Genomic DNA, 56702 nt, shown 5'->3' on the forward strand with positions numbered 1-56702 from the left:
GTGGTTTTGCGCAGAAAATGTAACGGGGCTAAGCGTTCAACCGAAGCTTAGGCATTGCAGTAATGCATTGGGTAGGGGAGCGTCGTATAAGAGGCGAAGTCAGAGCGGAAGCACTGGTGGATTTTATACGAGTGAGAATGCCGGAATAAGTAGCGAGAATTATGTGAGAATCATAATGGCCGAAAATCTAAGGTTTCTTGGGGAAGGTTCGTCCGCCCAAGGTTAGTCGGGAGCTAAGGCGAGGCCGAAAGGCGTAGTCGATGCACATACGGTAGAAATTCCGTAACCACCGAACTTTAAGCATAAGGGACGCTTTCATTAAGGTTAACCCGGGCGATGGTTGCCCCGGGCGTAAGGGACCGAAATTTAGTAGGGAAGTAACTGGCGTGAGAGACGAGAAAAGCTTATGTGTATACTAAGGTGCCCGTACCGCAAACCGACACAGGTAGATGGGATGAGTATTCTAAGGCCAACGGGAGAAGGGTTGTTAAGGAACTCGGCAAATTGGCCCCGTAACTTCGGGATAAGGGGCGCCTGCGAGAGCAGGCCGCAGTGAAAAGGCCCAAGCGACTGTTTAGCAAAAACACAGCTCTCTGCTAAATCGAAAGATGACGTATAGGGGGTGACGCCTGCCCGGTGCTGGAAGGTTAAGGGGAGTGCTTAGCGCAAGCGAAGGTGCGAACTTAAGCCCCAGTAAACGGCGGCCGTAACTATAACGGTCCTAAGGTAGCGAAATTCCTTGTCAGGTAAGTTCTGACCCGCACGAATGGCGTAACGATTTGGGCACTGTCTCAACAGCCCGCCCGGCGAAATTGTAGTACCGGTGAAGATGCCGGTTTCCCGCAACTAGACGGAAAGACCCCATGGAGCTTCACTGTAGCTTGATATTGGATCTCGGTATTCCATGTACAGGATAGGTGGGAGCCTGGGAAGCAAGTGCGCCAGCATTTGTGGAGGCAACCTTGGGATACCACTCTTGGGATATTGGGATTCTAACCTGCGGCCATGAATCTGGTCGGGGGACACTGTCAGGTGGGCAGTTTGACTGGGGCGGTCGCCTCCTAAAGAGTAACGGAGGCGCTCAAAGGTTCGTTCAGCACGGACGGAAATCGTGCACTGAGTGTAAACGCATAAACGAGCCTAACTGCGAGAATGACGGTTCGAGCAGTAACGAAAGTTGGAGTTAGTGATCCGGCGGTATGTGAATGGAAATGCCGTCGCTCAACGGATAAAAGCTACCCTGGGGATAACAGGCTGATCTCCCCCAAGAGTCCACATCGACGGGGAGGTTTGGCACCTCGATGTCGGCTCATCGCATCCTGGGGCTGAATTCGGTCCCAAGGGTTTGGCTGTTCGCCAATTAAAGCGGTACGCGAGCTGGGTTCAGAACGTCGTGAGACAGTTCGGTCCCTATCTGTTGCGGGCGCAGGAATATTGAGAGGAGCTGTCCTTAGTACGAGAGGACCGGGATGGACGTACCGCTGGTGCACCAGTTGTTCCGCCAGGGGCATAGCTGGGTAGCTAAGTACGGACGAGATAAACGCTGAAGGCATCTAAGCGTGAAACTCCCCTCGAGATAAGTGTTCCCATCCTTTATGGAGTAAGGCCCCTTGTAGACTACAAGGTTGATAGGTCAGGAGTGGAAGTGCAGTAATGTATGCAGCGGACTGATACTAATAGGCCGAGGGCTTGACCTCATATTAGAGGCAATCTCAGATTTTACTCTTTGTTTGCCATAGTTATTGTTCAGTTTTCAAGGTGTAAGACCTTCTGTTTCTGCGAAAAGAAAATTTCTTTTCAAGGAGAAGCATGCACCATTAGCTCAGTTGGTAGAGCAACTGACTCTTAATCAGTGGGTCCACGGTTCGAGCCCGTGATGGTGTACCAGAAACGGTGCGCTGTGGGATTGGCCGAGTTCAGTCCCACGGTGGAGCCGGCAAGCATACCGGAAGCAGGCTGGAAATGGCCCGTTGGTCAAGCGGTTAAGACGGCGGCCTCTCACGCCGCAAACGGGGGTTCGATTCCCCCACGGGTCACCATCTTTGACGGTTGACAAGATGGCGGCGATGTGGTATGTTTTACAAGGTGAGTAAATGCCTGGAGCATTTCTCGATATAGTGCGTATCTATGGTGATGAGGGTACACCTGTTCCCATTCCGAACACAGTAGTTAAGCTCATTTACGGTGACAATACTTGGCTGGCGACGGCCTGGAAAGATAACTCGATGCGCACATCACGAAAGCAGCAACTTTGGTTGCTGCTTTTCTTCTGTTTGAGGAGGGAAAAGCATGTATCAATATATTTTATTTGATCTGGATGGGACACTGACCGATCCGCGAGAGGGAATCACAAGGTCTGTGCAGTATGCGCTCGGCAAAATGGGAATTGATGCGCCCGATCGAACAGCCTTGGAACATTTTATCGGTCCGCCGCTCTATGATGAATTCATTCGCTGCTATGGATTTGACGATGCTGGCGCAAAGCAGGCGGTCGCGGCTTACCGAGAGCGCTTCAGTGTGCGGGGCTGGAAAGAAAACCTTTTGTTTTCAGGCGTTCCGGAGTTGTTGCGGGCGCTGAAGGACGCAGGAAAGAAAGCGGCCATTGCGTCCTCCAAGCCAACGGTTTTTGTGGAGAAAATTTTGCAGAGGTTCCAGATCGACTCTTATTTCGATGTCGTTTCCGGCGCCACGCTGGATGGTGTGATCTCTACCAAATCACAGGTTGTCAGGCAGGCGTTGGAGATGCTGCAGGTGCGGGAACGTTCCGAAGCGGTTTTGGTGGGGGACCGGATGCATGACGCGGAGGGGGCGCAGAACAACGGCATCGCGTGTATTGGTGTTACCTTTGGCTTTGGCGGCAGGGATGAGTTGGCTTGTGCCGGCGTAGACCAAATTGTTGATACGATGGAAGAACTGCGGGAATTGCTTTTGAAGTGAGGAACAACGCGGAAAGGCGGCTGGTGACAGCCGCCTTTTTTATTTCCAGGGTGATTTTCCGTCCATCCAGCCCTGCGTTTTCCAGTAGGCATGGTCGCTGGCTGTAAGGCCGCCGCCCATTTTGCGGCTGAGCCAGTACCGCATGCGTACACCGCAGCGCGGTTCGACCGGAGCGGGTTGGAGCCTGCGGGCGAGGCGCTGCATATCCCGCCGCATTTTTTCTTTTCGCGATTCGCTTAGTTCGGCGGCTTTCAGCGCCATCGAGCGGATGCCGTAGGTATATACCCGCCCGACGCCCCACCAGTTTACGCTGTCTTTCATATCCCGCAGCGTCTGCCTGATGCCGCTTCCCGCAGCGGTTGCCAGCAGGACGGCGGTTTTGTGCGCCAGTTTACTGTTTGGACGATGGACGATCCAGCGGTTGCCCAAGTGATCCAGAAAGGATTTCATTGCGCCGGTTACATGGTAAGCATACACCGGACTGGCCAGAAGAATAACGTCGGATGCGTCGATTGCCTGTAAAATAGGCTTGAGCTGTGCGGGTGCCTGCTGGCATAGGGGTTCGCTGGCTTCAAAGCATGCGCAGCAGCCGCTGCAGAAGTGACTGAAATCCTGTGGGAGAAAAAACTCCGAAAATGTACTACTGTTATCCTGTGGAAGCGACTGCATCAGTATGCGCGCCAGCAAAACGGTGCTGCCTGCGTGGCTGGTTCCATAAATCGCGGTGATCTTCATATTTTCAGCTCCTTTGTATTTTGTCGGCCAAATACCACAGCCGCTCCATCGGGAACGGGCGGCCGTGGGCCGGATAAATCATGCTGCAGTCCAGCCTTGCCAGACGCAGCAGGCTGTCTCGCGCGGCCTGTGGGTTTTCGCTGTATCCAAGCAGGGCAGGGTGTAGAAACGACATAACGGCGTCGCCTGCGAAAAGGCAGTCCTCCACCAGTAGCGCGCAGGAGCCGGCGGTGTGTCCTGGGCAGGGTATCGGTGTTGCGCTGGGCGGCAGTCCGTCCGGCACGAGGAAGGCCGGTGAAAAGGGGACGTGTTTCTCCTTTTTTCGGCCGCTGCGGACCGCCCTGATGTCCGGTGCCGGCGGCATAACAAGGGCAAGGTCAGCAGGGTGCAGCGCGGCGGGGATGCCGTAATATTCCTGTAAAGCGGCGGCATGGCCGATGTGGTCGGTATGGCCGTGTGTCAGGAACAGCAGTTCGATCATATGCGGGTCAACCGTGCGCTGCAGGTGTCCGAGGAACCGACGATCCCATGCGATACCGGCGTCGACCAGCAGCGTCCGGCCGCTCCATTGAATCAGCCAACAGTTTGTCATTCCGGAACGGATACGGTGAATACGCATGTTTTTCCTCCTTGCTTTTCTGGCCAATGCAGAGTATAATGCAGGTGACACATTCGTGTCAAGGCGTTTGGCGCAAGTGACACGATGGAAGAATCTTTGTGTCGGGAGATGGGCCGAGTGGAAAAAAGCCAAAACCCGATTGCCGTCCGATCTCGCTCCATGCTGCAGCAGGCGATGCTGGAACTGCTCACGGAGCAACCCTATGGGCAGATTACGGTAACGGCGCTGTGCGAACATGCGCAGCTCGGACGGAAGACCTTTTACCGCAACTACGCGGAAAAGGATGACATATTGCGGGAATATATCGCCTGCCTGGCAGACGGCTTTCTGGAAAAGCTGCGGGAGCAGGCCCCCTTTGGCGATACCGCGTTCGCACAAACGCTGTTCGCCTATTGGAAGCCGTACGCGGACCTGTTCCGTCTGTTGGAGCAAAGCGGCGAATTCCGGTTTGTGCAGCGGGAATTTGAACGGGTGGCTGCGCGGGTCGGCGGCTGGTTTACCTGTCCGGAGGCCATGAGGGAGGACCGGACGTTCCAGCGGTATTGCGCCAGCTTTGTGTCGGGAGGCTGCTACGCGCTGCTGCGGGACTGGATGTGCGGAGGCGCCGTCGAACCCGTGGAGCAAATGACCACGCTTTTTTGTCAGATTCGACGACTGAAAGCATAGAGACGCGCCTTTACCAGGGGGTTCAAGTGTGGTAAAATAACAATATGCAGGCTTTGACCGCGCTGTCCGCTGGAAGGCGGTATCGGGAAACTATATGCGGCCGGCCTGTGTTTGTTTCTTCTAAAGCGCAGGAAAAGCAGGAATTTACCCGTAGCTGTGGATAGTTGGCGCCAGCGACGCCATAATGGGAGGGAGAAGGATGATTCAATACCAGTTGCCACTGCTGGCGGTGCGGGATGTGGAGGTTTCCAAGCGGTTTTACCACGACCTATTTGAGCAGGAGGTGTCGATGGATCTGGGGCGGAACGTGACGTTTTCGGGCGGCTTCGCGATCCAGCAGGATTTCGACTGGCTGGTAGGCATCCCCAAATCCACAATCCTGCACCAGACGAATAATATGGAGCTGTATTTCGAGGTCGACGATTTTGAAGCCTTTTGGAGCAGGCTGCAGCAGCATCCGGACGTCGATCTGGTGCATGGACCCAAAACGCATGAATGGCACCAGCGCGTGGTGCGACTTTACGATCCGGACTGGCATATGATCGAGGTAGGGGAGTCCATGACGGTCGTTGTGCAGCGCCTGCTGCGCGAGGGGAACGATGTGGAGCGGACCGCGGAAATGACCCAGCTTCCGGTCGGGTTTGTGGAACAGTGCAGGAAAGGTATGGAATAAATATGTTTGGTTATCAGGCGGAGTTCGTCGACTGCGGCGATGCCCGCATTGCCTGTTATGATATTGGCCGCGGCAAGCCGCTTGTCCTGCTGCATGGAAACGGTGAGGACAGCGCGTACTGGAAAGCACAGGTACCGGAGTTTACGCGGTTTTACCGCGTGATTGCGGTGGACAGCCGGGGACACGGCGCCTCGGAAAGCGGCGCGCATGGCCTGTCGTTCGACCAAATGGCGCAGGATTTGAAAACCGTATTGGATGCGCGCGGGGTAAAAAAAGCGCATATCCTCGGCTTTTCGGATGGCGGCAACCTGGCGATCAAGTTCGCGCTCACCTATCCGGCGTATGTGGACAAGCTGATCCTGAACGGCGCCAATATCGAAATGTTCGGCGGCATCAAGCCGCATATCCAGCTTCCGGTATATGCGGGGTATGGCGTTCTGGCCGTGCTGGGGTGCCTGAGCAAAAAGGCGGCCCGCAAGCGTGACGTGATGGGCCTGATGGTTCATCCTTACGGCGTGGGCATGGACGATCTTGCCCGCCTGAACATGCCGACGCTGATCATCGTGGGCGAGCATGACATGGTGCGGGCCAGCCAGACTAAAGAAATGGCGGCGCGGATCCCGCACTGTCGGGTCGAGGTGTTTCGGGATGGGGACCATTTTGTTGCGGCAAAGCAGCCGTCCCGTTTCAACCGGACGGTGATAGAATTTTTACTGGGGAGATAGACAACATGCAATTCATCAAAGCGGGAGAGCCTGCGGACAGCAACATTTTCAATAAGTTGGACGAACGCAAGCGCCGCCTGCTGGCAAGCGGGCGGGATGTGATCAATTTGTCGATCGGCACGCCGGATTTCCAGCCGGACCGGCATGTGATGGAGGCGGTCAGCCGCGCGGCGCTCGATCCGGAGCAGTATAAGTATTCGCTGACCGAGACGCGCGCGCTGCTCGACGCGGTGCAGGACTGGTACAGCCGCCGCTATGGCGTACAGCTTGCGGACGAGGAGATCATGGCCGTATGCGGCTCGCAGGAGGGCATCGCCCATGTCGGTTTTGCGTTCGCGGGGCCGAACGACCTGATCCTCGCCCCCGACCCGGGCTACCCGATTTTCTCTTTCGGCCCGCTGATGACCGGCGCTACGGTTGGCCTGTATCCGCTGCGGGCGGAAAACAACTGGCAGCTTGATTTCGCGGATATACCGGGGGAGGTCGCCAGCCGCGCCAAAGCGATGGTTGTATCCTATCCGAACAATCCGACCGCTTCGGTCGCGGACCGGTCGTTTTATGAGAGGCTCGTGGCCTATGCGCGCGAGCATCAAATCATCATCCTGCACGATAACGCCTATTCCGACCTGCTCCTCAACGGGGAACAGGGGCTGTCATTCCTGTCCATACCGGGCGCAAAAGAAGTCGGGATCGAATTTAATTCCCTTTCCAAGACGTATAACCTGACCGGCATGCGCGTATCATTTGCGCTCGGCAACCGTGAGATAATCAGCCGGTTCCGCGCGTTCCGCTCGCAGATCGACTACGGGATGTTCTATCCCATCCAGGCGGGCGCGGTCGCGGCGCTGACCGGACCGCAGGAGATTGTTGCGCGCAATCGGCAGGGCTACATGGCGCGACGCGACGCGCTGTGCGGCGGCCTGCGCAAAATCGGCTGGGATGTGCCGGACGCGCAGGGTACCATGTTCGTGTGGGCGAGAATACCGGAGCGGTTCGGCTCGTCCGTAGAATTCGTGCTGGAGCTGATGGAAAAAACCGGAGTGATCTGCGTGCCGGGCAGCGCGTTCGGCGGGCAGGGCGAGGGCTATGTCCGATTCGCGCTGGTCGTACCACCCGAACGGATGCGGGAAGCGGTCGAACGGATCGTGGAAAGCGGTATTTTGAAAGGGTGACCTTGTGATATGAAGATTGACCATGCGGCGCTGTATACCTTCGATTTGGAGCGGCTGCGCGCCTTTTATGAGGATTACTTCGACGGTAAAGCAAACAAGCAGTATCGGAATGAGAAAACCGGTCTGCAGACCTACTTTATTTCCTTTGCGGATGGCGCGCGGCTGGAGCTGATGACGCGACCGGAATTGGAGGAATGCGAGCGGTCGCGCCTGTGGACAGGCTGGACCCACTTGGCATTCAAAGCGGGGACGTGCGAAAATGTGGACGCGCTGACCGAGCGTCTGCGCGCGGACGGCTATGAAGTGACAAGCGGGCCGCGCGTGACGGGTGATGGGTATTATGAAAGCTGCGTGCTCGATCCGGATGGAAACACGGTCGAAATCACCGCGTGAGCTGATCCCGCGGACAGCGAATAAAAGGAGCGGAAGATGAAATTAATTTCCTGGAATGTAAACGGACTGCGCGCGTGCGTGGGCAAGGGCTTTTTTTCGTTTATGGAAGCGGAGCAGCCGGATATGCTGTGTCTGCAGGAAACCAAGCTGCAACCCGAGCAGGCCCCGCAGATTGAGGGATACTATGAATACTGGAATTCAGCGGAAAAAAAGGGGTATTCCGGCGTAGCCCTGTTTTCCAAAACCGAGCCGGAGGCGGTTTCTTACGGCCTTGGCATTGACGAGCATGACCATGAGGGGCGCGTCATTACGGCGGATTATGGGGCGTTTTATCTGGTTACGGTCTACACCCCCAATTCGCAGGATGAGCTGAAGCGTCTAGATTATCGGATGCGCTGGGAGGACGACTTCCGCGCCTACCTTCAAAAGCTGGATGCGGAGAAGCCGGTCATTGTGTGCGGGGACATGAACGTTGCGCATCAGGAGATCGACCTGAAAAACCCCAAAACCAATCGCCGCAACGCAGGCTTCACCGATGAGGAGCGCGCCAAAATGACCGAGCTGCTCAGCGCAGGCTTTACAGATACGTTCCGGCATTTTTATCCGGAGATGACGGGCGCGTACTCCTGGTGGAGCTATCGCTTCAAGGCGCGGGAGAAGAACGCGGGCTGGCGTATCGACTACTTCCTGGTGTCCAACCGGCTGATCGGTCGTGTCAAGGCCGCGCGTATCCTGAGCGATGTGTTCGGGTCGGATCACTGTCCGGTGCTGATCGAGCTGGAGTGATGGGAGTAGAGTGGGAAAAGGACTGGTTTTTGCCTGAGGCGCAAGACGATGAGATCTTTGTGTCTTGGCCGCCTTGGGTGCCTGAGGACGACGCGCCGCCCGACCCGTGGGAGCGCCCCGATCTGCCCGACCTTGACGAGGAGCAGGCGCTACCGTGGTCGCCCGAGATGCCGGTTGAGCCCTGCCCCTGCTGCGGGGCGGATATCCCCCAAAATCCATCGTGGGGGTATATCTGTCCGACCTGCCTGTGGGAGATCGATTACGACGCGCAGGATGCGCCCGAGGAACCGAGCGACCAGAACCACGGCCTTTCGCTGGAGGAGGCGCGGATGAATTTCCGTACCTTTGGGTGCAGCAGCCCGTGGCTTATAGAGAGGGAAAACGAATAAAAAACACGCTGCTTTGGCAGCGTGTTTTTCTATAGGTTGCCGGCTATCCGAAAAAGTGAAGCAAGCCCTCCAGAACAGAGATACAAAGAGGGAGGGTAATTACGGAAAGCAGTGTGGAAAGCGAGATGACGCGCGTGGAAAATAAGTAATCCGTGCCATAGATCTGGCCAAACATGGCCGAGGCAAGTGCGCAGGGGGCGGCGGTGCCGGTCAGCAGGATGATCTTGGACATGTGATCGAGCGGGATGAACAACAGCAGGACAATGGCGATCGCTGGAATCAGCAACAGGCGCACAGCGGAGACTTTCCATATCTCTTGATCGGTAAAACACTCCCTCAGATCGATCTGGGCAAGGAAGCAGCCGAGCGAAAGCATGGCGAGCGGCGTGTTGAGATCGCCCAAAAAATCCACGGCTCGGAACACCAGCTCGGGGAGCTTGACAGGCGAGCAGAACAGGAGAAAGCCGCATACGGTAGCGAGCAGGGCGGGATTCAAAAGGATATTCCGGATGCCGTTGCCCTCCTTGCCGCCGGAGAGCTGCTGCACGCCGTAGGTCCACAGAATGATCGCCATGCAGGCAATGCTGGATGCGCCGAGGAAAACCCCGTCCGAGCCGAACATCGCATCGAGCAGAGGCAGGGCCATGAAGCCGTTGTTGGTCAGTACGACGGAAACACGGCAGTCCGCATAATTTTCCGTTTTTTCCGGACGGTAGACGCGGTTTGCAAGCGCGATAGAGATCAGGAAAAAAAGCATGCTGCACACAAAAGTGACGCCCAAGGCGTAGCCAAGATGGGCGTCGAACGGGCGCTGGAACGACCGCAGCAAAACAAAAAACACAATGTACTTATTGAGCAGCACAGTGAGGCTCTGTGTCGTCTGGTTGGTAAAAACGTTTCTGCGGAACAGGACATAGCCCATCAGGATGAGCAGGAACATGACGATGATTTGCTGCAGGACGATCAGACTGTTGGTGAACATGGGCTTCCTCCAGTTAACAACTTCTTAACACTTTACATCATACGCGTTTTCGCAGAATTTGTCAATTTGCCGAGGGTATGTTTTTCCCGCCTGCCGCATAGGGTGGAACAAAAAGGGAGGACGGAACGGATGAAAAAGATCGTTTGTCTCGCGCTGTGTTTCTGCCTGCTGCTCCCATCTGCGCTGGCGCTTCCGGAAATGGGGCCGCTGAACGCCAAATCGGCCGCGCTCTATGCGTCGAACGGGCAGGAGCTGTATTCCATGAATGCCGACGAGCCGCTGCAGCCCGCGTCCGTGACAAAGATCATGACCATGCTGCTGGCGATGGAGGCGCTCGAACGAGGAGAGGTTACGCTGGATACGATGATTACCGGTAGCGAGTATGCTTGCTCGATGGGTGGGACGCAGATCTGGCTGGAACCGGGCGAGCAGCTTTCTCTGGACGATATGCTCAAGGCGATTGCGGTCGGCTCGGCCAATGACTGTGCGGTCGCCGTGGCTGAGCATCTGGCGGGAACCGAGGCGGCGTTCGTCGAACGGATGAACCAGCGCGCGGCCGAGCTTGGCTGCACGAACACGCAGTTCATCAATGCCAACGGACTGGACGGCATGGGCCAGAAAACGCTGACCTCGGCGCGCGACCTGGCGCTGATCTCCTGCGAGCTGCTGCGGCATCCCAAAATACTTGAGTATACGGGGATTTGGATGGACAGCATACGGGATGGAAAGTTCACGCTTGCCAACACCAATAAAATGCTCAAAAGCTATCAGGGTTTGACCGGCCTGAAAACAGGGTATATTTCAGAGGCAGGGTTCTGTATTTCCGCTTCCGCCGAGCGGGATGGGCTGAGCCTGGTCGCGGTCGTCATGGCTGCGCCGACCAAGGAGGCGCGCATGGCGGACGCCACGGCTCTGCTCAATTACGGCTTTGCCAACTTTTGCGCCTACACGCCGCCGGACGGGCTGCTGGAGCCGGTGCCGGTCGCGATTGGGAAAAGCGGCTTGGTAATGCCGCGGATGGAGGGCGGCGGGTCCATTATTGTGGAAAAGACCGAGGCGGAAGGGCTGGAAACCCGTCTGGATCTGCCGGAAAAGCTGACCGCGCCGGTCGAGGCGGGGCAGCAGATCGGGGAGCTGTCCATCCTGAACGGAGAGGAAGTGCTGCTCACCGTGCCGCTGACCGCTGCGGAGAGCGTGGAGGCCAAAGGGGTAGGAGATCTGTTTCTGTCCTTCTGGAATGCGGTTCTGGCAGGCGGCCAATAAATTGATACAAACTGACGAGGAAATTTGTAAATCATGCTTGAGGTTTTGGGCAAACTATGCTACACTAAACATAACCTCAAAGGTTGGGAGGAATAAACCTATGGTAAAACTTATTATTGGCGGTACCGGCTCTGGCAAGACCAAGGAACTGATCGACCAGGTCAACACCGCGGTAAAAGAAGAAAAAGGAAGCGTAGTATGTGTTTCGCGCGGCAATAAGCTGACGTTTGATATTTCGCATGATGCGCGGCTGATCGATGCGACCGATTACCCGATCAAGGATTACGCAAGCCTGCTGGGATTCCTGAGCGGTATCCATGCCGGCAATTATGACATTACCCGCGTTTTCATCGACGGCCTGTATAAGATCACCGGCGTTAAGGATGTCGCCAAGGCGGAGGCGTTCTTGGATGCGCTGGACGCGTTTTCAGCCCAGCACAGCGTAAACTTTACCGTCTCGTTGAGCGAGGAGCCGTCGTCCGCGACCGAAAGCATGAAGCGCTTTTTATAAGAGATACTTAGGATACGCGGAACGCTCCTGCAATGGCTGAAGCAGCGACATTCCTTTTGAGAATATTTGCCTTTCAATTGGATATGCTGATGTATGAGACAGGCGCCTCGCAGATTTGGAAAGGTCTGCGGGGCGTCTGTTTTAATGTTCCCAGCGGCGCCACCGGATGCCGGAAAGCTTTGAAAAAACAGGCAGTCTGGACAGGGGGAATGAAAATGGCTTCGGAATGCCGGCGCGGTTGGGAGCGCATATTTTTTGTCCGTAAAGGCTCTGGTTGCAATTTATAATAATTGAGCAATTCCATTGTGCATATTGCCTAACATTGTAGTAAAGCGGGAAATATCTAAGAAATTTCTGATAAAAAGTGTTTCACTTTTTGGTAGGGTTAGGTATAATAAGACTGATGTGTAGGGATAGGGGACAGCCCGCCTTCGGGCGGCGTCTGTGCTCGCTGCATCAAATTGTGGCCTGGGGGAATGCGGATGAGGAAAAGCGAAAGCAAATGGTCGGTACTGCGCTATCTGGCATATTTCAGCCAAGTAGGATGCACGGTGGCTGTACCGCCCCTGCTCGGCTGTTTCGGAGCAGTTTGGCTGCGGGACAGGTTCGGCTGGGGGAACGGCGTGGTGATTGCCGGGCTGCTGCTCGGCGTCGGGGTTGCGGTTTGCGGCCTGCGGGATTTCCTGCGGTTCACCGAGCGGAAAGCCAGAGAAAGCGAAAGGAAGGAGAAAATGCCGTGACAGGGATGGAGATCGTCCGCGAGGAAACACGGCGCATGCTGCGCGGCATGATACCGCTGGCGGTGATCGTGTTTGGCGTATTCCTGCTGGCGGGGGCGGATCCGGCGCGGAGCGCCGTAAGCCTGCTGTTGGGGACATGCTATTCGCTGCTGCTGTTCCGGATGATCGGGAAAAGCGCGGCCAAGGCAGTACTCTTCCCGCCGGCGCAGGGGACGAGGATCGTCCGGCGCGGATATTTTTTCCGGTATCTGCTGACTGGTGTGATGGTGTTTCTGGCAATCAAGCTGCCGTTTCTCCATCCGCTCGCAGCAGTCGTTCCGCTTTTCTTTCCCAAAATCATTTTACTGTGGTCCATGTATTCCAAAGGAAAGGGGGGTAGACGTTGAATGTTGAAATAAACGGCCCTAAGGTATTGGGCTATCTGTTTGGCAATCCCAATCTGCCGATCACGGAAACTATGCGCAACGCATGGATCGTGATGGCGGTTATTCTGTTTCTTTGTATTTTTCTGACGCACCGGATGCAGAAAATCCCCAAGGGGAAGCAGGCGCTGGCGGAAAAGGCTGTGGTAATGATCGACAACCTGGTCGAAAATACGATGGGGAAAGGTTGCCAGGCATTTTCGCCCTATATTGCAACGCTGCTGATGAGCTCTCTCTTCGGCTCGCTGGCCACGTTGTTCTGGATGCGTCCGGTGACGGCAGACCTGAATACGACGCTTGGCTGGGCGCTGATTACTTTTGCGCTGATCACGTTCAATAAAATCAAGTACAATGGGATCGGCGGTTATCTCAAGGGCTTCCTGGAGCCGGTATTCGTCATGGCGCCGCTCAATGTGCTCAGCGAGATCGCGACACCTGTTTCGATGTCGTTCCGTCATTTCGGCAATATGGCGGGCGGCCTAGTCATCTCGACACTCATCATGGGCGCGCTTCAGGTGCTGTCCAAAGCGGTATTGGGCTTCCTGCCGGTGCCGCTGCTGCAGATCGGCCTGCCGGGCGTCCTGTCGCTGTACTTCGACTGCTTTACGGCATGCATGCAGGCGTTCATTTTCAGCATGCTGACGATGGCTTACGTCGGCGACGCGCGCGGCAGCAGTTGATCCGTCAAAAAAATTTCACCATATCCATTTGAAGTTTCAACAACATTATTTCAGGAGGAAAAAACTATGGGTATCGATTCTAACGCATTTGTAGCAGGTATGTCCGCCCTCGGCGCCGGTATGGCGATGATCGCGGGCCTTGGCCCTGGCATCGGCGAAGGGTACACCGCGGGCCAGGCGTGTGCGGCGATCGGCCGCCAGCCGGAGGCGCAGGGCGATATTACCCGTACCATGATTCTTGGTATCGCCATGGCGGAGTCTACCGGTATTTACGCGCTGGTTATCGCGCTGATCCTGCTGTTTGCCAACCCGTTTGTCGGCAATTTCTGAACCGGACGCAGGCGAACGGATAAACGGAGCGAATCTCCGTTTGGGAAGGAGGTAAAACAGTGGATATATTCCAGTCCTTTGTCTATATCAACTGGTGGAATATCCTCGTTACGATGTGCAATACGCTCATCACCTTTTTGATCATCAAGAAATTCCTGTTTGGGCCGGTGCGCAGGATGCTGGCGGCCCGCGAGCAGGAGGTTCAGGCCATGTACGCCACCGCGGAAAAGGCGCAGACCGAAGCGGAAAGCATGCGCAGCGAGTATACGGAACGCTTGTCCAAGGCCAAGGAGGAGGCGGCCGAGATCGTCGGCTCCGCCACCCGTCGGGCGACGGTCCGCAGCGAAGAGATCCTCAAGGAATCCTCGCAGCAGGCGGCTGCCATGCTGAAGAAAGCGGAAAGCACGATTGAGCAGGAGCGCAAAAAGGCGATGAATGAGCTTAAGGATGAGGTCGCGGGCCTTTCGGTCATGATTGCCTCCAAGGTGGTCGAGCGTGACATCAAGGAAGAGGACCATGAGCGCTTCATCGAAGAGTTTATCGACAAGGTAGGGTGAGCAAGTGGCTGATATTGTAAGCGAACGCTACGCACTGAGCCTGTATGAAGTGGCGGCGGATGAGAAAAAGGAAAAAGCCTATCTCGACGAGCTGACCGCGGTCTGCGAGGTGTTTGGGCGCGAGCCTGACTTTCTGAAAATGCTCACCACGCCCTCCATCGCATTGGAGGAAAAGCAGAACGTCCTGCGGAAGGCCTTCGAGGGACGGATCGAACCATTCCTGCTCAATTTCCTGATGCTGATTACGGAAAAAGGCCGCGTCGGCCTAGTTCAGGATATGCGTCAGGCCTATAAAGAGCACTATTATTTTGAAAACGGCATCGTGGAGGTGCGCGCGGTCACGGCAAAGCCCATGAGCGCCGCGCTGACCGAAAAGCTGAAAGAAAAGATGAGCGCCGTGACCGGCAAGCAGGTGGTGCTGGAAACGTCGGTCGATCCGCAGATCATCGGCGGCATCGTTGTCAAGCTGGGCAACGAGCAGTTCGACACCAGCCTGCGCACTCGCCTGAGCGAGCTTGCCGCGCGGCTGACCAACACTATCGCGTAAGGAAGTAGGTGACTTTATGGAATTACGCCCCGAAGAGATAAGCAATATTATTAAAGAGCAGATCACGCACTATCAGAGCCAGATCAAACTGACCGATGTCGGTACGGTTGTCACGGTCGGCGACGGCATCGCGCACGTACACGGTCTGGAAAACTGCATGTCCGGCGAACTGCTCGAATTTCCGGGCGGCGTATACGGCATGGCGCAGAACCTGGAGGAGGATCTCGTCGGCGCCGTTATCCTGGGTTCGGACCAGAATATCCGTGAGGGCGACACGGTCAAGCGCACCAAGCGCATCGTCGAGGTACCGGTGGGCGAGGCCATGCTCGGCCGCGTTGTCGACGCACTGGGCAAACCGATCGACGGCAAGGGTCCGATCCATACCACGGAGGCGCGTCCCATTGAAAGCCCGGCGCCGGGCATCATTGAACGCGCGCCCGTTAATGTGCCGCTGCAGACCGGCATCAAGGCAATCGACTCCATGATCCCGATCGGACGGGGCCAGCGTGAGCTGATCATCGGCGACCGGCAGACCGGCAAGACTGCGATCTGCCTGGATACCATCATCAACCAGAAGGGGACGGGCGTTATCTGTATCTATGTGGCGATCGGCCAGAAGCGCTCGACCGTCGCGCAGGTGGCGGAGACGCTGGCGCAGAACGGTGCGATGGATTATACCTGCATCGTAGCGGCGACCGCGTCCGAGTCCGCGCCGCTGCAGTATATCGCGCCGTATGCGGGCTGCTCGATTGGTGAATTCTTTATGCATAAGGGCAAGGATGTGCTGGTTATTTATGATGACCTGTCCAAGCACGCAGTAGCGTACCGCGCCCTTTCCCTGCTGCTCCACCGTCCGCCAGGACGCGAGGCGTACCCGGGCGATGTATTCTACCTGCATTCCCGCCTGCTCGAGCGCGCGGCGAATATCCAGGATGGCGGCTCGCTGACCGCGCTGCCCATCATCGAGACGCAGGCCGGCGACGTTTCGGCGTATATCCCGACCAACGTGATTTCGATTACGGACGGCCAGATCTTCCTGGAAACCGAGCTGTTCAACTCGGGCATCCGGCCGGCGGTCAACCCCGGCATTTCGGTATCCCGTGTTGGCGGCAACGCGCAGATCAAGGCGATGAAAAAGGTCGCGGGTACGCTCAAACTGGCCTATTCGCAGTATCGCGAGTTGCAGGCGTTCTCGCAGTTCGGCTCAGATCTGGACGCGGATACCAAAAAGCGTCTGAATCAGGGCGAACGCATCGTCGAGGTGCTCAAGCAGCCGCAGAACAGCCCGATTCCGGTCGAGAAGCAGGTTATCATCATTTACGCCGTCATTTCGGGCGCGCTGCTCGATATTCCGGCGGACCAGATCGGCGAGTTTGAGAAAGAGTTGTTCGCGTTTGTGGACGGCGTGTATGGAGACATTCCGGAAACCATCCGCGCGACCCGCCAGATGGACGACGATATCAAGGAAAAGCTGACCAAAGCGATCGAGGAATTCAAAGCAAAGTTCCTTTCCGAGCACTGACGCGGAAAGGGGGACTGAGCAATGGCTTCCGGAAACATGAAAGATATCAAGCGCCGCATTAAGTCCGTGCAATCCACCATGCAGATCACCAAGGCGATGGAGCTGGTGGCATCGTCCAAAATGCGGCGTGCCAAGGAGCGCGCGCTGGCCGCGCGGCCGTATTTCAATACAATGTACCGTACCGTTGCCCGCCTGGCTGCCGCCACGCGGAGCAGCGAATCGGTCTATACGCGCCGCCGAGAGGTCAGGAACAGCCTGTTCATCGTCATCGCGGGCGACCGCGGGCTGGCGGGCGGCTACAACGCCAATGTATTCAAGCTGGCGGCGGCCGAAATGGAGGGCAAAAACGCGCAGGTCATCACGATCGGCAAAAAGGCGCAGGAGCATTACGCCAAGCGCCCCTGGCCGGTGGCCGCAGATTATCCGGCCATCGCCGAGGGGATGAAGATTGGTGATACCCATCCGATCGTGGACGGGTTGCTCCGCCTGTTCCGAGAGGGAAAGGCGGACGAGATATTCCTGTGCTACACGGAGTTTGTCTCGCCGTTGCAGCAGGAGGCGAAGTGCCTGCAGCTGCTTCCGGCGCGCTTTGAAGACGCGGCGCAGGAAGCGCCCGCGGGCCCGCGCGTGCTGACCGAATACGACCCCTCGCCAGAGGCGGTGGTCGATGCGGGCATACCGGAATACCTGTACGGCGTGCTGTACGGCGCGGTGGTGGAGAGCTACTGCTCCGAGCAGTCCGCGCGCCGCATGGCAATGGAGGCTGCCTCCGACAATGCCAGCGAGATGATCGAAAACCTCAACCTGTCCTACAACCGCGCCCGTCAGGCGGCCATCACGCAGGAGATCACCGAGATCGTCGCGGGTTCGGGCGAGGTCGGCGCATAGGATGATAAGAATTAGGAGTTTTGCCAATGAGTGAGCAGAATATTGGCACCGTCGTCCAGATTATCGGGCCGGTGCTTGACATCAAATTTGCTGCCGACGCACTGCCGAAGCTGCTGAACGCCATCACGATTGACAACAACGGCCGGACCGTTACGGTCGAGGTCGCGCAGCATATCGGCCAGGATACCGTGCGCTGCATCGCGATGGAGTCCACCGACGGCCTGGTGCGCGGCATGAAAGCGGTCGATACCGGCGGGCCGATCACGGTGCCGGTGGGCGATAAGAACCTCGGCCGCATCTTCAACCTGCTCGGCCAGCCGGTGGATAACAAGCCGCCGGTCGAGGGGGAGGAGCGCTGGCCGATCCACCGCCCCGCGCCCTCCTATGAGGAGCAGGAGTCCACGACCGAGATCCTCGAAACCGGCATCAAGGTCATCGACCTGATCGCGCCATACGCCAAGGGCGGCAAGATCGGCCTGTTCGGCGGCGCGGGCGTCGGCAAGACGGTTATTATCATGGAACTGATCAACAACATCGCCAAGCAGCACGGCGGTATTTCAGTATTCACCGGTGTGGGCGAGCGCACCCGCGAGGGCAACGACCTGTATAACGAAATGCAGGAGTCGGGCGTTATCAACAAGACCGCGCTCGTCTACGGCCAGATGAATGAGCCGCCCGGCGCGCGTATGCGCGTGGCGCTGAGCGGCCTGACCATGGCGGAGTATTTCCGCGATGTGGAAGGGCAGGACGTGCTGCTGTTCATCGATAATATTTTCCGCTTCACGCAGGCCGGTTCGGAGGTTTCCGCGCTGCTCGGCCGCATGCCGTCGGCGGTAGGCTACCAGCCAACGCTCGCAACCGAAATGGGTGCGCTGCAGGAGCGTATCACCTCCACCAAGAAGGGCTCGATCACGTCCGTGCAGGCGGTTTACGTTCCGGCGGACGACCTGACCGACCCCGCGCCGGCGACCACGTTCTCCCATCTGGACGCCAAGGTCGTGCTGTCGCGTGATATCGCCTCCATGGGTATTTATCCGGCGGTGGACCCGCTGGATTCCTCCTCGCGCATCCTGACCGCGGACGTTGTCGGCGTGGAGCATTACGAGGTCGCCCGCGCGGTGCAGTCAATCCTGCAGAAATACAAGGATTTGCAGGATATTATTGCCATCCTCGGCATGGATGAGCTTTCCGACGAGGATAAGCTGACCGTTGCCCGCGCCCGCAAGATACAGAACTTCCTGTCGCAGCCATTCCACGTTGCGGAGCAGTTCACGGGCTTCCAGGGCAAGTATGTGCCGATTGCGGAAACCATCCGCGGCTTCAAGGAGATTCTCGCGGGCCAGCATGACGGCCTGCCCGAGTCCGCGTTCCTGTTCGCCGGCACGATTGACGAGGTAGTGGAGAAGGCGAAGAAGGGGGCATAACATGGCTACCTTTCACTTGAAAGTACTGACCGTGGATCGCTGCTTTTACGACGATGCGGTCGACCGGATTGTTGTCCGCACAACGCAGGGCGACGTTGGCATCCTGCCGAACCATGTGCCGTATACGGCGGCGCTCGGCATCGGCGGCCTGACCATCCTCAAGGATGGGGAGAAGCGCGTGGCGGCGGTTGCCGGCGGCTTTGTGGACGTTTCCAGGGAGGAAACCGTCGTGCTGGCGCGCACCTGCGAGTGGGCGGATGAAATCGACGTTCACCGTGCCGAGGAGGCCGCGGAACGCGCCCGCCAGACCCTGCAGCAGAAAGAAAGCGACCATGAGCATGACATCGCGCAGATCAAATTGAAAAAAGCGGTCAACCGTATCCGTATCGCGGGGGATAAATGACTGCAATAAAAAAACGTCCGGCCTAAGGCCGGACGTTTTTTATATGGGTATGGACCTGCGGGGAGGGGATTACGGCTCGTCCTCGAGGCAGGTTTCGATCATGGAGATGACGACGTTGTTCCAGCTTGTGTCGTTCTCCTTTGCGATCGCGTCAATTTTGGAAACAAGCGACTGCTTGATGTAAATTGTTTTATAGACGCTCTCTTCTTTTTCGAGAGGACGCCGAATGTTCCATTTCATACTGCTCACCTGATTATAGTTTACAGGAAATGCAGAAAATAGGATACCTTAGAAAAATACCATGTAAGGATACCATAGATTTTTCTGGTAAGGCATACATCCTTGATGGGCATTAAAATTAAAGGGGAGATGATGTGTATGGACACGATTGTATGCGAAAATAAGTGGTGCATTCATTATCAAAAGAGCCGCTGCACTTTCGATGAAATCGAAATCAACAGCTATGGGATGTGCGCGGACTGCGTTATGCGCGATCCGGATGAAACCGAGCTGAAGCGCTTCCCCAGGCGCATGCTCGACACGGATTTTCCGGAAACCTTTCCGGAAGAATAAGCAGAACGCCGTGCGGCCGGTTGAACCGCACGGTGTTTTTTGCTATACTGAAACCAGATACCGAAAGAAATGGGGAAAGAAAATTGAAACGGATACGGGGGCAAATGTCCGAATCGCTCCTGCTGGGCGCGCTGCTGGCCGTGGCGGGCGGCTTTTTCGACGCTTATACCTACCTGTGCCGCGGCGGTGTGTTCGCCAATGCGCAGACCGGCAACATCGTGCTGTTCGGGCTGGAGCTGGCGCAGAGGGAATGGATACGCGCGCTGGGCTATCTGGTGCCGATTGTGGCGTTCGCGGTCGGCGTTGTGGTGGCCGAGGTGGTCAAGCACCGGTACAAGGTGCAGCAAAATCGGGATATCAATATCCACTGGCGGCAGATCATCGTCCTTGCGGAAACCGTGCTGGTCGCCTGCATGGCCTTTTTGCCGCAGGAGCGGAACACGGTTGTCAACAGCGTGATCTCATTCGTCTGCGCGCTGCAGGTGGAAGCGTTCCGCAAGGTGCAGGGCAGCGCGATCGCCACAACCATGTGTACCGGCAACCTGCGCTCCGGTACCGAGCAGCTTGTCATCTGGCGGCAGACCGGCGACCGTGGCGCCGCAAAAAAGATGCGCAATTACTATGCGATCATCCTGTTTTTCATCCTGGGCGCGGTGCTGGGCAGCTTTGCGACCGGCTGGCTGGGGGAGCGGGCGCTGCTGCTGACCTGTGCGCCGCTGCTGGCGGTGTTCGGTATTATGTTCATCGCGGAGGAGCGGGAGGGGCGCGAAACGCGCGGTTCTCTGGAAAATTAGCACAAAAGCAAAAGGGAATGGAAAAATCCATCCCCTTTTTATACAAAAATATCCTTGACTTATTATGCAAAATCATGGTATAATAAAACGCTTAACAAAATCGGGAAATTATCCCGACTCCTAAATACATGTTAGCACGGTCTTGGTCAAAATGCAAGACCCAAAATGATATTTTTGCCACGCCGCCGGGCGTATCAACACCAACACAGCCGAAAGAAACGGAGTGATCAAAGCACATGAAGGTGAAAGACGTACAGCACGGCAAAACCACGCGAAAGAGCTTTGCACGCATCAACGAGATATTGGAGATGCCCAATCTGATCGAGGTGCAAAAAAAGTCCTACCAGTGGTTCCTTGACGAAGGACTGCGCGAGGTTTTCGCCGATACCGCGTCCATCACGGACTACACCGGCAATCTGGAGCTTTCGTTCCTCGATTACTCGATGGACGAGGCGCCGAAGTACAGCGTAGAGGAATGCAAGGCGCGCGACGCCACATATGCTTCGCCGCTCAAGGTCCGCATGCGCCTGCGCAACAAGGAAACCGGCGAGATCAAGGAGCAGGAGATCTTCATGGGTGATTTCCCGAAGATGACCGATTCCGCAACCTTTATCATCAACGGCGCGGAGCGCGCGATTGTCTCCCAGCTCGTCCGTTCGCCCGGCGTCTACTATGGCAGGGAGTATGACAAGACCGATAAGCTGCTGCTGTCCGCAACCGTTATCCCATACCGCGGCGCGTGGCTCGAATATGAGACCGATGCGAACGACGTGTTCTACGTCCGCATCGACAAGAACCGCAAAATCCCGATCACCAGCTTTATCCGCGCCATCGGCGTCAAGACCGACGCGGAGATCAAGGAACTGTTCGGCGAGGACCCGCTGATCGTCGCCACGCTCGACAAGGACCCCGCCCATACCTCGGACGAGGCGCTGATTGAGATTTACAAGAAAATGCGCCCGGGCGAGCCGCCCACGGTCGAGTCCGCGACCAGCCTGATGGACGCGATGTTCTTCGACGTGCGCCGCTATGATATTTCCGCGGTCGGCCGCTATAAATACAACAAGAAGCTGGACATCGCTCGCCGTATCACCGGCCATAAGCTGCTCGAGCCGGTGGTCGACCCCATGACCGGCGAGGTGCTGGCCGAGGGGGAGGAAATCCTCACCCGCGACAAGGCGCGCCTGCTGTCCCGTCGGGGCGTCAACCATGCTGTGATTGAATCGAGCGAGGGAACTGCCGTCAAGGTGTTCGGCAACGGCATGGTCGATATCGGCGACTTCCAGGAGTACACCGGCTTTACCGCTGAGGAGCTGGACGTAAAGGAAAAGGTGCGCTTTTCCGTACTCAAAGAGATCATCGATTCGGGCGCTTCGGGAGACGAGCTGAAAAAGACCGTGCAGACCCGCATTCACGACCTGATTCCCAAGACTATCATCGTGGACGACATGCTCGCCTCGATCTGCTACCTGCTCAACCTGGGTCATGGCATCGGCACGACCGACGACATCGACCACCTGGGCAACCGCCGCCTGCGCTGCGTGGGCGAGCTGCTCCAGAACCAGTTCCGTATCGGTTTCAGCCGCATGGAGCGCGTTATCCGCGAGCGCATGACCATTCAGGATTTGGACATCGTCACCCCGCAGTCGCTGATCAACATCCGCCCGGTGACCGCGGCCATCAAGGAATTCTTTGGCTCTTCGCCGCTCTCTCAGTTCATGGACCAGAACAACCCGCTGGCAGAGCTGACGCACAAGCGCCGTATGTCCGCGCTTGGCCCCGGCGGCCTGTCGCGCGACCGCGCATCCTTTGAGGTGCGCGACGTACACTATTCGCACTACGGCCGCCTGTGTCCGATCGAGACGCCGGAAGGTCCGAACATCGGCCTGATCTCGTATCTGGCGACCTATGCGCGCATCAACGATTTTGGCTTCATCGAAGCGCCGTACCGCATCATCGATAAGGAAGACGGCCGCGTGACCGACCAGGTGCAGTATATGACCGCGGACGTGGAGGACGAGTATATTGTCTGTCAGGCCACCGAGCCGATCGATGAAAACGGCTACCTGCTGAACGACCGCGTCACCTGCCGCATGCGCGACGAGTTCGTCGAGGTAGACCGCAAGGACGTTGATCTGATGGACGTTTCGCCCCGCATGATGGTTTCGGTTGCGACCGCTTTTATCCCGTTCCTCGAGCATGACGACGCAAACCGCGCGCTCATGGGCGCGAACATGCAGCGTCAGGCTGTGCCGCTCTTAAAGACCGAAGCGCCGGTCGTGGCCACCGGCATGGAATACAAGGCGGCGGTCGACTCGGGCACCATCCCGCTGGCCGAGAGCGACGGCGTCGTCACCCGCGTGACCGCGCGCGAGGTCGTCGTGCAGTATGACAACGGCGAGGAAAAGACCTATCATCTGACCAAGTTCCTGCGCTCCAACCAATCCACCTGCATCAACATGCGCCCGATCGTCGATCTGGGCGAGCGCGTCAAGGCGGGCGACGTGCTGGCGGACGGCCCATCGACCGACAGGGGCGAGATCGCGCTTGGCAAGAACGCGCTGATCGGCTTTATGACCTGGGAGGGCTACAACTACGAGGACGCCGTCCTGCTCAACGAGCGGTTGGTGCGCGACGACGTGTATACCTCGATCCACATTGAAGAATATGAATCCGAATCCCGCGACACCAAGCTCGGGCCGGAGGAGATCACTCGCGACATCCCGAACGTCGGCGAGGACGCGCTGCGCAACCTCGACGAGCGCGGCATCATCCGCGTGGGCGCGGAGGTGCAGGCGGGCGACATCCTGGTCGGCAAGGTAACCCCCAAGGGCGAGACCGAGCTGACCGCCGAGGAACGCCTGCTGCGCGCGATCTTCGGTGAGAAGGCGCGCGAGGTGCGCGACACCTCGCTGCGCGCGCCGCACGGCGAATCCGGTATCGTGGTGGACGTCAAGGTGTTCACCCGCGAGAACGGCGACGAGCTTTCGCCGGGCGTGAACATGGTTGTGCGCGTGTATATCGCGCAGAAGCGCAAAATTTCGGTCGGCGATAAGATGGCGGGCCGCCACGGCAACAAGGGCGTTGTATCCCGTATTCTGCCGCAGGAGGATATGCCTTTCCTGGAGGACGGCCGTCCGCTTGATATCGTGCTTAACCCGCTGGGCGTTCCGTCCCGTATGAACATCGGGCAGGTGCTCGAGGTACACCTCGGCTTCGCGGCGAAAAAGCTCGGCTGGAAGGTTGAAACCCCTGTGTTCGACGGTGCGACCCTGGACGACATCAAGGAGACCTTGGTTGCCGCCGGCGTGGGCGAGGACGGCAAGAGCGTTGTTTACGACGGACGCACGGGCGAGCAGTTTGACAACCGCGTTACCGTCGGTTATATGTACTACCTCAAGCTGCATCATCTGGTAGACGATAAGATTCACGCCCGTTCGACCGGCCCGTACTCGCTGGTCACCCAGCAGCCGCTGGGCGGCAAGGCGCAGTTCGGCGGCCAGCGCTTCGGCGAAATGGAAGTCTGGGCGCTTGAAGCCTATGGCGCCGCCTATACCCTGCAGGAGATCCTGACTGTCAAGTCGGACGATATCACCGGCCGTGTCAAGACCTATGAAGCGATCGTCAAGGGCCATAACGTGCCGCAGCCGGGCGTGCCGGAATCCTTCAAGGTTCTGGTCAAGGAGCTGCAGAGCCTGTGCCTGGACATTCAGGTGCTCGACGAGAACATGGAGGTTATCGAGCTGGCGGACGACGAGGACGACGATGCAGATTTCATCCGCCCGATGGAGCAGGCTGTTTCGGGCGTGGATGATGAATTCACCGCGGCTGGCTTCGGCATCAACGACGCCGAGGAGGGCGACACCGATCTCTTTGCACTGGACAGCGCCGACGAGGACGGCGACGATGCCGAAGGTGATTTTGACGACGGCCTGGGCGAATAAGCCAGCGGCCGGCCGGAATCATCTGTGAATTGGGAAGGAGCATCTGAAAATATATGGGATATCATACGTTTAACGCCATCAAGATCGGCCTGGCCTCGCCCGACCTGATCCGCGAGTGGTCGTATGGTGAAGTCAAAAAACCCGAAACCATTAACTACCGCACGCTCAAGCCGGAAAAGGACGGCCTGTTCTGCGAGCGCATCTTTGGCCCCACGAAGGATTGGGAGTGCCACTGCGGCAAATATAAGAAAGTCCGCTTCAAGGGAAAGATCTGCGACAAATGCGGCGTCGAGGTCACGCGCGCCAAGGTCCGCCGCGAGCGCATGGGCCATATTGAGCTGGCCGCGCCCGTCTCGCACATCTGGTACTTCAAGGGCATCCCGTCCCGCATGGGTCTGATCCTGGATATCAGCCCGCGCGTGCTGGAAAAGGTCCTGTACTTTGCCAACTATATTGTGATCGATCCGGGCGATACCCCGCTGATGAAAAAGCAGATCCTAAACGAGGCGGAGTACCGCGACATGCGCGAAAAGTATGAGGACGATTTCCGCGCCGGCATGGGCGCGGAGGCGATCAAGGAACTGCTGCAGGAGCTGGATCTCGACCAGCTCTCCAAGGAGCTGACCGCGGAACTGCGCGAATCCTCCGGACAGAAACGCCTGCGCATCATCAAGCGTCTGGAGGTCGTAGAGTCGTTCCGGCTGTCTCACAACCGTCCGGAATGGATGATCATGGACGTGGTTCCGGTCATCCCGCCGGAGATCCGCCCCATGGTGCAGCTCGACGGCGGCCGCTTCGCGACCTCGGACCTCAACGACCTGTACCGCCGCGTCATCAACCGCAACAACCGCTTAAAGCGCCTGCTGGAGCTGGGCGCGCCCGATATCATCGTGCGCAATGAGAAGCGCATGCTTCAGGAGGCGGTGGATGCGCTGATCGACAATGGCCGCCGCGGCCGGCCGGTCACTGGCCCGAACAACCGTGCGCTCAAGAGCCTGTCCGACATGCTCAAGGGCAAGCAGGGCCGCTTCCGCCAGAACCTGCTCGGCAAGCGCGTCGACTACTCCGGCCGTTCGGTTATCGTTGTCGGTCCGGATCTGAAGATTTACCAGTGCGGCCTGCCCAAAGAGATGGCGCTTGAGCTGTTCAAGCCGTTTGTAATGAAAAAGCTGGTGGAGGACGGAACGGCGTCCAATATCAAATCCGCCAAGAAGATGGTCGAGCGCGCCAAGCCCGAGGTTTGGGATGTGCTCGCCGGTATCATCAAGGGTCACCCGGTCATGCTCAACCGCGCGCCGACGCTGCACCGCTTGGGCATCCAGGCGTTCGAGCCGGTGCTGGTCGAGGGCCGCGCCATCCGTCTGCATCCGCTCGTCTGTACGGCGTTCAACGCGGACTTTGATGGCGACCAGATGGCGGTGCATGTGCCGCTGTCCGCAGAAGCGCAGGCCGAGGCGCGCCTTCTTATGTTGTCCGCCAACAACCTTCTCAAGCCGCAGGACGGCAAGCCGGTCACCGTACCGTCGCAGGATATGGTGCTGGGCTCCTATTACCTGACCATCGACCGCGATACCGAGCCGGGTACCGGCAAGGTGTTCCGCGACGCCGATGAAGCGCTGATGGCTTATGCGGAGGGCGTTGTCGGCATCCACGCGCCGATCAAGGTGCGCGTGACCAAGGAGATCAACGGCAAGATGGAGAGCCGCATTGTGGACGCGACGCCGGGCCGCCTGATCTTCAACGAGCGCATTCCGCAGGACCTCGGCTTTGTCGACCGCTCGGATCCGGACAAGAAATTCGATCTGGAGATCATGTTCACCTGCGGCAAAAAAGAGCTGGGCAAGATCATTGACAAGTGCATCCATGTGCATGGCTTCAATGTAACGGCCGAGGTTCTCGACTCAATCAAGGCGATGGGCTACAAATATTCGACCAAGGGCGCGCTGACCGTTGCGGTGGCCGATATGCTGGTGCCGGACGACAAGGCGACCCTGATCCATGAATCCGAGCAGCAGGTCGCCAAGATCGATAAAAAATACAAGCGCGGTTTTATCACGGACGACGAGCGCTACCGCCTGACGGTCGCCGAGTGGGAATCCACGACCAAAAAGGTTACCGCCAAGCTGCAGGAAAACATGCGCGAGCAGCGCTTCAACCCGATCCACATGATGGCCGATTCTGGCGCGCGTGGTTCGATCAACCAGATCCGCCAGCTCGCCGGTATGCGCGGCCTGATGGCGTCCACCTCGGGTAAGACGATTGAGATTCCGATCAAGTCCAACTTCCGCGAGGGTCTCTCGGTTTTGGAATACTTCATTTCTGCGCGCGGCGCGCGTAAAGGTCTGGCAGATACCGCGCTGCGTACTGCGGACTCCGGTTACCTGACCCGCCGCCTGGTAGACGTTTCCCAGGACGTGATCATCCGTGAGGAGGACTGCGGCGCGGCCAAGGGCATCTGGGTAGAGGATATTAAGGAAGGCAATCAGGTCATCGAGCCGCTGCGCGAGCGTCTGCTCGGCCGGTATCCGGTCGACGATATCTGCGATCCGGCAACAGGCGCGTTGATCGTACCCAAGAGCAAGATGATGAACGATGCGGACGCGGACGCGATCATCGCGGCCGGTATCACCCGCGTACAGATCCGCTCGGTCCTCGAATGCCGCGCGCGCAAGGGTGTCTGCTCGCACTGCTATGGCATGAATCTGGCCATGGGTACGCCGGTCGGCAAGGGCGAGGCGGTCGGCATCATCGCCGCGCAGTCCATCGGCGAGCCGGGTACCCAGCTCACCATGCGTACGTTCCACACCGGCGGCGTTGCCGGCTCGGATATCACGCAGGGTCTTCCGCGTGTTGAAGAGCTGTTCGAGGCACGCAAGCCCAAGAAGGCCGCAACCCTTGCGGAGATCAGCGGCGTCATCACCATTGAGGAGTCCAAGCGCACCACGGTCAAGACAGTCAACATCGTCAATTCGGAAACAGGCGATATGCGTTCTTACCAGCTCGCGTCGTCTTCCGGCATCCGTGTGACCGATGGGCAGGAGGTCGAGCAGGGCTTCCAGCTCAACGAAGGTTCGCTCAACCCGCATGATATCCTGCGCATCCTCGATCCGCGTGCAGTGCATGACTATGAGATCAAGGAAGTGCAGAAGGTTTACCGCCAGCAGGGCGTTGATATCAACGACAAGCATATCGAAGTCATCGTGCGTCAGATGATGCGCAAGGTGCGCGTCGAGGACGCGGGCGACGCAGAGGTGCTGCCCGGCTCGGTAATGGATCTGCTTGAGTTTGAGGACTATAACCAGAAGGTGCAGGACCGTATCGACGCGGGCGAGGAGGGTCTCCGCCTGGCGGTGGCCGAGCCGACGCTCATGGGTATTACCAAGGCGTCGCTGGCGACCGACTCCTGGATGTCCGCCGCGTCGTTCCAGGAAACAACCCGCGTGCTGACCGACGCCGCGATCAAGGGTAAGGTAGACCCGCTGATGGGCCTGAAAGAAAACGTCATCATCGGCAAGCTGATTCCGGCAGGCTCCGGCATGACCGAATACTGCGACGGACATTACGAGCAGACGGTCGATCTCGGCTGAATCGGAAAAGTATAAATTCTGCAAAACAGGGGAATGCTGAAAGGCGTTCCCTTGTTTTTACGGTCAGTGGCGCATTTTTTCGCTATAAACGATGTAGCAAACGCATATTATGGCAGAAATGGTGAAAAATCTCTGTAAAAATGCTTGACTTCATGCCGGAAAGCAATTATACTAATGAAGTATGCCGTATAGGAGGGTTAGTATGCTTTCAGAACTTCGCACGGCGCACAAGGTCATCGGTGTGAAGCAGTCGAAAAAGGCGATTCGGGACGGCGCGGCGGCTGAGGTCTATGTTGCGCTGGACGCGGAAAAACGCGTGGTAGGTCCCATTTACGAGCTTTGCAGCGAGACGGATACCAGGATCACGGAAATCACCACCATGGCGGAGCTGGGGGACGCGGCGGGCATCGATGTCGGTGCTGCGGTCGTCACAGTCCTGCGATGATGCTGTTTGATGGAATACGCGCGGCGCGCGTTTTTCATAAATACTTTTGAAAGAAGGAGGAAATAAAATGCCAACTTTTAACCAACTCGTCCGTAAGGGGCGCGAGGCAGTCGTTTACAAATCTACGGCGCCGGCTCTTCAGGTAGGCTATAACTCTCAGAAGAAGAAAGCCACCGACCAGTCTGCTCCGCAGAAGCGTGGCGTCTGCACGACGGTTAAAACCATGACGCCGAAGAAGCCGAACTCCGCGCTTCGTAAGGTTGCTCGTGTCAAGCTGACCAACCAGATGGAAGTTTCCGCTTACATCCCGGGCGAAGGTCACAACCTGCAGGAGCACTCTGTCGTTATGGTTCGCGGCGGCCGTGTAAAGGACCTTCCCGGCGTCCGCTACCACATCATCCGCGGCACGCTGGATACCCAGGGCGTAGCAAACCGCCGTCAGGCTCGTTCCAAGTACGGCGCTAAGCGTCCGAAGGCAGGCAAGTAAGCTGCCGACCCACACGTTTTGCGAGAAAAGTTAAAGTTTTTTCAGCAAAGCACTCTCATGCTTTGTCTGAGGCGTTTTATATCCGATTGCATATACGGGTGTATTACCTCGGACAGGCATTACAACGGCTTGCCCTATGTGCTGAGCCGGAGTACCTATGAAATCAAATATTTTTGAAGGAGGGAAGCAAAGTGCCAAGAAGAGGTAATGTCCCGAAGAGAGACGTTCTACCCGATCCGCTTTACAACTCTAAGCTTGTCACCAAGCTGGTCAACTCGATCATGCTGGACGGCAAGAAAGGCGTTTCGCAGAAGGTCGTTTATGGTGCTTTTGATATCGTCCGTGAGAAAACCGGACGTGAACCGCTGGAGGTCTTTACGGAAGCGATGGAGAACATCATGCCGTCGCTCGAAGTTAAGGCCCGTCGTGTAGGCGGCGCCACCTATCAGGTGCCGATGGAAGTCCGTCCGGAGCGTCGTCAGACCCTGGGCCTGCGCTGGATTACCAAGTATGCCCGCGCCCGCAGCGAGAAGACTATGCGCGAGCGCCTGGCCGGCGAGATCATGGACGCGTGCAACAATCTGGGCGGCGCTGTGAAGAAGCGTGAGGATACGCACAAGATGGCGGAAGCGAACAAGGCATTCGCGCACTACCGCTATTAATCTGCGATCCGTTTTACGCTTTGAAAGGAGAGCAATATGCCTAGAGAATATTCCCTGGAAAGAACCAGAAATATCGGCATCATGGCGCACATCGACGCCGGTAAAACCACTACCACCGAGCGTATTCTGTACTACACCGGTGTAAACCACAAGATCGGCGATACCCACGACGGTACCGCTACGATGGACTGGATGGAACAGGAGCAGGAGCGCGGCATCACCATCACCTCTGCCGCAACCACCTGCCACTGGTCGGGCTCCCAGCATCAGTTTCCGGAGCACCGTATCAACATCATCGACACCCCGGGCCACGTTGACTTCACCATCGAGGTGCAGCGCTCTCTGCGCGTACTGGACGGTTCGGTCACTGTTTTCTGCGCCAAGGGCGGCGTTGAGCCTCAGTCCGAAACGGTTTGGCATCAGGCTGATGATTATAAGGTGCCGCGTATGGCGTTCGTCAACAAGATGGACATCATGGGCGCCGACTTCTTCAATGTTGTCAGCATGATGAAGGACCGACTCAAGTGCAACGCAGTGCCGATCCAGCTTCCGATCGGCGTAGAGGAGACGTTCCGCGGCATCATCGACCTGGTGACCATGCGTGCGGAGGTTTACTATGACGATCTTGGCAAGGATGTCCGCGACGAGGAAATTCCGGCCGATATGATGGATCAGGCGCAGGAGTATCACGACGCGCTGTGGGAAGCCGCTGCCGAGCTTGACGAGGATCTCATGATGAAGTACCTCGAGGGCGAGGAGATCTCCGCTGCGGAGGTCAAGGCTGCAATCCGCAAGGGTACCATTGGCAATCAGATCATTCCCGTTCTGTGCGGCACCGCATACCGCAACAAAGGCGTCCAGATGCTGCTTGACGCGGTTATCGACTATATGCCGGCGCCGACCGACATCGAGGATATCAAGGGCGTCAACCCCAAGACTGGCGAGGATGATTCCCGTCCGTCCTCCGATGAGGCGCCGTTCTCTGCGCTGGCGTTCAAAATTGCGACCGACCCGTTCGTCGGCCGACTGACGTTCTTCCGCGTTTACTCGGGTACGATCACTGCGGGTTCCTCGGTCCTCAATGCGACCAAGGACCAGCGCGAGCGCTTGGGCCGCATCCTGCAGATGCACGCAAACCACCGTCAGGATATCGATGTGGTTTATTCAGGCGATATCGCCGCGGGCATCGGCTTTAAGAATACCACCACGGGTGACACGCTCTGCGACGAGAAGCACCCGATCATTCTGGAGTCCATGAACTTCCCAGAGCCGGTTATCCGCGTTGCGATCGAGCCTAAGACCAAGGCCGGTCAGGAGAAGATGGGTATTGCGCTGGCAAAGCTGGCGGAAGAGGATCCGACTTTCAAGACCTATACCGACGAGGAAACTGGTCAGACCATCATCGCCGGCATGGGCGAGCTGCACCTCGAGATCATCGTCGACCGCCTGCTGCGCGAGTTCAAGGTAGAGGCGAATGTCGGCGAGCCGCAGGTTGCTTACAAGGAAACCATCCGCCGCTCTGCGGACGTAGATCAGAAGTATGCGCGTCAGTCTGGCGGTAAGGGCCAGTACGGCCATGTCAAGATCATTGTTGAACCGAACGAGTCCGGTAAGGGCTACGAGTTCATCAACAAGATCGTCGGCGGTGCGATTCCAAAGGAATATATCGAGCCTGTCAACCAGGGTATCCAGGGTGCGATGCAGGCCGGTATCTTGGCGGGTTATCCGGTAGTCGACGTCAAGGTTACCCTGTATGACGGATCCTACCACGAGGTTGACTCCTCTGAAATGGCGTTCAAGATTGCCGGCTCCATGGCGTTCAAGGAAGCGATGAAGAAGGCGGATCCGGTTCTGATGGAGCCTATCATGCAGGTTGACGTTATGGTGCCGGAGGATTATATGGGCGATGTCATCGGCGGCCTGAATGCCCGCCGCGGCCAGATTCAGGGTATGGAGCCGCGCGGCGGTGTGCAGGCGATTTCCGCTGCCGTTCCGCTGAGCGAGATGTTCGGCTATGCGACCGCGCTGCGTTCGAGCACGCAGGGTCGTGGCCAATACACCATGCAGCCCAGCCATTACACGGAAGTACCCAAGAGCATCCAGGAAAAGATTATGGACACCCGTAACAAAGACAACTAAAAACTATTGCATTTTTCTGTGATTTGCAGTAGAATAAACTCACCATGACTATGAATTCAATTTACGAGGAGGATATCCACAATGGCAAAGGAAAAATTTGACCGCTCCCTGCCGCACGTTAACATCGGTACCATCGGCCACGTTGACCATGGCAAGACCACGCTGACCGCGGCGATCACCAAGGTTCTGGCTCTCGAGGGCGAGGCTGAGTATCAGGCGTACGACTCCATCGACAAGGCGCCGGAGGAGAAGGAGCGCGGCATTACGATCAATACCGCTCACGTTGAGTACCATACCAAGAACCGTCACTATGCGCACGTTGACTGCCCGGGCCACGCCGACTACGTTAAGAACATGATCACCGGCGCTGCTCAGATGGACGGCGCGATCCTGGTTGTTTCTTCTGCTGACGGCCCGATGCCGCAGACCCGTGAGCATATCCTGCTTGCTCGTCAGGTAGGCGTTCCGTATATCGTTGTATTCATGAACAAGGTTGACCAGGTTGACGACGAGGAGCTGCTCGATCTCGTTGAGATGGAGATCCGCGATCTGCTGTCCTCCTATGAGTTCCCGGGCGACGACATTCCGGTAATCCGCGGTTCCGCGCTGGGCGTTCTGACCTCTGACTCCACTGATCCGAACGCGCCGGAGTACGCTTGCATCCGCGAGCTGATGGATGCTGTTGACTCCTATATCCCGACGCCGGACCGTGCGGCTGACAAGCCGTTCATCATGCCGGTTGAGGACGTATTCTCCATCACTGGCCGTGGTACGGTTGCTACCGGCCGTGTCGAGCGTGGCCAGCTGAAGATGGGCGAGGAAGTTGAGATCGTCGGCCTGATGGACGCGCCGCGTAAGACCGTTGTTACCGGCATCGAGATGTTCCGTAAGCTGCTGGACTACGCTGAGGCTGGCGACAACATCGGCGCGCTGCTCCGCGGCATCCAGAAGACCGAGATTGAGCGCGGCCAGGTTTTGGCGAAGCCGGGTTCCATTCATCCGCACACCAAGTTCCACGGTCAGGTTTACGTCCTGAAGAAGGAAGAGGGCGGCCGTCATACTCCGTTCTTCAACAACTACCGTCCCCAGTTCTACTTCCGCACCACTGACGTTACCGGCGTTATCGCTCTGCCGGAGGGCGTTGAGATGTGCATGCCGGGCGACAACGTTGAGATGGACGTTGAGCTGATCACCCCGATCGCGATCGAGGAAGGTCTTCGTTTCGCTATCCGTGAGGGTGGCCGTACGGTTGGTTCGGGCGTTGTTACCAAGATCAACGCCGACTAATTGGCAATCATTAAACTCCCATGCTTCGCATGGGAGTTTTTTCTTGTCTAAAGCGTGCGGGCGTGCGACACAATAGCTGTGAGGAGGGATGCTTGATGAAAAACGAGCATGAGGTTTCTGCCCAGCAGCTGGAATCCGCAAAAAAGAATATTGAATGGATGGAGCGGAGCAAACCGAGCGTTGCGGCGCGCAGCAGCGAACATGAGATCAGTAACTGTCACCGCCAGAAAGACGTTCAGACGCAGGGGGAGGCGCTGCCGCCGCATGAGCGGAACTGCGGACGGGCGCATCCGATGCGCGGCACGAACAGCGAGGATCTGACCGAGTGGTGCATTGAGCACGAGACGTAAAGGGCAAACGGACGGTGCGGGGGCTGCGGACGCGAAGCCTGCAGCCCCCGTTGTGCGGCGGTATTTTACTTTTTTGCCGACTTGTGATACAATTAATATAACGCCGCGTAACATGAAGCCCGCCCGCGGCATAGGCTGAAAGCAGGAGGGGAAAACCATGTCTGTTTTCTGGCAATCTGTGCTGGCGGTATTTGCTGCGGTAGGGTTTTATACCGTTTTGCACACCGTGTATGAAATCGTTTTTGTACGTATGCTGCGGCTGCACGGCTCGGCGGAGCTGACGCTGTACGGGGATGGCTGCGACGCGTCGAGCGAGCAGCTGATCCGGACCGCCCTGCGGATCCGTAAGCAGTATCTGCCCGGCATGTCTATCACATTCGTCGAGATCGGCAGCGGACAGGGCCAAAATGTGGCGAAGCATATGGCGGCGCGGCAGGACATGATGTATTTGGAATGACACGGAAGTAGAGGAACATATCGGGTGGACGAAAGAGAATACGTATTGATACGCGGCACGGTGGAACAGATCGTTTTCTATAATCAGGAAAACGGTTACGCCGTGCTGCGCCTTGCGTCCGAAGAGGGGGCGGAGGTAACGGCGACCGGCACGTTCCCCAATATCGGACCCGGGGAACAGGTAATCCTGACCGGTTATTGGGTTACACATCCCTCCTATGGAGAGCAGTTCGCCACAGAAGCGTTTGAGCGGCGTCTGCCATCGTCCGTGCGCGGCATCGCCGAATACTTGGGTTCCGGACTGATTCGCGGTGTGGGGCAGCGCCTGGCGGCGCGGATCGCGGAGCGCTTTGGGGAAGATACCTTTGACGTTCTGACACATGCTCCCGACCGCCTGACTGAGATCAGGGGGATTACGGAAAAGAAAGCGCGGGAAATCGGCAGGCAGTTTATCGAGCAAAGCGAAATGCGCCTGCTGATGGATTTTTTGAGCGAGCATAACCTGCCGGTATCGCTGACGCCGCTGCTGTATAAGCGGTTGCATGACAGTGCGATCGACGCGTTGTGTGAGAACCCATATCTGCTGTGCGATCCGTATTATGATGTTGAATTCCGTATCGCAGACGGGCTGGCAATGGAGCTGGGGCTGTCGTTGCTGTCGGACGAACGGGCAGACGCGGGCGTGCTGTATACCCTGACGTTTAACCTGGATAACGGGCATACGTTCATACCGATGGAAAAGCTGACCCATACGGTCTGCGTGCTGCTGTCGGATGAGGATGTGGAGTTTGATGAGGCGCGGGCGCTGGAGAGCATCCTGCGGCTGAGCGAGCGCGGGAAACTGGTGCGGGAACAGATTGCGGGCAGGGACGCGGTCTATCTGCGCAGCATCCATGACGCTGAAGCCTATCTCGCAGAGATGCTGGGCGGTATGGCGGAGCGCTGCTTTTTGTATGACTTTGACGTGGACGAGCTGCTCGGCGCGCTGATGGAGGGCAGTGAATTTCCCTATTCGGAAAAGCAGAAGCAGGCCATTTCCGTGGCGGCGCGCAGCGGGCTTGTGATCCTGACCGGCGGGCCGGGTACGGGCAAAACGACCACCGTGCGCGGCATCCTGCAGGTTTTTGAGGCATTGGGACTGCACACGCTGCTCGCGGCCCCAACCGGACGGGCGGCCAAACGCTTATCCGATCTGACCGGTATAGAGGCCAGAACCATCCACCGGCTGCTGGAAGCCGGCTTTGCCGCCGGAGGGCGCACCGCCTTTGCGCGTAACCTGACGAATCCGTTGGAATGCGACGCGGTGATTCTGGACGAGGTATCCATGGTGGATATCACGCTGATGCAGGCGTTGGTCGAGGCGCTGCCGCATGGGGCGCGGCTGGTGCTGGTGGGTGACGCGGACCAGCTCCCGCCGGTGGGACCGGGGAATTTCCTGCGGGATATGATCGGCTCACACCGTGTTCCGACAATTGGGCTGACCGAGATTTTCCGGCAGGCGCAGAAATCCGATATCGTGATGAATGCGCATGCGGTCAATGCGGGCCGAATGCCGGTCCCATCCGGCGCGGACGGAGACTTCTTCTTCCTCAAGCGCTCCGAGCCGTCCGCGGTGATCGAAACGGTCGCGCAGCTTTGCGCGTCGCGCTTGCCGAAGCATTACGGCTTTACCCCTGCGCAGATTCAGGTGTTGTCGCCCGCCAAGCGGCAGGGGAGCGGCACGGTGGCGCTCAACCGGCGCTTACAGGAAGCTCTCAATCCACCTGCGGAAAGCAAGTTGGAAAAGCGCTTCGGGGACTGGATATTCCGCGAGGGGGATCGGGTGATGCAGGTGCGCAACAATTACGACATCGTATGGGAGCGTCGGGAGGACGAGGAGCAGGGGACCGGCATATTCAACGGCGATGTTGGGGAAATACTACAGATATTCCCGCAGCAGGAATGCATGGTCATCCGGTTTGACGACCGCATCGCAACCTACACCTATGATATGCTGGGCGAGCTGGAACTGGCGTATGCGGTCACGGTACACAAGTCGCAGGGCAGCGAGTTTGACGCGGTCGTACTGGCGCTGTCCGACGGGTTGCCGCGCCGCCTGCTGACGCGCAACATCCTTTATACCGCGATCACGCGCGCCAGGCAGCTTCTGGTGATCGTCGGCAGCGCGGATACAGTCGCTTATATGGTGGAAAACAACCAGAAAGGCAGGAGGTACAGCGCGCTCAAGGCGCGTCTGCGCGCGGAACCGACGCCGAATGCATCGGTTCTCGGATAAAACGCAGGGAAATGTTGTCGATTTGACAATATTTTCGCAAATAGCCTTGAAAACCGACTGGTGTATGGGGTATAATAAAAACACTGCAAATCGGCGGTAACAGAGCAAAAAGGATGAATGAAGATTATGGCTTCTTTTCTGGAAACATTAGCGAAAAAGTTTTCGCTTTTTTCGAGTGATATCGGCATTGACCTCGGCACGGCGACGGTTCTGGTCTACGTTAAGGGGAAGGGCGTGGTGCTGAACGAACCATCGGTTGTCGCGGTGGATAAGGTGTCGGGCAAGATCCTGTCCGTCGGCGCGGAGGCGCAGAAGATGCTGGGCCGCACACCGGGCAACATTATTGCCATCCGTCCGCTGCGCGAGGGTGTGATTTCAGACTATGAAATGACCGAGCGCATGATCAAGGAATTTATCCGCAAGGTGCAGGGCTTCCGCCTGTTTAAGCCCAACGTGGTGATTTGCGTGCCTTCGATCATCACCGAGGTCGAGGAACGCGCGGTGATCGATGCCGGCACCCAGGCGGGCGCAAAGCGTGTTTTCCTGATCGAGGAGCCGGTCGCGGCGGCGATTGGCGCGGGCATCGATATTGCAAAGCCCAACGGCAACATGGTGGTCGATATCGGCGGCGGTACGACCGATGTTGCGGTTATTTCGCTCGGCGGCATCGTGGAATCCACTTCGATCAAGATTGCGGGCGATAAGTTCGACGAAGCGATCGTCAAATATGTCCGCCGAAAGCACAACGCCCTGATCGGCGAGCGCACTGCGGAGCAGATCAAAAAGACCATCGGCTGTGTTTATCCGCGTACGGAAGAGGTATCGATGGAGGTCAAGGGGCGCTGCCTGATGACCGGCCTGCCGCGCACGTTCTCGGTCAACTCGACCGAGGTGCTGGACGCATTGGAGGAAGTCAGCGCGTCGATCGTCGAGGCGATCCACTGGGTCATCGAGCGGACGCCGCCTGAGCTGACCGGCGATATTTCGACCAACGGCATCGTGATGACCGGCGGCGGTTCGCTGATCTGGGGCTTCGACAAACTGGTCGCGTCCAAGACCGGCATCCCGACCCACATCGCGGATGAAGCGATTTCCTGTGTCGCTTACGGCACGGGCAACTGCTTGGAGAACCTGTCCGGCATGCAGGATGGAACGATGAACCTTTCGCGGCAGCGTCAGATGATGCAATAAACGGGCGCAAAGCCTGTGTCCATATGCTACGCAGCAGTATAGCGTTGCCGAGGCTTGCATCCAGTAAAGGCAAGGCAAAAAACACCCGCCATTGGACGGGTGTTTTTGATGGAGCGGTGCGGAGGCAGGTAGATGACAGAACAGCAAAAATATATGAAAGCAGCGCTCCGTCTCGCCCAAAAGGCGGCGGAGGAGGGCGAGGTGCCGGTGGGCGCGGTGGTTGTTTGCGAAGGGAAAATCGTCGGCCGCGGCCGGAACCGCAGGGAGACCAAAAAAAACGCGCTCCATCATGCGGAGATCGAGGCCATCGAAAAGGCGTGCAGAAAGCTGGGCGGCTGGCGGCTGCATAAATGCGACCTGTATGTTACGTTGGAGCCGTGTCCGATGTGCGCGGGCGCTATCATCAACGCGCGGATCAAAACGGTATATTACGGGGCGCCCGATCCGAAAGCCGGCTCATGCGGCACGCTGGTCGACCTGTTCGCGCTGCCGTATAACCACAGGCCGACGGTCGTTTCCGGCGTGATGGAGGAGGCGTGCGCAGCGATCCTCAGAGACTTTTTCCGCGCGCTGCGGGAAAAGCGCAGGCGGCTGCGATTTCAGGAGAAATCAGACGTCGCGGACGTTTGAAAATATAAAGATGTAAGTTTTATAAGGGGTATGTAGCAATGCAAAGAGAAAGATTGGGCTCACGCTTGGGCTTCATCCTGCTCTCGGCAGGGTGCGCCATCGGCGTGGGAAATGTATGGAAGTTTCCATGGATGGTAGGCCAGTACGGCGGCGGCGCGTTTGTCGTGTTTTATGTACTCTTCCTAATCATCCTGGGGCTGCCGATTATGACGATGGAATTTGCGGTGGGCCGCGCCAGTCAGAAAAGTCCGGTGCGCGCTTATCAGGCGCTGGAAAAGCCGGGGCAGAAATGGCATATCCACGGTTATCTGGCCATGATTGGCAACTACCTGCTGATGATGTTTTACACGACCGTGTGCGGATGGATGCTGCATTATTTCTATCTGACCGCTTCCGGACGGTTTGAAGGGGCGACGACCGAACAGGTGCAGGCAGTATTTCCCGAAATGCTTGGCCAGCCGCTTGTGATGGGGGGCTGGATGGTCGTTGTCGTCGTTGTGGGTTTCGCAATCAATTCGTTTGGACTGCAGAGCGGCTTGGAGCGTGTGACCAAGGTGATGATGCTCGCGCTGCTGGCGATCATGGTGATTCTGGCGGTGAACAGTATCCTGACGGAAGGCGCAGGCGAGGGACTGAAGTTCTACCTGATTCCGGACCTGAACCGGATGCAGGAAGCTGGCATTGTCAATGTCATTGTCGGCGCGATGAACCAGTCGTTCTTTACGCTGTCTCTGGGCATTGGCGCGATGGCGATTTTTGGAAGCTACGTTGGTAAGAGCCGCGCCCTGCTGGGTGAAGCGGTCAATGTGGCAATCCTGGATACATTTGTTGCGTTCACCGCGGGTCTGATTATTTTCCCAGCCTGCTTTGCGTTTGGCGTTTCGCCGGACAGCGGCCCGAACCTGATTTTCGTCACCCTGCCGAATATTTTCAATCATATGGCGATGGGCCGGCTGTGGGGCAGTCTGTTCTTTGTGTTCATGGCGTTTGCGGCGTTTTCCACGGTCTTGGCTGTTTTTGAAAACATCATCTCCTGCGGCATGGACCTGACCGGCGCTGGCCGGAAAAAGGTTGCAGGGGTGAACATCATCCTGATAATCCTGCTCTCGCTTCCCTGTGTGTTGGGCTATAACATCTGGTCGGGCTTCCAGCCGTTTGGCGAGGGGACCGCTGTGCTGGATCTGGAGGATTTCCTGGTTTCCAACATTTGGCTGCCATTGGGGTCGATCATATATCTGCTGTTCTGTACCAGCCGTTATGGCTGGGGCTGGAAAAACTTTAAGGAGGAGGCCAACGAGGGCGGCGGCTTTAAGGTGCGCGATGGGATACGTGTCTATGTCAGCTATATCCTGCCGCTGATTGTGCTGGTGATTTTCGTGCTGGGAATAAAGGACAAGATTTTGCTCCTGTTCTCTTGAAAACGGTGGTGCAGTATGATATAATAATTTTGCTGCACCAAATATGCCGGTGTGATGGAATTGGTAGACGTAGTGGACTCAAAATCCACCGCTGGCGACAGCGTACCGGTTCGAGTCCGGTCACCGGCACCATACTGTATTTTTTACAGGTTCATATTAAAAAACACTGCACGAAACGTGCGGTGTTTTTTAAGTATACAGGAAAACGCCGCGGCATCGGGAATAATTCGGACGAAGCGGTGCGGCGGGATGGAAAGGACGGGCGACGACAATGCACAATGAGCTGACCGCGCAGGATATTGCAATGATGCAGAAGGAGCTGGAGCACCGGAAGCTGGAACTGATGCCGGAGCTGATTGAGGAGGTCAAAAGGACGAGGGCGTTCGGGGACCTGAGCGAAAACTTTGAATATAAAGCGGCCAAGCAGGCGCAAAACCGCAACCGCAGCCGGATCCGCTATTTGGAGCGGATGATCAAATCCGCTCATATCATAGAAGACCGCGCGGGTGCGGATGAGATCGGGCTGTTCGATAAGGTGGAGCTGTACTTTGAGGAGGACGATGAAATCGAAACGATACAGGTCGTGACCACGGTTCGGTGCGACCCGCTGCAGGGGCGCGTCAGTCGGGAAGCACCCTTGGGCAAAGCGGTGCTCGGCAGAAAGGCGGGGGACCGCGTGAAAGTGGAAACCGATGACGGGGCGGCCTATACGGTCGTCATACGGTCCATCACGAAAGAGATGGACGATGGGAACGGCACGATCCTCTGAATGTGCTGCGCGGCATGGAATATCGGGCATCCGGTTATCCGCAGATGTTTTGCATATTTCATGGATTTGTGGTATGATAACAGGGAGAGAATGAATGACAGGGGAAACATTGGTGCTTTCCAATAAAAGCAAGGCGATCGGCTTCATCCTGCTTTCCGCGTTGGGGTTTGCGATGATGAGTGTTTTCGTCCGCTTGGCGGGCGATCTGCCTTTTACACAAAAATCCTTTTTCCGCAACGCGGTTGCGATGGTCGTGGCAGCGGTGCTGCTCAAACGCGATGGGAGCGGATTCCGGTGGGAGAAAGGGAATCTGCCTCTTTTGCTCCTGCGCGCGTCATGCGGCACGCTCGGCATTTTCTGCAACTACTATGCGATCGACCGCCTAGTTTTGGCGGACGCGAATATTTTGAATAAGATGTCGCCCTTTTTTGCGATTTTATTTTCCCTTTTCCTGTTGAAAGAGCGGGCTAACCTGTTTCAATACGGGATGGTCTTGGTGGCGTTTGGCGGGAGCATGCTGATCATCAAGCCCAGATTTTCGGCAGAGGCGTTTCCGGCGTTTATCGGCCTGCTGGGCGGTATCGGTGCGGGCGCGGCTTATACCGCGGTCCGCGCGCTTTCCCAAAAACAGGAGAAAAGCGCGCGGATCGTCTTTTTCTTCTCCACTTTTTCGACGCTGGTCACGCTGCCGTTTCTGATTTTTGATTTCCATCCGATGTCCGGGCTACAGTTTGTGTATCTGCTGGGCGCTGGCTTTGCGGCCACGCTGGGGCAGTTCGGCGTGACGCTGGCTTATGCGCATGCGTCGGCAAAGGAGATTTCTGTGTTTGATTATTCCCAGGTTTTGTTTACCGCGTTATTCGGCTTCTTCCTGTTCGGCCAGATTCCGGATTGGATGAGCGTCGTCGGCTATGCCGTGATCTGCGGCGTTTCAGTCGTCACATTTTTATATAACCGGACCGTGGAAAGCAGGGGGCAGGCGCGTGGACCGGTATGAGGTGGTTCGCTCCCGCCGGCGGACGCTGGCGGTCGAGGTGCGGCGGGATGGCGCGGTGGTGGTGCGTGCGCCGCTGCACGTTCCGGAGCGGGAGATCGCGCACTTCGTGAGCAACCAGGCGGCTTGGATTGACCGTGCGCGCGCGAGGCAGGCGTTGCGTCGGGAGGCACATCCGGAGCCGGACGCCGCGCGCTGTGTAGAACTGGAAGCGCAGGCTCGGGACGAGATTCCGCGTCGGGTGGCGCGGTATGCAGAACGGATGGGGTTGCGGCCGACTGGGATAAGGATTACCGCCGCGCGGACGCGGTTCGGCTCCTGCAGTGCGAAAAACAGGCTGTGCTTTTCCTGGCGTCTGATGGATTATCCGGACGCCGTGATTGATTATGTGGTCGTGCATGAGCTTGCGCACATTGTCCATAAAAATCACGGCCCCCGTTTTTGGGAGCTGGTGGAACGCTATATGCCGGATTACAAGCGTCGTCGCGCCATGCTGCGCGAATAGGAACAAAGGAGTGGAAAACGAAAAATGACGATTGCGGAGATTGCACAGCGGGCAGGGGTATCCAAGGCGGCGGTTTCCCGCTACCTAAATAACGGCTATATTAGCTCGGAAAAACGCGAGGCAATCCGCCGTGTCATTGAGGAGACCGGATATATCCCATCCCAGCAGGCGCAGACTTTGCGCACGGGAAAAAGCCGTATGATCGGCGTGATCGTACCGCGCATCGATTCCGAGGCGGTCAGCCGTGTGGTGGCCGGTATTTCACGCATATTTGAGGAGCAGGGTTACCGCTTACTGCTGGCCAACACCGAGAACCGGATGGACAAGGAACTGGAATATCTGGAGGTGTTCCGAACGGGAAACGTGGACGGCGTACTTCTGGTGGCAACGATCCTGTCGCCGGCGCATCGAAAGGCGGTGCAGGCGTGCAGCGTGCCGGTTGTCCTGCTGGGGCAGCAGATGGACGGGGTGACCTGTGTTTACCACGATGACCGTGGCGCGGCCTATGCGGTCACTCGGCTGATGCTACAGGGCGGCAGGAAAAAGCTCGGCTATATTGGCGTGACCCAGCGGGACAGGGCGGCGGGTGAGTCCCGACGGGCGGGTTTTTTGGATGCGCTCCATGAAGCAGGGCTGGAAGAAACGGCGTCCCGCATGGAACAGAGCGATTTCTCTATTGACGGAGGCTACGCCGCAGCGGAGCGCATGTTGCAGCGCGCAAACGATGTGGACGGGATTTTTTGTGCAACCGATTCCATAGCGATTGGCGCAATGAACCGGCTCGAGCAGTATGGACGGCGTGTGCCGGAGGATGTTGCGCTGGCAGGCATTGGCCATTCGAGGCTAGGCGAATTGATCCGTCCGCGGCTCACGACCGCGCATTACTATTACCAGACCAGCGGTGAAGAGGCAGCAAAAGATCTGATTGAAATGATTGAACAGGGGATGGATCGCAAAAAACAGCTCAAGTTAGGCTTTGAAATCCGTTTGGGAGAAACGACCTGAAGCGGAAAACCATAGAAAAGGGTGCAGCCGTTCCCGCTAAGGCAGGAGCGGATTTTTTTGTGTAAAATGGGGTATCCTGAAAGGGGGTTGGATGAAATGCGCAAAAAGAGAGCGGGATATTTGGACAGGATTGCGGATTTACAAAGGCATGCATAAGGCGTATAATTAACCTATAAAATGAAATCGATTTCACAAAAAGAAAGGGAGAATCGCGGTGGATTACAAAAAAGCGGCGGCCGGAGTGCTGGAAAGCATCGGCGGGAAAGAAAACATCATTTCGGCGGCGCATTGTGCAACGCGCTTGCGCCTTGTGATCGCGGACAACGGCAAGGTTGACAAGAAAACGCTGGAAAACGCGGAAGGCGTGCAGGGCGTATTTGAGGCGCAGGGACAGCTTCAGATCATTTTCGGCACAGGCACGGTAAACAAGGTGTACGATGAATTCATCGCGCAGTCCGGCGCGGCGGCGGTCAGCAAGGACGAGGCAAAGGCGCAGGGCGCGCGGAAAGGCAACTGGTTCCAGCGCGCGATCAAGACGCTGGGCGATATTTTCGTGCCGATCATTCCGGCGATCGTGGCGTCCGGCTTCCTGATGGGCATTATGGAGTCGCTCAAGTTCATGGTGAACAACGGCTTCATCGAGCTGGACAGCACAAGCTCACTGTTTGTGTTCGCGGATCTGTTTTCCAATGTTGCGTATACGTTCCTGCCTATTCTGATCGCATTTTCAGCGGCCAAGGTTTTTGGCGGCAACCCGTTCCTCGGCGCGGTCGTCGGCATGATTATGATTCACCCCAGTCTGCAAAACGCATGGACGGTAGCGGACGGTGTGCAGACCTATCAGGAGGTGTTTTTCGGCTTATACGAGGTGCCGCTGGTCGGTTATCAGGGGCATGTCATTCCGGTCATCATCGCGGTGTGGGTGATGTGCTTCCTGGAAAAGCGGCTGCATAAAATCGTGCCGCCGATGTTCGACCTGTTCGTCACCCCGCTGGTTTCTGTGTTTGTGACCGGATATCTCACGCTGGCCGCAATCGGGCCGCTGTTCACGACGGTGGAAAACTTTGTGATCGACGGCGTGCAGTGGCTGATTGCGATTCCGTTCGGCATCGGCTCGTTTATCATGGGCGGGCTGTATGCGACGACCGTCGTTTCCGGTATCCATCATATGTATACCATCATCGACCTCGGCCAGCTAAGCGCATACGGCCTGACGTTCTGGCTGCCGCTGGCCAGTGCGGCGAATGTGGCGCAGGGCGGCGCGGCGCTGGCGGTCGCGATCAAGACCCGCAATAAAAAACTCAAATCCATGGCCCTGCCCGCGTCGCTGTCGGCGTTCATGGGCATTACGGAACCCGCGATCTTCGGTGTGAACCTGCGCTTTTTCCGTCCGTTCATCGCCGGTGCAGTTGGCGGCGCGTGCGGCGCGCTTTACGCTTCGATTGTCAGGCTGGGTGCGACGGGTACGGGCGTAACGGGCATCTTTGGCATCCTTCTGCACCTGCACCATCCGATCCAATATATCCTGACCGTCGGCATAGCGGCGGGCGTTGCGTTTGCGCTTTCCTGGATCATGGGAATCCCTGAGGAGGCGAGTCAGCCGCAGCCGTATCCGGCTGCGGCGCCGGAAGCGGCACAGCCGGCGGCCGTGCCGCAGGGCAGGATGGTAACGGTGGCCGCGCCGCTGACCGGCGAGGCGGTCCCGCTTTCCAAAACCGGAGATCCGGCGTTTGCAGCTGAGGTTTTGGGGAAAGGCGTTGCGGTAAAGCCTGCGGAAAACAGGATATATGCGCCCTGTGCGGCGGAGGTCACGGCAGTCATGGGCCATGCGATCGGCCTGCAGTGCGATAACGGCGTGGAGCTGCTGATCCATGTGGGTATTGATACGGTGAACCTGAACGGCAAGCATTATACCGGCCACGTGGTGGAGGGGCAGCGCGTGCAGGCAGGCGAGCTGCTACTCGAATTCGATGCGGAAGCGATCGAAAAAGAGGGCTATAAGACTATCACGCCGGTGATTGTGACCAATTCGGACCAGTATGCGGCCGTTGAACTGTCGCTGGGCTCGGTAACGGCAAAGCGGGATACGCTGCTCACGCTGGCCGCGCAGGAGGAGGATGCATGAGCAACGCATTACACAGGGACTTGGCGCGTCTGGTCGAGCGGGTCGAACGCGAAGACGGACCGCGCGCTGCGGCGGACCCCTACCGCCAGCGGTTCCATCTGATGCCGCCGGTGGGCTGGCTCAATGACCCGAACGGCCTGTGCCGGTGCGGGGAATGGTATCATGTATTTTACCAGTACGGCCCGTTTGACGCGGCGGGCGGTGTCAAGCACTGGGGGCATTACCGGAGCCGCGATCTGCTGCAGTGGGAAAAGCTGCCGGTCATGCTCTATCCGGATGAGCCGTGGGACGTCCACGGCGTATATTCCGGCTCCGCGCTGGTCGAGGATGGAGTCATGTATCTGTATTACACCGGCAACGTCAAGCAGGCGGGGGATTATGACTATATCACAGCGGGACGCGGGCATAATACCGCACTTGCCGTCTCGCGGGACGGGGTATCGGTGCAGTCCGACGAGCTGCTGCTCACCAACGCCGATTATCCGGCCGGACTGACCTGTCATGTGCGCGACCCCAAGGTATGGCAGCAGGATGGGATGTATTATATGGTGCTGGGTGCGCGCACGCTGGACGATCGGGGCGAGATATTGGTATTCGAGTCCGCGGACAAACGGCGGTGGAGGCATCGCAATACGCTCACCACACCGGAAAAGTTCGGCTATATGTGGGAGTGTCCTGACCTGTTCGGGCTGGAGGGACTGTCCTTTCTGGTCTGCTCGCCGCAGGGGGTTGACCGCCAGGGCGATCGATACCAGAATATCTATTCCAGCGGTTATTTTCCGCTGCACGGGGATTTTCGGGGCGAGTACATGCTCGGTGGCTTTACCGAGCTGGACTGCGGCTTTGATTTCTATGCGCCGCAGTCGTTCGAGGACCGCGGCCGCCGCCTGATGATCGGATGGATGGGCATGCCGGACGCGGAGTATCAAAACCCGACCGTGGAGAGCGGCTGGCAGCACTGTCTGACCGTGCCGTGTGAGATTTCCCGTGACGGCACACGGCTGCTGCGGTATCCGGTGCCAGAACTGGAAAAGCTCCGTCAGGAGCGCGTTGCACCGGAAAACGCGAAGGTGTTCGATCTGGAATACAGCCCGCAGGGCGCGGGAAAGCTTGTCATTCGGGAGAGCCTTGTGGTAGAATGGGAGGGGAACCGGATAACCCTGTCTTTCCAGTCGGGAGATGCGGGGCGCACCATGCGCCGCGCCTGCGTGGAGCGGGAGGTCGAGCATTTGCGCATCCTTGCGGATGCGTCCTCGGCAGAGGTGTTCGTAAACCGTGGCGAGCGGGTGCTTTCCACCCGCTATTATCCGGCGCCCGAGGCGCGCGGCATCGCGTTTACAGGAGCAGGGGAGGCTGCGCTGTGGGCGATGGGCGCGCTGGAAATCCAATAGCAGGTGGAATGGGAACCATGTATCAATTGCTTGCGCTCGACCTGGACGGTACGCTGCTGGACCGGTCGAGCCGTGTGACCAAACAAAACGCCCGCGCCGTGCGCCGCGCGCAGATGGCCGGCGTGAAGATTGCGCTTTGCACCGGACGTCATCTGGCGGATGCTCGGCTGTTCGGCGAACAGCTTTTCGCGCCTGCGGACTGGGCGGTCACGGTAAACGGCGCGTTGGTCAGCCGGCTGGATGGGTCGGAAATCGTGCTGTCCGCCGGGCTGGACCAGCGGGATTGCCGAACCATATTGGAGGTGTGCAGCCGCTATGCTTCCGACCCTTGCTTTTATACAGCGGAACGGCTGTATTTTGGCGACGGGTTCAACCGCTTTTTTGACGAGCTGAGGCGGCACGGTTATCATATGGTCAGCCGCCAGTGGGATGGCGCGGTCTATGTGAAAGAGATGGCGGATTGGGAGGCGCTGCTGGAGGAAAAGGAGCTTTCCTTTTCCAAGGCGATTTTGTACCACCGTGACCCGTCTGTTGTGGACGGCATGATGCACGCGCTGGAGGCGACCGGACGGTTTGAGCTTGCGCCATCCGTGATGTACGGGGGCGCTTTGAAAAACGTGGAGGTCAACCGGAAAGGCGTACACAAGGGCAGAGGGCTGGAGCGGCTTGCCGCGCATCTCGGTTTTTCCATGCAGCAGGTGATGGCGGTCGGAGACAGCGATAACGACTTGACCATGCTGCGGCAGGCAGGCCTGAGCGTGGCGATGGGGAACGCGCCCGCTCACATCCGCGCCGCTGCGGATGCCTGCACGGCGGATCATACGGAAAATGGGGTCGCGAGGGCGATAGAACGGTATTTGCTGGAGGAACGGATATGAAAAAGGTTATGGCGATCGGGGAGCTGCTCATTGACTTTGTGCCGCAGCAGAAAGGCTGCACGCTGGACGAGGTCACCCATTTTGAGCGCGTGGCGGGCGGCGCGCCTGCGAATGTCGCCGCCGCGGTCGCGCGGTTGGGCGGCACGGCGGGCATGATATCCCAGGTCGGCGAGGATGCGTTCGGTACGCATATCCTCAAGGTCCTGCAGTCCAACGGCGTGGATACCGGAAACGTGTTTCGCACCGGAAAGGCGAACACCGGTCTGGCCTTTGTATCCCTGGACGCTTCCGGAAACCGTGAGTTCTCCTTCTTCCGCAATCCCTCGGCCGACCTGTTTTTGTGTGAAGAACAGATCACGCCCGCCATGTTTGCGGACTGCGCGGCACTGCATTTCTGTTCGGTGGACCTGGTGGACTGGCCGGTCAAGGCAGCGCATCGCCGGGCGATCGGCCTGGCGCAGGAAGCTGGCGCGCTGATTTCTTTTGACCCCAATGTGCGTCTGCCGCTGTGGGAGCGTCCGGAGGACTGCCAGGCCGCGATACGGGCGTTCCTGCCGTTTGCCGACCTAGTCAAGCTGTCGGATGATGAGGTGGAGTTCGTGACTGGCTGCAAAGAGGAGCGCGAGGCTGCGCGCAGGCTGTTTGCGGGCGGCTGCCGCATGCTGCTCGTTACGCGCGGGGCGGACGGGGCGGCGATCTACACACGCGGCGCGCACGCGGAAACCGAAACGATTCCGGTTCCTGTTACGGATACAACGGGCGCGGGCGATTCTTTCATCGGTTCGTTTCTGTACCAGCTGACACGGGACGGGGTTACGGCGGAGCAGCTCGATCGGCTTTCGGAGGAACGGCTGGCCTCCTACTTACAGTTTTCCGCGCGGTATGCGTCGCTCACCGTACAGCGCAAGGGAGCGGTGATGGCGACGCTGGAGGAGCTTCGGCGGGCCTATCCGGATAAAGAATAAAAAAGCGGTCTGCGTTTCGGGCGCAGACCGCTTTTCAAAAGTATGGGGAGAGCGGCGGTGCGGCGGCCAGCCGCCCTGCCGCTTCAGGAAAGTCGCGCCGCAGCCGCGCAGCGCAGCGGCGGCAGAAATCCTCGTAAAGCAGGGGCTCGTCCCGCATTTGCTGTTTGAAGCCCCAGATATGGGTGAAATAACCCTGCTGCCTGCCGCTGAACAACGCGGCAAGGTCGGACAGCGCGGCGGCATGGACGCGCTCCCGCGCCGCGCACATTGCCAGGAGCCGCTGTTCGGCAAAGACCATGTAGGTCAGCACGTCGTCCGCAGTAGCGGAGGCGCGGATAAAGCGGATTGCGGTATCCGTATAATGCCGCCGGAACGCATCGCTGCCAAAATAGGCAAGCGCGGTGTTATAGGGACGCACGGCCCAGTCAAAAGCAGAAAAGTCAAAGCCACGCGTCTGGGAGAAGGCCTCCGGCCCAGGGTAGATATCGGGCATGATATCCTCTGTGTGGACCGCGGCGGCATCCAGCCCGCGGAGCAGCGGCGCAAGCGGCTTCCAGACAATAAAATCGGTATCGATCATCACACAGGGCGCGGGCATGGCGGAAAGCGCATACAGCTTGCCGGCCGCCCAAAACGCGATGGGGTTGACATCCTCTGGCATGGCGTCGAGCAGAGGATGCACCCCGCCGTCCCAGAGAAAGGAAAAGCCAAGCGCATCATAGTATCGCTTGGCGGTGCTGTCGCAGATCATGCGGATGGAGCCGTTGGTTTTCTGCCAAGAGAGCGCGGAAAGCGCGGTCGTCAGCAGTTCAAACGGTTCGACCGCGTAGGGCCGGTCCGGTGTGCGCGCGAAAAAGGGACACGTCCAGTTGATATGAAACGCGGAAAGCATTCAAATCAGCTCCAATCCATAGCCGCCGACAAAGTAAGTGCAGGAACCCCCAAAATGCGAACCAGAACCGGACGAACGATAACTTGTGCGGTAGGACGTAGTATAGGAGGTCAGGTAGGAACCAGAGCCGGAACCGCATTGCACCCAAACCGTGCGCCGGATCGTGATGCCGTCTTCGGTCACGACGGTTTCGAGGGGGGGCAACGCGCCTCCCATGACGGGAACAGGGGCTTGTCCCTCCTCAACGGGGTACCAGCCGGCGGGATAAGGGGCGGCGGGGAATATCGGCTCGGGCGTTTGCTCGACCGGCCGGCAGTGCTTCGCATAACTGTCCAAATCAAATACAACACCGTCGATCTCGCGGTATTGCTCGGGATTCATCGCCAAAATGCCGTTGGATTTTGCCATGCAGAACCGCCTCCCCGTTAAAGTAGATGCACTGATAAGTAAATTATACTGTAATGGACTGAAAACCGCAACGAGAAAATCGCCGCCCGAGGAAAAATTTGCGGACTGCAGGCTTTACAGGGCGCTTGGCGGAACGTATAATATACCAGGATACGGATAAGGGAGTTTTGGAAATGGATTTTTTGACACTCGAGCAGTCCGTCTGGCCGCGCCTGCAGGAAGAAAAGCGGCCGATTGTTTTATACGGCATGGGAGACGGCGCGGATAAGATACTTCGGCAGTTTGAGCGGCTGGGGATTCAGGCCGCCGCAGTATTTGCAAGCGATGAATTTGTGCGGGGACACAGCTTCCGCGGGTTTCGGGTGCATCGGCTGGACGAGGTGGTCGATGCGTTTGGGGAGGATATTCTGATTGTGATTGCGTTTGCCAGCCAGCGTCCGGAGGTGCTGGACAAGATGTATGCGCTCGACCGGCGCTTCGACGTGGTCGCGCCGGATGTGCCGGTCGTGGAGGGCGCGGTATTTGACGAAGCGTTCGTGCGCGCGCACAGCGGGGAGATGGAGCGGGCGTATGCGCTTTTGGCGGATGAACGATCGCGCACCGTGTTTCTGGATACCGTCCGTTTCAAGCTGTCCGGCAGGCTTTGTTATCTGTGCGCGAGCGAAACCGATAAGGATGAGGTGTTCCGTACCGTGCTGCGCCTCGGGCCGGAGGAGCGTTTCGCAGACTTGGGCGCCTATAACGGGGACACGATCCGCGAGCTGCTGCACTATACTGGCGGGCGCTTCACTTCGGTCACAGCGCTCGAGCCTGACCGGCGCAGCTTTCGCAAGCTGTCCGCCTACGCGGAAGAACAGCTTACGGGGGATATAACGCTGGAACAGGCGGGCGCATGGTCGGAGGATACGGTCCTGTGCTTTTCGGACCAGGCGGGGCGGCAGTCGCGCATCTCGCATGTGGGCAGGGAAACAAGGATGCGCGCGCTGGACAGCGTGCTGCGCGGCAGGCCATGCACCTATTTGAAAATGGATGTAGAGGGCGCGGAGCGGGAGGCGCTGCGCGGCGCGGCGCAGACCATCCGAAGCTGGCGGCCCAAGCTCAACCTTGCAGCCTACCATAGGAGCGGAGATTTCTTTTCCCTTGCGCTGCAGGTGCATGCGCTTTGTCCGGATTACCGGCTTTACCTGCGCCACCATCCGTATGTGCCGGCATGGGATACCAACCTGTATGCGGTCTGCCCATAAAACAGGAAAAGAGCGCTGCCTGCGGGCAGCGCTCTTTATGTATGGTTTATTCGCCTTCTGCGAGGCGGTAGCCGACGCCTACCTCGGTGAACAGATATTCCGGCTCGGCGGGGTTCTTTTCGATTTTGCGGCGGATGTTCGCCATGTTGACGCGCAGGATCTGATTATCACCGCCCGCGCGGGGCCCCCACAACTCCTTAATAATGTAGTCGTAGGTCAGTACCTTGCCGGCGTACTTGCCAAGCAGGGCGACGATGCGGAATTCGCTCAGCGTCAAATGGACGTTTTCTCCCCGCACCAGGACCTGATGCTTGTTGTAGTCGATGGTCAGGTCCCCGACCGTATAGGTGCCGCGCTGGGCGATCTCGTCGTTGTCCGAGGTGGTGCGGGTGTGGCGGATCGCCGTGCGGACACGGGCCAGAAGCTCGGCCGTGCCGAACGGCTTGGTCAGATAGTCGTCCGCGCCGAGGTCGAGCGCGCCGACCTTGTCATGCTCATGCGAGCGGGCGGAAACGACCACCACCGGCAGGCTGGACCAGGAACGCAGGCTGTTGAGTACCTCCAGCCCGTCCATGTCCGGCAGGCCGAGGTCCAGAATGACCAGATCGGGACAATGGGAGGACAGCATGGACATTGCCTCCGCACCGGTGCGGGCTTGTATCGTTTCGTAACCGTTGGAATTGAGGATAGTGGAAATAAAATGCGAAATGCTTTTTTCATCTTCTACAATCAGGATTTTTTCTCGGATATTCATTTAAGTTCCTCCTCGGAAAGCGGCAGCAGGAAAGAAAATTCCGCGCCCGCTCCCATATTTTTTGCTTCCATAGTACCACTGTGCGCGCGTACGATCGCCATACAGACCGACAGGCCTAGGCCCATATTGCGTTTCCCATCCCCAGCGGGCGTTTCGTTGCGTTTCATGCTGCCGTCAAATAGCGTCGGAAGCTCCTTGGGGGGAATGCCTTTGCCGTTGTCCTGCACGGAAAAACAGGCGTATTTGCCCTCCTGATGCACGGAAAGCAGAATGTTTGTCGTTGTCTCACCATGGATCACCGCGTTTTCCAGAAGATTGGACAGCACCTGTTCGATCAGGATAGCGTCCATGGGGACAAACAGGAGATCGCTCGGCGCGGCAACGCGGATGGAAACATCGGGAAACCGCTTGCGGAATTTCTGCACGACCTCGCCGAGGATTTCCTCCACGACCTCCGGCTGTTTGGTAATCTGGGCGCGCGCGTCCCCGATGCGGGTGATGGAGAGCAGGTTTTCCACCACGCGGATCAGCCACTGCGCCTCGTCGCGGGCGTCCTCCAGAAGCTGGCGCTGCTCGGCAATCGGCAGGTTGGGCGTTTCCAGAAGGGTGGAGGTGACGCCGACGATCGATGTCAGCGGCGTGCGGATATCGTGAGAAACCGAGCGCAGCAGATTGGCGCGCATTTTCTCTTTTTCGCTTTCCGCCCGAATCCGCTCCTGCTGCTTGAGCTTGGTGGTCATCGTACAGGTGATGAGCGAGACGCACAGCATGGTCAGGAACGTCAGCGGATAGCCGGACAGCGTAAAGTTGAACGCCCAGTATGGATAAGTAAAAATATAGTTGATGCCAATGACGCTGAACAGAGCGGCCAGGATACCGAAAAAATAGCCGGTCGTTAAACGTGAAACCAGCAGGACGGCCAGTACGAAAATCGGATACGCAAAGCCGTCGATGCTATCGGCAATGCTTAAAATAACGCACAATTCAATCGCGCAGGCCAAAATGCCCGCGGTAACCGCAAAATCGCGTGCGGAAAAGGAAAAAAACGGACTCCGATGCTTTGAGCTTTGCAAAATGGGACACTCCCTATTATCAATTAGGTACAAAAACATTATAGCAGAAAAGGTGTTAAAAATCTGTTAATATCCTTTACAAAATCTGAACGGGAAAAAGTTGCCGTTTGACGGAAGATTAACAAATCAAAACGCGACCTTAGCAGCGGTTAAACGGGATTATGCGCTATAATAGAGACAACAGAAAGGGATTCTGTGCAAGATGAAAAAGGGAGTGTTTCTAATGAGTAAAAATTTGCAAGAGTATCTGCAGGACAACGAAACTGTGCTGTGGCAGGGGGAGCCCGCGGCGTTTCCGCTGATTGAAAACGGCAATAAGACCCGCGTACTGCGTACATGGTTGCTGACCGTTGTGATTATTGGCGGCCTGCTTGCAGCTTATGTTACGAAGAACAGCCAGTGGAGCATGAATGTTGCAATCGGTATGGTAGTCATCGGCGCTGTGATTATGATTTCCCCAGTCTTTGAGCGTGCAAGCGTGAAGCGTCAGAAATACTACATCACCAACCAGCGTGCTATTCTGGAATTCGACGCCAAGACTTTCTACTCCATGGATCTGTCCGACATTGATGATTATAAGGTTGTCAGCGATGTGGCGAACGAAGACAGCGTCGTTCTGGGCAGCAAGATTTTTGAAGAGGTAAATAAGCAGCTCCGCTGGAGAGCGTGCCATCCTATGATCGACCGTCAGAACACCACGAATCGGACCCGGGCGGAAGCACTGGTTTTCTATGGCGTAAAGAACGCGGAAGCTGCCGTGGAGCTCTTGGAGGGCCGTGACGCCACTCGCGCTGCATAAGACTTTCAATTGATATGAACGGGAAAAGGGCTGCAGAATATTCTGCAGCCCTTTTTATCAAGCGAACTGCCTTTTACCAGGAAAGCAAGAAAGGGATGACAATTGGCTGGTATTGTGATATAATTCCAAACATACACAGGTTTGCTATCCGGAAAACCGCGTTAAAATTATTTTGACGCCTCTGTTAGGAAGCAAAAAATAGGTTAAAATGATAAAATCAGGCGCTCGTGGCAAGAATAGCGGTGCGGCTGATAGTTTGGAGGAGTTTGCTTGCTTTGGAGTGCTCTGCGCAGGGGGGACCTGCAGACCGCAATCATCACGCTTGCGTTGTCGCTCCCTGCGGTCGTTTTATGCCTCACCGTGCATGAGGCCGCGCATGGAGGAATGGCCTATCTGCTGGGCGATCGCACGGCGCGCGATTCCGGCCGCGTCACGCTTTCCCCTTTAGCGCATATTGATCCGGTCGGTTTTTTATGCCTGCTGGTGTTCGGATTTGGCTGGGCGCGGCCTGTGCCGGTCAATATATCGAACTTCAAAAATAGAAAAGCGGGTATGGCGCTGACTGCCGCTGCAGGTCCCGCAGCCAATTTCATCACGGCGTTTTTGGCGTTTGCGGGTTATCTGGCGATCGGGGTTTACCTGCTGGGAACGCAGGTTTTCTCGTTTGGCGTAGGCGGTGTTTACCTCCTGATGTCTCTTTTGACATCTGGACAGATCGCCGCGAACGGCATCGCGGTATTTCTGCTTGTGCTGATGATCTTTTTGGGCTATACGGCGGTTTTGTCCGTGGGTCTCGGGGTATTCAACCTTATCCCTGTTCATCCGCTGGACGGGTCGCGCGTGGTTGACGCGTTCCTGCCGTTCTCCTGGTCGCTCAAGCTGCAAAAATACCAGGGTGTGATCCTGCTCCTGTTTGTTGCGGCAATCTGGTTCGGCTGGCTGGACGGGCTGATGCTGATGGCGGACAGTGCGGCCATCAACCTGGCGGCACGGTTTGTCGGACTGTTTTTATAGCAGGATGCTGTCATGGATTTTCATTTGGAGAATTTTGATGGCCCGCTCGATTTATTGCTGCATCTGATCGCCAAAAACAAGGTCAGCATTTACGACATCCCGATCGCGGTGATACTCGATCAGTATATGGAAGTCCTGCATGCGGCCGAGGCGATGGACCTTGACATCGCGGGGGATTTCGTGGCGATGGCGGCGCAGCTTGTTTACATCAAGTCGAAGATGCTGCTGCCGCGCCATGAGGAGGACGAGGAGGACGATCCCCGTGCCGGACTGGTTGAGATGCTGCTGGAATACCAGCGCCTAAAAGAAATCACGCCGTATTTCCGCGAAAAAGGGGAGCTCGGGCGGGATATCTTCGTCAAACCGCCGGAAAACCTGGGGGAAGCGCCGAAAGAATACCGCCAGTCGGTCAACGATCTGGTTCGGGCGGCTAACAATATGCTGCGCAAGGCCCAGCGGCGGATACCGCCGCCGGCGAGCGCATTCTCCGGCATTGTCGGGCGGGAGCCTGTGCCGGTCGAAACGCGGATTACCGCGATCCTCCGGCGGTTTATCCGGTCGGTCCGCGTGCCGTTTCGAAGGCTGTTTGACGACGCGAAAAACCGTTCAGAGATCGTCGCGACCTTTCTGGCGGTGCTTGAGCTGTCCAAGACCCGCCGTATCCTGCTGGAAGGCGACGGAGAGGATATGGAGTTGACGCTTACAAACGATAAAGGAGAGAGTAACGTCTGATGACCGAACTCGAAGCCGGCCTGGAGGCTGTGCTGTTCGCCGCAGGGGACGCTGTACCGGTCGACCGGCTGGCCGCAGCGCTGGAAGCGCCGCGAGGCGCGGTGCTTGAGGCCGCCGCAGCGCTGGAAAACCTATATGATTTTGAAAACAGGGGTCTGATGCTGCTGCGGCTGGAGGACAAGCTACAGCTCTGTTCGCGTCCGCTGTATGCGGACGCGGCCCGTCGGGTGACCGAATCGCGCAAGCCGCCGTCCCTGTCTCCGGCCGCGCTGGAGGTGCTGACGATCGTCGCGTACCGCCAGCCGGTGACAAGGGCGTTCATCGACCAGCTGCGCGGCGTGGATTCGGGCGGCACCGTTGCAGGGCTGGCAGAAAAGGGCCTGATCGAAGAAGCCGGACGCATGGATGTACCCGGCCGGCCGATCCTTTATCGCACGACCGAGATATTCCTGCGGACGTTCGCGCTCAGTAGCCTGAGCGAGCTGCCCGCGCTGCCATCGCTTGAGGAAAACGAACAAATGGAGCTGGATTTGGACGGGCGGCAGCCTGAGGCCGCGTTGGAGGGACAACTGCAGATAGAGTCCCCGCCCACGCGGGCGTGGCCGGAGGAAACGGAGTGAAGCGAATATGACGGCTCTGCTTTGGATTTTGGCGGTGCTGCTGGGGCTACTCCTGTTGATGCTGGCCGTCTGTCTCCTCCTGCTCTGTGTCCGCACAGGGATAGAGGCCGTGGGCGTGAACGGGGAGGTCAGCGTAGAAATCCGGTACGGGCCGGCGCGTATCCCAGTCTGGCCGCCGCCGAAGCGAGAGGAAGCGCCGCCGCAGACTGCCGCGGCGCCGGCAAAACGCAAAAAAAGGCGGAAAAAATCCAAATACCGGTATTCTTTTCAGCGTGAGGAACTGGATATCGGGGAGCTGGCCGGACTGACCTTGACGCTGCTGAGCGAAATGGCGGATACGCTCCGCATCAGCCGGCTGCGCGTGCGGGTGCGGATTGGCACGGACGACGCGGCAAAAACCGGACTTCTTTTGGGGCAGTCCGCAGCGTTGACCGGCATGATTGTACCGTTTTTGGAGAATACTTTTGAAATGAAAGCGTATCACGTCGATGTGGACGCGGATTTTGAGGCAGACCATACGGAATGGGCGTTTACCGTGTTTTGTTCCATGCGGCCGCTGCGCCTGTTGCTCGTGCTGTTGCGGCACGCAGGGGAACTTTTCCGTCTGTATAAACGATTGATAAAGAAAGAAGAGGCGATAACAAATGAGTGAGCATCCTATCAGCAACCTGATGACCGAGACCATGGCGAAAATAAAGGAAATGGTGGATGTCAATACCATTATTGGCACGCCGATTACCACGGCGGACGGCACGACCGTGATTCCGGTCTCCAAGGTCACGTTCGGCTTTGCATCCGGCGGCAGCGATTTTGCGCCCAAGCATATGCCGCAGGGCGCACCGCTGGCCTTTGGCGGCGGCGGCGGCGCGGGCGTGACGGTATCGCCCGTTTGCTTCCTGATTATCGGCACGGACGGCAGCTCCAATATTCTC

The 56702-nt window shown here is 57.6% G+C and carries 59 protein-coding genes, 3 tRNA genes and 2 rRNA genes (2 of these 64 cut by a window edge); 56 read left to right on the top strand and 8 right to left on the bottom strand.

Annotation, left to right across the window (positions count from 1 at the left end; translation table 11 throughout):
- The 5 genes from DBQ51_RS15740 to DBQ51_RS15760 form a co-directional block, all read left to right on the top strand.
- Positions 1 to 1697 (top strand): 23S ribosomal RNA (locus DBQ51_RS15740); it begins 1146 nt to the left of the window's first position.
- A gap of 114 nt (positions 1698 to 1811) precedes the next feature.
- Positions 1812 to 1887: transfer RNA gene (locus tag DBQ51_RS15745), tRNA-Lys, on the top strand.
- Between the two features lie 77 nt (positions 1888 to 1964).
- A tRNA-Glu gene (locus DBQ51_RS15750) sits at positions 1965 to 2039 on the top strand.
- Positions 2040 to 2117: 78 nt separating this feature from the next.
- A 5S ribosomal RNA gene (rrf, locus tag DBQ51_RS15755) occupies positions 2118 to 2234 on the top strand.
- 55 nt (positions 2235 to 2289) lie between these two features.
- Complete coding sequence (locus tag DBQ51_RS15760; RefSeq protein WP_107632041.1) at positions 2290 to 2937, top strand: HAD hydrolase-like protein; 648 nt, start codon at positions 2290 to 2292, stop codon at positions 2935 to 2937.
- A gap of 39 nt (positions 2938 to 2976) precedes the next feature.
- Here DBQ51_RS15760 and DBQ51_RS15765 read toward each other — a convergent pair whose 3' ends face one another.
- Positions 2977 to 3672 carry a flavodoxin family protein gene (locus DBQ51_RS15765; protein WP_107632042.1) on the bottom strand — a complete coding sequence of 232 codons (696 nt, stop codon included), beginning with the start codon at positions 3670 to 3672 and terminating at the stop codon, positions 2977 to 2979.
- Positions 3673 to 3676: 4 nt separating this feature from the next.
- Positions 3677 to 4291 carry an MBL fold metallo-hydrolase gene (locus DBQ51_RS15770; protein ID WP_159068212.1) on the bottom strand — a complete coding sequence of 205 codons (615 nt, stop codon included), beginning with the start codon at positions 4289 to 4291 and terminating at the stop codon, positions 3677 to 3679.
- A gap of 117 nt (positions 4292 to 4408) precedes the next feature.
- Between DBQ51_RS15770 and DBQ51_RS15775 the strand changes: the two genes are divergently transcribed.
- From DBQ51_RS15775 to DBQ51_RS17305, 7 genes are all read left to right on the top strand, one after another.
- On the top strand, positions 4409 to 4957 hold the full coding sequence (locus DBQ51_RS15775) for a TetR/AcrR family transcriptional regulator (RefSeq protein WP_159068213.1): 549 nt from the start codon (positions 4409 to 4411) through the stop codon (positions 4955 to 4957).
- A 202-nt stretch (positions 4958 to 5159) separates the two neighbouring features.
- Positions 5160 to 5630, top strand: a complete 471-nt coding sequence (locus DBQ51_RS15780) for a VOC family protein (protein ID WP_054327714.1) — start codon at positions 5160 to 5162, stop codon at positions 5628 to 5630.
- Between the two features lie 2 nt (positions 5631 to 5632).
- Positions 5633 to 6355 carry an alpha/beta fold hydrolase gene (locus DBQ51_RS15785; protein WP_107632044.1) on the top strand — a complete coding sequence of 241 codons (723 nt, stop codon included), beginning with the start codon at positions 5633 to 5635 and terminating at the stop codon, positions 6353 to 6355.
- A gap of 5 nt (positions 6356 to 6360) precedes the next feature.
- Positions 6361 to 7527: an aminotransferase class I/II-fold pyridoxal phosphate-dependent enzyme gene (locus tag DBQ51_RS15790; protein WP_107632045.1), complete on the top strand. Its 1167-nt coding sequence runs from the start codon at positions 6361 to 6363 to the stop codon at positions 7525 to 7527.
- Between the two features lie 9 nt (positions 7528 to 7536).
- Complete coding sequence (locus DBQ51_RS15795) at positions 7537 to 7920, top strand: VOC family protein (protein WP_107632046.1); 384 nt, start codon at positions 7537 to 7539, stop codon at positions 7918 to 7920.
- 36 nt (positions 7921 to 7956) lie between these two features.
- Entirely contained in the window at positions 7957 to 8706 is a 750-nt protein-coding gene (locus DBQ51_RS15800; protein ID WP_107632047.1) for an exodeoxyribonuclease III, read from the top strand.
- On the top strand, positions 8706 to 9095 hold the full coding sequence (locus tag DBQ51_RS17305; protein ID WP_082397243.1) for a CPCC family cysteine-rich protein: 390 nt from the start codon (positions 8706 to 8708) through the stop codon (positions 9093 to 9095). Before DBQ51_RS15800 ends, DBQ51_RS17305 begins: the two co-directional genes overlap by 1 nt.
- 43 nt (positions 9096 to 9138) lie before the next feature.
- Here DBQ51_RS17305 and DBQ51_RS15810 read toward each other — a convergent pair whose 3' ends face one another.
- A complete protein-coding gene (locus tag DBQ51_RS15810) occupies positions 9139 to 10077 on the bottom strand; it encodes an AEC family transporter (protein ID WP_107632048.1) in 939 nt (312 codons plus the stop codon).
- 129 nt (positions 10078 to 10206) lie between these two features.
- Here DBQ51_RS15810 and DBQ51_RS15815 point away from each other — a divergent pair, with 129 nt between their 5' ends.
- From DBQ51_RS15815 to atpC, 13 genes are all read left to right on the top strand, one after another.
- Positions 10207 to 11340 carry a D-alanyl-D-alanine carboxypeptidase family protein gene (locus DBQ51_RS15815; protein WP_107632049.1) on the top strand — a complete coding sequence of 378 codons (1134 nt, stop codon included), beginning with the start codon at positions 10207 to 10209 and terminating at the stop codon, positions 11338 to 11340.
- A gap of 100 nt (positions 11341 to 11440) precedes the next feature.
- The gene (locus tag DBQ51_RS15820) at positions 11441 to 11851 is read left to right on the top strand and encodes a hypothetical protein (RefSeq protein ID WP_054327695.1); all 411 of its coding nucleotides are present in this window, start codon (positions 11441 to 11443) and stop codon (positions 11849 to 11851) included.
- Between the two features lie 32 nt (positions 11852 to 11883).
- The gene (locus tag DBQ51_RS15825) at positions 11884 to 12138 is read left to right on the top strand and encodes a hypothetical protein (protein WP_107632050.1); all 255 of its coding nucleotides are present in this window, start codon (positions 11884 to 11886) and stop codon (positions 12136 to 12138) included.
- Between the two features lie 195 nt (positions 12139 to 12333).
- On the top strand, positions 12334 to 12591 hold the full coding sequence (locus DBQ51_RS16705) for an AtpZ/AtpI family protein (protein WP_054327694.1): 258 nt from the start codon (positions 12334 to 12336) through the stop codon (positions 12589 to 12591).
- A gap of 5 nt (positions 12592 to 12596) precedes the next feature.
- A complete protein-coding gene (locus tag DBQ51_RS16710) occupies positions 12597 to 12977 on the top strand; it encodes an ATP synthase subunit I (protein WP_242977984.1) in 381 nt (126 codons plus the stop codon).
- Positions 12974 to 13693, top strand: coding sequence for a F0F1 ATP synthase subunit A (locus DBQ51_RS15835; RefSeq protein WP_242977956.1), 720 nt, complete (start codon positions 12974 to 12976; stop codon positions 13691 to 13693). The genes DBQ51_RS16710 and DBQ51_RS15835 overlap by 4 nt, the downstream gene beginning before the upstream one ends.
- Positions 13694 to 13759: 66 nt before the next feature.
- On the top strand, positions 13760 to 14023 hold the full coding sequence (atpE, locus tag DBQ51_RS15840) for an ATP synthase F0 subunit C (RefSeq protein WP_054327692.1): 264 nt from the start codon (positions 13760 to 13762) through the stop codon (positions 14021 to 14023).
- A 59-nt stretch (positions 14024 to 14082) separates the two neighbouring features.
- Positions 14083 to 14580 carry a F0F1 ATP synthase subunit B gene (gene atpF / locus DBQ51_RS15845; RefSeq protein ID WP_082397241.1) on the top strand — a complete coding sequence of 166 codons (498 nt, stop codon included), beginning with the start codon at positions 14083 to 14085 and terminating at the stop codon, positions 14578 to 14580.
- Between the two features lie 4 nt (positions 14581 to 14584).
- The gene (gene atpH / locus DBQ51_RS15850; protein ID WP_054327691.1) at positions 14585 to 15127 is read left to right on the top strand and encodes an ATP synthase F1 subunit delta; all 543 of its coding nucleotides are present in this window, start codon (positions 14585 to 14587) and stop codon (positions 15125 to 15127) included.
- A gap of 16 nt (positions 15128 to 15143) precedes the next feature.
- The gene (gene atpA, locus DBQ51_RS15855; protein ID WP_107632052.1) at positions 15144 to 16649 is read left to right on the top strand and encodes a F0F1 ATP synthase subunit alpha; all 1506 of its coding nucleotides are present in this window, start codon (positions 15144 to 15146) and stop codon (positions 16647 to 16649) included.
- Positions 16650 to 16670: 21 nt separating this feature from the next.
- Complete coding sequence (gene atpG, locus DBQ51_RS15860) at positions 16671 to 17537, top strand: ATP synthase F1 subunit gamma (protein WP_107632053.1); 867 nt, start codon at positions 16671 to 16673, stop codon at positions 17535 to 17537.
- 26 nt (positions 17538 to 17563) lie between these two features.
- Positions 17564 to 18961 (top strand): F0F1 ATP synthase subunit beta, encoded by a 1398-nt coding sequence (gene atpD / locus DBQ51_RS15865; protein ID WP_107632054.1) that lies wholly within the window; start codon positions 17564 to 17566, stop codon positions 18959 to 18961.
- 1 nt (position 18962) lies between these two features.
- On the top strand, positions 18963 to 19364 hold the full coding sequence (atpC, locus tag DBQ51_RS15870; protein ID WP_054327688.1) for an ATP synthase F1 subunit epsilon: 402 nt from the start codon (positions 18963 to 18965) through the stop codon (positions 19362 to 19364).
- A gap of 69 nt (positions 19365 to 19433) precedes the next feature.
- On the opposite strand, the gene DBQ51_RS16715 is transcribed toward atpC, so the two are convergent.
- Positions 19434 to 19604, bottom strand: coding sequence for a hypothetical protein (locus DBQ51_RS16715; protein WP_153802391.1), 171 nt, complete (start codon positions 19602 to 19604; stop codon positions 19434 to 19436).
- Positions 19605 to 19742: 138 nt separating this feature from the next.
- Here DBQ51_RS16715 and DBQ51_RS15875 point away from each other — a divergent pair, with 138 nt between their 5' ends.
- The 24 genes from DBQ51_RS15875 to DBQ51_RS15990 all read left to right on the top strand — a co-directional run bounded on the left by DBQ51_RS15875 (position 19743) and on the right by DBQ51_RS15990 (position 48234).
- Complete coding sequence (locus DBQ51_RS15875; protein WP_054327687.1) at positions 19743 to 19937, top strand: hypothetical protein; 195 nt, start codon at positions 19743 to 19745, stop codon at positions 19935 to 19937.
- A 104-nt stretch (positions 19938 to 20041) separates the two neighbouring features.
- Positions 20042 to 20731, top strand: a complete 690-nt coding sequence (locus DBQ51_RS15880; RefSeq protein ID WP_082397240.1) for a YoaK family protein — start codon at positions 20042 to 20044, stop codon at positions 20729 to 20731.
- Positions 20732 to 20967: 236 nt separating this feature from the next.
- Positions 20968 to 24675, top strand: coding sequence for a DNA-directed RNA polymerase subunit beta (gene rpoB / locus DBQ51_RS15885; protein ID WP_107632055.1), 3708 nt, complete (start codon positions 20968 to 20970; stop codon positions 24673 to 24675).
- Positions 24676 to 24728: 53 nt separating this feature from the next.
- Positions 24729 to 28262 carry a DNA-directed RNA polymerase subunit beta' gene (gene rpoC / locus DBQ51_RS15890; protein WP_054327686.1) on the top strand — a complete coding sequence of 1178 codons (3534 nt, stop codon included), beginning with the start codon at positions 24729 to 24731 and terminating at the stop codon, positions 28260 to 28262.
- Between the two features lie 202 nt (positions 28263 to 28464).
- Positions 28465 to 28707, top strand: coding sequence for a ribosomal L7Ae/L30e/S12e/Gadd45 family protein (locus DBQ51_RS15895; protein ID WP_054327685.1), 243 nt, complete (start codon positions 28465 to 28467; stop codon positions 28705 to 28707).
- 67 nt (positions 28708 to 28774) lie between these two features.
- Complete coding sequence (gene rpsL / locus DBQ51_RS15900) at positions 28775 to 29194, top strand: 30S ribosomal protein S12 (RefSeq protein WP_054327684.1); 420 nt, start codon at positions 28775 to 28777, stop codon at positions 29192 to 29194.
- Positions 29195 to 29385: 191 nt separating this feature from the next.
- Positions 29386 to 29856 carry a 30S ribosomal protein S7 gene (gene rpsG / locus DBQ51_RS15905; RefSeq protein ID WP_054327683.1) on the top strand — a complete coding sequence of 157 codons (471 nt, stop codon included), beginning with the start codon at positions 29386 to 29388 and terminating at the stop codon, positions 29854 to 29856.
- A 36-nt stretch (positions 29857 to 29892) separates the two neighbouring features.
- Positions 29893 to 31995: an elongation factor G gene (gene fusA / locus DBQ51_RS15910; protein WP_054327682.1), complete on the top strand. Its 2103-nt coding sequence runs from the start codon at positions 29893 to 29895 to the stop codon at positions 31993 to 31995.
- 81 nt (positions 31996 to 32076) lie between these two features.
- Positions 32077 to 33282 carry an elongation factor Tu gene (gene tuf, locus DBQ51_RS15915; protein ID WP_054327681.1) on the top strand — a complete coding sequence of 402 codons (1206 nt, stop codon included), beginning with the start codon at positions 32077 to 32079 and terminating at the stop codon, positions 33280 to 33282.
- A gap of 95 nt (positions 33283 to 33377) precedes the next feature.
- Entirely contained in the window at positions 33378 to 33632 is a 255-nt protein-coding gene (locus DBQ51_RS15920; RefSeq protein ID WP_054327680.1) for a hypothetical protein, read from the top strand.
- 157 nt (positions 33633 to 33789) lie between these two features.
- Complete coding sequence (locus DBQ51_RS15925; protein WP_107632056.1) at positions 33790 to 34089, top strand: hypothetical protein; 300 nt, start codon at positions 33790 to 33792, stop codon at positions 34087 to 34089.
- A gap of 24 nt (positions 34090 to 34113) precedes the next feature.
- The gene (gene recD2, locus DBQ51_RS15930) at positions 34114 to 36363 is read left to right on the top strand and encodes an SF1B family DNA helicase RecD2 (RefSeq protein ID WP_107632057.1); all 2250 of its coding nucleotides are present in this window, start codon (positions 34114 to 34116) and stop codon (positions 36361 to 36363) included.
- 126 nt (positions 36364 to 36489) lie between these two features.
- Positions 36490 to 37554, top strand: coding sequence for a rod shape-determining protein (mreB, locus tag DBQ51_RS15935; protein WP_054327675.1), 1065 nt, complete (start codon positions 36490 to 36492; stop codon positions 37552 to 37554).
- 132 nt (positions 37555 to 37686) lie between these two features.
- Positions 37687 to 38184: a tRNA adenosine(34) deaminase TadA gene (gene tadA, locus DBQ51_RS15940; RefSeq protein WP_107632058.1), complete on the top strand. Its 498-nt coding sequence runs from the start codon at positions 37687 to 37689 to the stop codon at positions 38182 to 38184.
- 38 nt (positions 38185 to 38222) lie between these two features.
- Entirely contained in the window at positions 38223 to 39602 is a 1380-nt protein-coding gene (locus DBQ51_RS15945; protein ID WP_054327674.1) for a sodium-dependent transporter, read from the top strand.
- A 45-nt stretch (positions 39603 to 39647) separates the two neighbouring features.
- Positions 39648 to 39734 (top strand) — tRNA-Leu (locus DBQ51_RS15950).
- Positions 39735 to 39873: 139 nt separating this feature from the next.
- Positions 39874 to 40371: a GreA/GreB family elongation factor gene (locus tag DBQ51_RS15955; RefSeq protein WP_054327673.1), complete on the top strand. Its 498-nt coding sequence runs from the start codon at positions 39874 to 39876 to the stop codon at positions 40369 to 40371.
- A gap of 94 nt (positions 40372 to 40465) precedes the next feature.
- A complete protein-coding gene (locus DBQ51_RS15960) occupies positions 40466 to 41368 on the top strand; it encodes a DMT family transporter (RefSeq protein WP_107632059.1) in 903 nt (300 codons plus the stop codon).
- Positions 41355 to 41870, top strand: a complete 516-nt coding sequence (locus DBQ51_RS15965; RefSeq protein WP_107632060.1) for a M48 family metallopeptidase — start codon at positions 41355 to 41357, stop codon at positions 41868 to 41870. Before DBQ51_RS15960 ends, DBQ51_RS15965 begins: the two co-directional genes overlap by 14 nt.
- A 24-nt stretch (positions 41871 to 41894) precedes the next feature.
- Positions 41895 to 42875 carry a LacI family DNA-binding transcriptional regulator gene (locus tag DBQ51_RS15970; protein WP_107632061.1) on the top strand — a complete coding sequence of 327 codons (981 nt, stop codon included), beginning with the start codon at positions 41895 to 41897 and terminating at the stop codon, positions 42873 to 42875.
- Positions 42876 to 43089: 214 nt separating this feature from the next.
- Positions 43090 to 45000: a PTS beta-glucoside transporter subunit IIBCA gene (locus tag DBQ51_RS15975; protein ID WP_107632062.1), complete on the top strand. Its 1911-nt coding sequence runs from the start codon at positions 43090 to 43092 to the stop codon at positions 44998 to 45000.
- Positions 44997 to 46391 carry a glycoside hydrolase family 32 protein gene (locus tag DBQ51_RS15980; protein ID WP_107632063.1) on the top strand — a complete coding sequence of 465 codons (1395 nt, stop codon included), beginning with the start codon at positions 44997 to 44999 and terminating at the stop codon, positions 46389 to 46391. Before DBQ51_RS15975 ends, DBQ51_RS15980 begins: the two co-directional genes overlap by 4 nt.
- A 17-nt stretch (positions 46392 to 46408) precedes the next feature.
- Positions 46409 to 47269 carry a Cof-type HAD-IIB family hydrolase gene (locus DBQ51_RS15985; protein WP_159068215.1) on the top strand — a complete coding sequence of 287 codons (861 nt, stop codon included), beginning with the start codon at positions 46409 to 46411 and terminating at the stop codon, positions 47267 to 47269.
- Positions 47266 to 48234, top strand: coding sequence for a carbohydrate kinase family protein (locus DBQ51_RS15990; RefSeq protein WP_107632065.1), 969 nt, complete (start codon positions 47266 to 47268; stop codon positions 48232 to 48234). The genes DBQ51_RS15985 and DBQ51_RS15990 overlap by 4 nt, the downstream gene beginning before the upstream one ends.
- 34 nt (positions 48235 to 48268) lie before the next feature.
- Here DBQ51_RS15990 and DBQ51_RS15995 read toward each other — a convergent pair whose 3' ends face one another.
- Together DBQ51_RS15995 and DBQ51_RS16000 are read right to left on the bottom strand one after the other, a co-directional pair.
- Positions 48269 to 49126, bottom strand: a complete 858-nt coding sequence (locus DBQ51_RS15995; RefSeq protein ID WP_054327667.1) for a hypothetical protein — start codon at positions 49124 to 49126, stop codon at positions 48269 to 48271.
- Positions 49127 to 49534, bottom strand: a complete 408-nt coding sequence (locus DBQ51_RS16000; RefSeq protein WP_054327666.1) for a hypothetical protein — start codon at positions 49532 to 49534, stop codon at positions 49127 to 49129.
- Between the two features lie 173 nt (positions 49535 to 49707).
- Here DBQ51_RS16000 and DBQ51_RS16005 point away from each other — a divergent pair, with 173 nt between their 5' ends.
- Complete coding sequence (locus tag DBQ51_RS16005; protein WP_107632066.1) at positions 49708 to 50778, top strand: FkbM family methyltransferase; 1071 nt, start codon at positions 49708 to 49710, stop codon at positions 50776 to 50778.
- 46 nt (positions 50779 to 50824) lie between these two features.
- On the opposite strand, the gene DBQ51_RS16010 is transcribed toward DBQ51_RS16005, so the two are convergent.
- Both DBQ51_RS16010 and DBQ51_RS16015 read right to left on the bottom strand, forming a co-directional pair.
- Positions 50825 to 51532, bottom strand: coding sequence for a response regulator (locus DBQ51_RS16010; RefSeq protein WP_054327664.1), 708 nt, complete (start codon positions 51530 to 51532; stop codon positions 50825 to 50827).
- Positions 51529 to 52605: a sensor histidine kinase gene (locus DBQ51_RS16015; protein WP_242977957.1), complete on the bottom strand. Its 1077-nt coding sequence runs from the start codon at positions 52603 to 52605 to the stop codon at positions 51529 to 51531. Before DBQ51_RS16015 ends, DBQ51_RS16010 begins: the two co-directional genes overlap by 4 nt.
- Before the next feature lie 223 nt (positions 52606 to 52828).
- Here DBQ51_RS16015 and DBQ51_RS16020 point away from each other — a divergent pair, with 223 nt between their 5' ends.
- The 6 genes from DBQ51_RS16020 to ytfJ form a co-directional block, all read left to right on the top strand.
- Entirely contained in the window at positions 52829 to 53404 is a 576-nt protein-coding gene (locus DBQ51_RS16020; protein ID WP_054327662.1) for a hypothetical protein, read from the top strand.
- A 270-nt stretch (positions 53405 to 53674) separates the two neighbouring features.
- Positions 53675 to 54418 (top strand): site-2 protease family protein, encoded by a 744-nt coding sequence (locus DBQ51_RS16025; protein ID WP_054327661.1) that lies wholly within the window; start codon positions 53675 to 53677, stop codon positions 54416 to 54418.
- Between the two features lie 12 nt (positions 54419 to 54430).
- Complete coding sequence (locus DBQ51_RS16030; RefSeq protein WP_054327660.1) at positions 54431 to 55150, top strand: segregation and condensation protein A; 720 nt, start codon at positions 54431 to 54433, stop codon at positions 55148 to 55150.
- Entirely contained in the window at positions 55150 to 55770 is a 621-nt protein-coding gene (gene scpB / locus DBQ51_RS16035; protein ID WP_054327659.1) for an SMC-Scp complex subunit ScpB, read from the top strand. The genes DBQ51_RS16030 and scpB overlap by 1 nt, the downstream gene beginning before the upstream one ends.
- 7 nt (positions 55771 to 55777) lie before the next feature.
- Positions 55778 to 56422 (top strand): DUF2953 domain-containing protein, encoded by a 645-nt coding sequence (locus tag DBQ51_RS16040; protein WP_107632068.1) that lies wholly within the window; start codon positions 55778 to 55780, stop codon positions 56420 to 56422.
- Positions 56415 to 56702 carry the 5' portion of a GerW family sporulation protein gene (gene ytfJ / locus DBQ51_RS16045; RefSeq protein ID WP_107632069.1) on the top strand. Its footprint extends 144 nt past the window's final position, so the window shows 288 of its 432 coding nt (coding positions 1–288); it begins with the start codon at positions 56415 to 56417; the stop codon falls past the right edge of the window. Before DBQ51_RS16040 ends, ytfJ begins: the two co-directional genes overlap by 8 nt.

The sequence above is a fragment of the Agathobaculum massiliense genome, assembly GCF_900291975.1.
Lineage (GTDB): Bacteria > Bacillota > Clostridia > Oscillospirales > Butyricicoccaceae > Agathobaculum > Agathobaculum ammoniilyticum.

Coding starts and splice junctions, on each gene's coding strand:
- DBQ51_RS15760 (WP_107632041.1), top strand. CDS start 2,290: ATGTATCAATATATTTTATTTGATCTGGATGGGACACTGACCGATCCG.
- DBQ51_RS15765 (WP_107632042.1), bottom strand. CDS start 3,672: ATGAAGATCACCGCGATTTATGGAACCAGCCACGCAGGCAGCACCGTT.
- DBQ51_RS15770 (WP_159068212.1), bottom strand. CDS start 4,291: ATGCGTATTCACCGTATCCGTTCCGGAATGACAAACTGTTGGCTGATT.
- DBQ51_RS15785 (WP_107632044.1), top strand. CDS start 5,633: ATGTTTGGTTATCAGGCGGAGTTCGTCGACTGCGGCGATGCCCGCATT.
- DBQ51_RS15790 (WP_107632045.1), top strand. CDS start 6,361: ATGCAATTCATCAAAGCGGGAGAGCCTGCGGACAGCAACATTTTCAAT.
- DBQ51_RS15795 (WP_107632046.1), top strand. CDS start 7,537: ATGAAGATTGACCATGCGGCGCTGTATACCTTCGATTTGGAGCGGCTG.
- DBQ51_RS15800 (WP_107632047.1), top strand. CDS start 7,957: ATGAAATTAATTTCCTGGAATGTAAACGGACTGCGCGCGTGCGTGGGC.
- DBQ51_RS17305 (WP_082397243.1), top strand. CDS start 8,706: ATGGGAGTAGAGTGGGAAAAGGACTGGTTTTTGCCTGAGGCGCAAGAC.
- DBQ51_RS15810 (WP_107632048.1), bottom strand. CDS start 10,077: ATGTTCACCAACAGTCTGATCGTCCTGCAGCAAATCATCGTCATGTTC.
- DBQ51_RS15815 (WP_107632049.1), top strand. CDS start 10,207: ATGAAAAAGATCGTTTGTCTCGCGCTGTGTTTCTGCCTGCTGCTCCCA.
- DBQ51_RS15820 (WP_054327695.1), top strand. CDS start 11,441: ATGGTAAAACTTATTATTGGCGGTACCGGCTCTGGCAAGACCAAGGAA.
- DBQ51_RS15825 (WP_107632050.1), top strand. CDS start 11,884: ATGGCTGAAGCAGCGACATTCCTTTTGAGAATATTTGCCTTTCAATTG.
- DBQ51_RS16705 (WP_054327694.1), top strand. CDS start 12,334: ATGAGGAAAAGCGAAAGCAAATGGTCGGTACTGCGCTATCTGGCATAT.
- DBQ51_RS16710 (WP_242977984.1), top strand. CDS start 12,597: ATGGAGATCGTCCGCGAGGAAACACGGCGCATGCTGCGCGGCATGATA.
- atpE (WP_054327692.1), top strand. CDS start 13,760: ATGGGTATCGATTCTAACGCATTTGTAGCAGGTATGTCCGCCCTCGGC.
- atpA (WP_107632052.1), top strand. CDS start 15,144: ATGGAATTACGCCCCGAAGAGATAAGCAATATTATTAAAGAGCAGATC.
- atpG (WP_107632053.1), top strand. CDS start 16,671: ATGGCTTCCGGAAACATGAAAGATATCAAGCGCCGCATTAAGTCCGTG.
- atpD (WP_107632054.1), top strand. CDS start 17,564: ATGAGTGAGCAGAATATTGGCACCGTCGTCCAGATTATCGGGCCGGTG.
- atpC (WP_054327688.1), top strand. CDS start 18,963: ATGGCTACCTTTCACTTGAAAGTACTGACCGTGGATCGCTGCTTTTAC.
- DBQ51_RS16715 (WP_153802391.1), bottom strand. CDS start 19,604: ATGAAATGGAACATTCGGCGTCCTCTCGAAAAAGAAGAGAGCGTCTAT.
- DBQ51_RS15875 (WP_054327687.1), top strand. CDS start 19,743: ATGGACACGATTGTATGCGAAAATAAGTGGTGCATTCATTATCAAAAG.
- DBQ51_RS15880 (WP_082397240.1), top strand. CDS start 20,042: ATGTCCGAATCGCTCCTGCTGGGCGCGCTGCTGGCCGTGGCGGGCGGC.
- rpoB (WP_107632055.1), top strand. CDS start 20,968: ATGAAGGTGAAAGACGTACAGCACGGCAAAACCACGCGAAAGAGCTTT.
- rpoC (WP_054327686.1), top strand. CDS start 24,729: ATGGGATATCATACGTTTAACGCCATCAAGATCGGCCTGGCCTCGCCC.
- DBQ51_RS15895 (WP_054327685.1), top strand. CDS start 28,465: ATGCTTTCAGAACTTCGCACGGCGCACAAGGTCATCGGTGTGAAGCAG.
- rpsL (WP_054327684.1), top strand. CDS start 28,775: ATGCCAACTTTTAACCAACTCGTCCGTAAGGGGCGCGAGGCAGTCGTT.
- fusA (WP_054327682.1), top strand. CDS start 29,893: ATGCCTAGAGAATATTCCCTGGAAAGAACCAGAAATATCGGCATCATG.
- tuf (WP_054327681.1), top strand. CDS start 32,077: ATGGCAAAGGAAAAATTTGACCGCTCCCTGCCGCACGTTAACATCGGT.
- DBQ51_RS15920 (WP_054327680.1), top strand. CDS start 33,378: ATGAAAAACGAGCATGAGGTTTCTGCCCAGCAGCTGGAATCCGCAAAA.
- DBQ51_RS15925 (WP_107632056.1), top strand. CDS start 33,790: ATGTCTGTTTTCTGGCAATCTGTGCTGGCGGTATTTGCTGCGGTAGGG.
- mreB (WP_054327675.1), top strand. CDS start 36,490: ATGGCTTCTTTTCTGGAAACATTAGCGAAAAAGTTTTCGCTTTTTTCG.
- tadA (WP_107632058.1), top strand. CDS start 37,687: ATGACAGAACAGCAAAAATATATGAAAGCAGCGCTCCGTCTCGCCCAA.
- DBQ51_RS15945 (WP_054327674.1), top strand. CDS start 38,223: ATGCAAAGAGAAAGATTGGGCTCACGCTTGGGCTTCATCCTGCTCTCG.
- DBQ51_RS15955 (WP_054327673.1), top strand. CDS start 39,874: ATGCACAATGAGCTGACCGCGCAGGATATTGCAATGATGCAGAAGGAG.
- DBQ51_RS15960 (WP_107632059.1), top strand. CDS start 40,466: ATGACAGGGGAAACATTGGTGCTTTCCAATAAAAGCAAGGCGATCGGC.
- DBQ51_RS15970 (WP_107632061.1), top strand. CDS start 41,895: ATGACGATTGCGGAGATTGCACAGCGGGCAGGGGTATCCAAGGCGGCG.
- DBQ51_RS15980 (WP_107632063.1), top strand. CDS start 44,997: ATGAGCAACGCATTACACAGGGACTTGGCGCGTCTGGTCGAGCGGGTC.
- DBQ51_RS15985 (WP_159068215.1), top strand. CDS start 46,409: ATGTATCAATTGCTTGCGCTCGACCTGGACGGTACGCTGCTGGACCGG.
- DBQ51_RS15990 (WP_107632065.1), top strand. CDS start 47,266: ATGAAAAAGGTTATGGCGATCGGGGAGCTGCTCATTGACTTTGTGCCG.
- DBQ51_RS15995 (WP_054327667.1), bottom strand. CDS start 49,126: ATGCTTTCCGCGTTTCATATCAACTGGACGTGTCCCTTTTTCGCGCGC.
- DBQ51_RS16000 (WP_054327666.1), bottom strand. CDS start 49,534: ATGGCAAAATCCAACGGCATTTTGGCGATGAATCCCGAGCAATACCGC.
- DBQ51_RS16005 (WP_107632066.1), top strand. CDS start 49,708: ATGGATTTTTTGACACTCGAGCAGTCCGTCTGGCCGCGCCTGCAGGAA.
- DBQ51_RS16010 (WP_054327664.1), bottom strand. CDS start 51,532: ATGAATATCCGAGAAAAAATCCTGATTGTAGAAGATGAAAAAAGCATT.
- DBQ51_RS16020 (WP_054327662.1), top strand. CDS start 52,829: ATGAGTAAAAATTTGCAAGAGTATCTGCAGGACAACGAAACTGTGCTG.
- DBQ51_RS16030 (WP_054327660.1), top strand. CDS start 54,431: ATGGATTTTCATTTGGAGAATTTTGATGGCCCGCTCGATTTATTGCTG.
- scpB (WP_054327659.1), top strand. CDS start 55,150: ATGACCGAACTCGAAGCCGGCCTGGAGGCTGTGCTGTTCGCCGCAGGG.
- DBQ51_RS16040 (WP_107632068.1), top strand. CDS start 55,778: ATGACGGCTCTGCTTTGGATTTTGGCGGTGCTGCTGGGGCTACTCCTG.